The organism is Bradyrhizobium sp. LeoB3 (genome assembly GCF_055456055.1).
The window spans coordinates 1-49,959 of the sequence record NZ_JBVBEF010000062.1; the positions used below are offsets into that span (position 1 = coordinate 1).

General features: G+C 64.2%; 49 protein-coding genes, 1 tRNA gene and 1 riboswitch. Of the genes, 27 read left to right on the forward strand and 23 right to left on the reverse strand.

What is annotated here, in order from left to right:
* Positions 1–355 precede the first annotated feature (355 nt).
* The 4 genes from pdeM to ACZXDY_RS30515 all read right to left on the reverse strand — a co-directional run bounded on the left by pdeM (position 356) and on the right by ACZXDY_RS30515 (position 6,566).
* On the reverse strand, positions 356–1,054 hold the full coding sequence (gene pdeM / locus ACZXDY_RS30500) for a ligase-associated DNA damage response endonuclease PdeM (RefSeq protein WP_464348059.1): 699 nt from the start codon (positions 1,052–1,054) through the stop codon (positions 356–358).
* Positions 1,055–1,182: 128 nt separating this feature from the next.
* Entirely contained in the window at positions 1,183–3,918 is a 2,736-nt protein-coding gene (locus ACZXDY_RS30505; RefSeq protein ID WP_464348060.1) for a ligase-associated DNA damage response DEXH box helicase, read from the reverse strand.
* A 212-nt stretch (positions 3,919–4,130) separates the two neighbouring features.
* Positions 4,131–5,357 (reverse strand): ABC transporter substrate-binding protein, encoded by a 1,227-nt coding sequence (locus ACZXDY_RS30510; RefSeq protein WP_464348061.1) that lies wholly within the window; start codon positions 5,355–5,357, stop codon positions 4,131–4,133.
* Between the two features lie 282 nt (positions 5,358–5,639).
* Positions 5,640–6,566 (reverse strand): class I SAM-dependent DNA methyltransferase, encoded by a 927-nt coding sequence (locus ACZXDY_RS30515; RefSeq protein WP_464348090.1) that lies wholly within the window; start codon positions 6,564–6,566, stop codon positions 5,640–5,642.
* Between the two features lie 144 nt (positions 6,567–6,710).
* Between ACZXDY_RS30515 and ACZXDY_RS30520 the strand changes: the two genes are divergently transcribed.
* The 5 genes from ACZXDY_RS30520 (at position 6,711) to ACZXDY_RS30540 (ending at position 11,908) form a co-directional block, all read left to right on the forward strand.
* On the forward strand, positions 6,711–7,751 hold the full coding sequence (locus ACZXDY_RS30520; RefSeq protein WP_464348062.1) for a ligase-associated DNA damage response exonuclease: 1,041 nt from the start codon (positions 6,711–6,713) through the stop codon (positions 7,749–7,751).
* Positions 7,748–9,400, forward strand: coding sequence for an ATP-dependent DNA ligase (locus ACZXDY_RS30525; protein WP_464348063.1), 1,653 nt, complete (start codon positions 7,748–7,750; stop codon positions 9,398–9,400). The genes ACZXDY_RS30520 and ACZXDY_RS30525 overlap by 4 nt, the downstream gene beginning before the upstream one ends.
* Positions 9,401–9,499: 99 nt before the next feature.
* Positions 9,500–9,805, forward strand: coding sequence for a DUF6460 domain-containing protein (locus tag ACZXDY_RS30530; protein WP_028167653.1), 306 nt, complete (start codon positions 9,500–9,502; stop codon positions 9,803–9,805).
* 18 nt (positions 9,806–9,823) lie between these two features.
* The gene (locus ACZXDY_RS30535; RefSeq protein WP_464348064.1) at positions 9,824–10,558 is read left to right on the forward strand and encodes an MBL fold metallo-hydrolase; all 735 of its coding nucleotides are present in this window, start codon (positions 9,824–9,826) and stop codon (positions 10,556–10,558) included.
* Positions 10,559–10,561: 3 nt separating this feature from the next.
* Positions 10,562–11,908, forward strand: coding sequence for an MATE family efflux transporter (locus tag ACZXDY_RS30540; protein ID WP_464348065.1), 1,347 nt, complete (start codon positions 10,562–10,564; stop codon positions 11,906–11,908).
* On the opposite strand, the gene ACZXDY_RS30545 is transcribed toward ACZXDY_RS30540, so the two are convergent.
* The gene (locus ACZXDY_RS30545) at positions 11,880–12,977 is read right to left on the reverse strand and encodes a quinone-dependent dihydroorotate dehydrogenase (protein ID WP_464348066.1); all 1,098 of its coding nucleotides are present in this window, start codon (positions 12,975–12,977) and stop codon (positions 11,880–11,882) included. The two genes, ACZXDY_RS30540 and ACZXDY_RS30545, sit on opposite strands and share 29 nt — an antisense overlap.
* On the reverse strand, positions 12,974–13,318 hold the full coding sequence (locus ACZXDY_RS30550) for a DUF952 domain-containing protein (RefSeq protein ID WP_464348067.1): 345 nt from the start codon (positions 13,316–13,318) through the stop codon (positions 12,974–12,976). Before ACZXDY_RS30550 ends, ACZXDY_RS30545 begins: the two co-directional genes overlap by 4 nt.
* A gap of 184 nt (positions 13,319–13,502) precedes the next feature.
* On the opposite strand from ACZXDY_RS30550, the gene ACZXDY_RS30555 reads away from it, so the two are divergent.
* Both ACZXDY_RS30555 and ACZXDY_RS30560 read left to right on the forward strand, forming a co-directional pair.
* Positions 13,503–14,159: a S24 family peptidase gene (locus ACZXDY_RS30555; protein WP_196237382.1), complete on the forward strand. Its 657-nt coding sequence runs from the start codon at positions 13,503–13,505 to the stop codon at positions 14,157–14,159.
* A gap of 53 nt (positions 14,160–14,212) precedes the next feature.
* Positions 14,213–15,424 carry an NAD(P)/FAD-dependent oxidoreductase gene (locus tag ACZXDY_RS30560; RefSeq protein ID WP_464348068.1) on the forward strand — a complete coding sequence of 404 codons (1,212 nt, stop codon included), beginning with the start codon at positions 14,213–14,215 and terminating at the stop codon, positions 15,422–15,424.
* A 195-nt stretch (positions 15,425–15,619) separates the two neighbouring features.
* Here the strand turns inward: ACZXDY_RS30560 and ACZXDY_RS30565 are convergent, their stop codons facing one another.
* A complete protein-coding gene (locus ACZXDY_RS30565; protein WP_464348069.1) occupies positions 15,620–16,402 on the reverse strand; it encodes a class II aldolase/adducin family protein in 783 nt (260 codons plus the stop codon).
* A gap of 238 nt (positions 16,403–16,640) precedes the next feature.
* Between ACZXDY_RS30565 and ACZXDY_RS30570 the strand changes: the two genes are divergently transcribed.
* The gene (locus ACZXDY_RS30570; protein WP_464348070.1) at positions 16,641–17,573 is read left to right on the forward strand and encodes a 2-dehydropantoate 2-reductase; all 933 of its coding nucleotides are present in this window, start codon (positions 16,641–16,643) and stop codon (positions 17,571–17,573) included.
* Positions 17,574–17,729: 156 nt separating this feature from the next.
* On the opposite strand, the gene ACZXDY_RS30575 is transcribed toward ACZXDY_RS30570, so the two are convergent.
* The 5 genes from ACZXDY_RS30575 to ACZXDY_RS30595 all read right to left on the reverse strand — a co-directional run bounded on the left by ACZXDY_RS30575 (position 17,730) and on the right by ACZXDY_RS30595 (position 21,988).
* A complete protein-coding gene (locus ACZXDY_RS30575; protein ID WP_464348071.1) occupies positions 17,730–19,370 on the reverse strand; it encodes a lysine--tRNA ligase in 1,641 nt (546 codons plus the stop codon).
* Between the two features lie 161 nt (positions 19,371–19,531).
* Positions 19,532–20,449, reverse strand: coding sequence for a transporter substrate-binding domain-containing protein (locus ACZXDY_RS30580; protein WP_464348072.1), 918 nt, complete (start codon positions 20,447–20,449; stop codon positions 19,532–19,534).
* A 68-nt stretch (positions 20,450–20,517) separates the two neighbouring features.
* Positions 20,518–21,108 (reverse strand): SCO family protein, encoded by a 591-nt coding sequence (locus ACZXDY_RS30585; protein WP_028167642.1) that lies wholly within the window; start codon positions 21,106–21,108, stop codon positions 20,518–20,520.
* A gap of 23 nt (positions 21,109–21,131) precedes the next feature.
* A complete protein-coding gene (locus ACZXDY_RS30590; RefSeq protein WP_464348073.1) occupies positions 21,132–21,419 on the reverse strand; it encodes a hypothetical protein in 288 nt (95 codons plus the stop codon).
* A gap of 104 nt (positions 21,420–21,523) precedes the next feature.
* Positions 21,524–21,988 (reverse strand): hypothetical protein, encoded by a 465-nt coding sequence (locus ACZXDY_RS30595; RefSeq protein WP_028163486.1) that lies wholly within the window; start codon positions 21,986–21,988, stop codon positions 21,524–21,526.
* Positions 21,989–22,259: 271 nt separating this feature from the next.
* Here ACZXDY_RS30595 and ACZXDY_RS30600 point away from each other — a divergent pair, with 271 nt between their 5' ends.
* Positions 22,260–23,918: an FAD-binding dehydrogenase gene (locus ACZXDY_RS30600; protein WP_464348074.1), complete on the forward strand. Its 1,659-nt coding sequence runs from the start codon at positions 22,260–22,262 to the stop codon at positions 23,916–23,918.
* Positions 23,919–23,983: 65 nt separating this feature from the next.
* The gene (locus ACZXDY_RS30605; protein WP_028163484.1) at positions 23,984–24,334 is read left to right on the forward strand and encodes a RidA family protein; all 351 of its coding nucleotides are present in this window, start codon (positions 23,984–23,986) and stop codon (positions 24,332–24,334) included.
* A 98-nt stretch (positions 24,335–24,432) separates the two neighbouring features.
* On the opposite strand, the gene glk is transcribed toward ACZXDY_RS30605, so the two are convergent.
* Both glk and ACZXDY_RS30615 read right to left on the reverse strand, forming a co-directional pair.
* The gene (gene glk, locus ACZXDY_RS30610) at positions 24,433–25,401 is read right to left on the reverse strand and encodes a glucokinase (RefSeq protein WP_464348075.1); all 969 of its coding nucleotides are present in this window, start codon (positions 25,399–25,401) and stop codon (positions 24,433–24,435) included.
* A gap of 203 nt (positions 25,402–25,604) precedes the next feature.
* Entirely contained in the window at positions 25,605–26,060 is a 456-nt protein-coding gene (locus tag ACZXDY_RS30615) for a CBS domain-containing protein (RefSeq protein ID WP_028163482.1), read from the reverse strand.
* Positions 26,061–26,363: 303 nt separating this feature from the next.
* Here ACZXDY_RS30615 and ACZXDY_RS30620 point away from each other — a divergent pair, with 303 nt between their 5' ends.
* From ACZXDY_RS30620 to ACZXDY_RS30630, 3 genes are all read left to right on the forward strand, one after another.
* Positions 26,364–27,200 carry a universal stress protein gene (locus ACZXDY_RS30620; RefSeq protein WP_028163481.1) on the forward strand — a complete coding sequence of 279 codons (837 nt, stop codon included), beginning with the start codon at positions 26,364–26,366 and terminating at the stop codon, positions 27,198–27,200.
* Positions 27,201–27,441: 241 nt separating this feature from the next.
* Positions 27,442–28,113, forward strand: a complete 672-nt coding sequence (locus ACZXDY_RS30625; RefSeq protein ID WP_464348076.1) for a helix-turn-helix domain-containing protein — start codon at positions 27,442–27,444, stop codon at positions 28,111–28,113.
* A gap of 27 nt (positions 28,114–28,140) precedes the next feature.
* Positions 28,141–28,344, forward strand: a complete 204-nt coding sequence (locus tag ACZXDY_RS30630; RefSeq protein WP_456640702.1) for a hypothetical protein — start codon at positions 28,141–28,143, stop codon at positions 28,342–28,344.
* 27 nt (positions 28,345–28,371) lie between these two features.
* Here the strand turns inward: ACZXDY_RS30630 and ACZXDY_RS30635 are convergent, their stop codons facing one another.
* A complete protein-coding gene (locus ACZXDY_RS30635; RefSeq protein ID WP_464348077.1) occupies positions 28,372–29,526 on the reverse strand; it encodes an alpha/beta fold hydrolase in 1,155 nt (384 codons plus the stop codon).
* Positions 29,527–29,657: 131 nt separating this feature from the next.
* Between ACZXDY_RS30635 and ACZXDY_RS30640 the strand changes: the two genes are divergently transcribed.
* From ACZXDY_RS30640 to amaB, 4 genes are all read left to right on the forward strand, one after another.
* Positions 29,658–29,873, forward strand: coding sequence for a ChaB family protein (locus tag ACZXDY_RS30640; protein ID WP_208830456.1), 216 nt, complete (start codon positions 29,658–29,660; stop codon positions 29,871–29,873).
* A 185-nt stretch (positions 29,874–30,058) separates the two neighbouring features.
* Entirely contained in the window at positions 30,059–30,424 is a 366-nt protein-coding gene (locus tag ACZXDY_RS30645; protein WP_208830458.1) for a nuclear transport factor 2 family protein, read from the forward strand.
* A gap of 266 nt (positions 30,425–30,690) precedes the next feature.
* Positions 30,691–31,749 (forward strand): class I SAM-dependent methyltransferase, encoded by a 1,059-nt coding sequence (locus ACZXDY_RS30650; protein ID WP_464348078.1) that lies wholly within the window; start codon positions 30,691–30,693, stop codon positions 31,747–31,749.
* Between the two features lie 149 nt (positions 31,750–31,898).
* Positions 31,899–33,416, forward strand: coding sequence for an L-piperidine-6-carboxylate dehydrogenase (amaB, locus tag ACZXDY_RS30655; protein ID WP_464348079.1), 1,518 nt, complete (start codon positions 31,899–31,901; stop codon positions 33,414–33,416).
* A gap of 10 nt (positions 33,417–33,426) precedes the next feature.
* Here amaB and ACZXDY_RS30660 read toward each other — a convergent pair.
* Positions 33,427–33,500 (reverse strand) — tRNA-Gly (locus ACZXDY_RS30660).
* Between the two features lie 145 nt (positions 33,501–33,645).
* Here ACZXDY_RS30660 and ACZXDY_RS30665 point away from each other — a divergent pair.
* The 3 genes from ACZXDY_RS30665 (at position 33,646) to ACZXDY_RS30675 (ending at position 35,418) form a co-directional block, all read left to right on the forward strand.
* The gene (locus tag ACZXDY_RS30665) at positions 33,646–34,485 is read left to right on the forward strand and encodes a helix-turn-helix transcriptional regulator (RefSeq protein WP_028163474.1); all 840 of its coding nucleotides are present in this window, start codon (positions 33,646–33,648) and stop codon (positions 34,483–34,485) included.
* Positions 34,486–34,542: 57 nt separating this feature from the next.
* Positions 34,543–34,902 carry a VOC family protein gene (locus ACZXDY_RS30670; protein ID WP_028163473.1) on the forward strand — a complete coding sequence of 120 codons (360 nt, stop codon included), beginning with the start codon at positions 34,543–34,545 and terminating at the stop codon, positions 34,900–34,902.
* A gap of 114 nt (positions 34,903–35,016) precedes the next feature.
* Positions 35,017–35,418 carry an SRPBCC family protein gene (locus ACZXDY_RS30675; protein WP_464348080.1) on the forward strand — a complete coding sequence of 134 codons (402 nt, stop codon included), beginning with the start codon at positions 35,017–35,019 and terminating at the stop codon, positions 35,416–35,418.
* Between the two features lie 10 nt (positions 35,419–35,428).
* Here ACZXDY_RS30675 and ACZXDY_RS30680 read toward each other — a convergent pair whose 3' ends face one another.
* Positions 35,429–36,874, reverse strand: a complete 1,446-nt coding sequence (locus ACZXDY_RS30680) for an MATE family efflux transporter (protein WP_464348081.1) — start codon at positions 36,872–36,874, stop codon at positions 35,429–35,431.
* Between the two features lie 209 nt (positions 36,875–37,083).
* On the opposite strand from ACZXDY_RS30680, the gene ACZXDY_RS30685 reads away from it, so the two are divergent.
* Complete coding sequence (locus tag ACZXDY_RS30685; RefSeq protein ID WP_464348082.1) at positions 37,084–38,421, forward strand: PQQ-dependent sugar dehydrogenase; 1,338 nt, start codon at positions 37,084–37,086, stop codon at positions 38,419–38,421.
* Between the two features lie 251 nt (positions 38,422–38,672).
* Complete coding sequence (locus tag ACZXDY_RS30690; RefSeq protein WP_464348083.1) at positions 38,673–38,906, forward strand: hypothetical protein; 234 nt, start codon at positions 38,673–38,675, stop codon at positions 38,904–38,906.
* Between the two features lie 40 nt (positions 38,907–38,946).
* Here the strand turns inward: ACZXDY_RS30690 and ACZXDY_RS30695 are convergent, their stop codons facing one another.
* On the reverse strand, positions 38,947–39,558 hold the full coding sequence (locus ACZXDY_RS30695) for a TetR/AcrR family transcriptional regulator (protein ID WP_130229018.1): 612 nt from the start codon (positions 39,556–39,558) through the stop codon (positions 38,947–38,949).
* Between the two features lie 101 nt (positions 39,559–39,659).
* Here ACZXDY_RS30695 and ACZXDY_RS30700 point away from each other — a divergent pair, with 101 nt between their 5' ends.
* From ACZXDY_RS30700 to ACZXDY_RS30710, 3 genes are all read left to right on the forward strand, one after another.
* Positions 39,660–40,400 carry an SDR family NAD(P)-dependent oxidoreductase gene (locus tag ACZXDY_RS30700; RefSeq protein WP_028163467.1) on the forward strand — a complete coding sequence of 247 codons (741 nt, stop codon included), beginning with the start codon at positions 39,660–39,662 and terminating at the stop codon, positions 40,398–40,400.
* Positions 40,401–40,626: 226 nt separating this feature from the next.
* Positions 40,627–40,827 carry a hypothetical protein gene (locus ACZXDY_RS30705; RefSeq protein ID WP_464348084.1) on the forward strand — a complete coding sequence of 67 codons (201 nt, stop codon included), beginning with the start codon at positions 40,627–40,629 and terminating at the stop codon, positions 40,825–40,827.
* A 261-nt stretch (positions 40,828–41,088) separates the two neighbouring features.
* Positions 41,089–41,412: a hypothetical protein gene (locus tag ACZXDY_RS30710; protein WP_464348085.1), complete on the forward strand. Its 324-nt coding sequence runs from the start codon at positions 41,089–41,091 to the stop codon at positions 41,410–41,412.
* Positions 41,413–41,497: 85 nt separating this feature from the next.
* On the opposite strand, the gene ACZXDY_RS30715 is transcribed toward ACZXDY_RS30710, so the two are convergent.
* Together ACZXDY_RS30715 and ACZXDY_RS30720 are read right to left on the reverse strand one after the other, a co-directional pair.
* Positions 41,498–42,910: a DUF5939 domain-containing protein gene (locus ACZXDY_RS30715; RefSeq protein ID WP_464348086.1), complete on the reverse strand. Its 1,413-nt coding sequence runs from the start codon at positions 42,908–42,910 to the stop codon at positions 41,498–41,500.
* 569 nt (positions 42,911–43,479) lie between these two features.
* Positions 43,480–44,538 carry a 2'-deoxycytidine 5'-triphosphate deaminase gene (locus tag ACZXDY_RS30720; protein ID WP_246756955.1) on the reverse strand — a complete coding sequence of 353 codons (1,059 nt, stop codon included), beginning with the start codon at positions 44,536–44,538 and terminating at the stop codon, positions 43,480–43,482.
* Between the two features lie 156 nt (positions 44,539–44,694).
* Positions 44,695–44,774: riboswitch (SAM riboswitch) on the forward strand.
* A 71-nt stretch (positions 44,775–44,845) separates the two neighbouring features.
* Between ACZXDY_RS30720 and ACZXDY_RS30725 the strand changes: the two genes are divergently transcribed.
* Entirely contained in the window at positions 44,846–46,030 is a 1,185-nt protein-coding gene (locus ACZXDY_RS30725) for an O-succinylhomoserine sulfhydrylase (RefSeq protein ID WP_456640685.1), read from the forward strand.
* 65 nt (positions 46,031–46,095) lie between these two features.
* On the opposite strand, the gene ACZXDY_RS30730 is transcribed toward ACZXDY_RS30725, so the two are convergent.
* The 3 genes from ACZXDY_RS30730 to ACZXDY_RS30740 are packed head-to-tail and all read right to left on the reverse strand — an operon-like array spanning position 46,096 to position 49,133.
* Positions 46,096–47,112 carry an SGNH/GDSL hydrolase family protein gene (locus ACZXDY_RS30730; protein WP_464348087.1) on the reverse strand — a complete coding sequence of 339 codons (1,017 nt, stop codon included), beginning with the start codon at positions 47,110–47,112 and terminating at the stop codon, positions 46,096–46,098.
* A gap of 15 nt (positions 47,113–47,127) precedes the next feature.
* Complete coding sequence (locus ACZXDY_RS30735; RefSeq protein WP_464348088.1) at positions 47,128–47,886, reverse strand: SGNH/GDSL hydrolase family protein; 759 nt, start codon at positions 47,884–47,886, stop codon at positions 47,128–47,130.
* Positions 47,883–49,133, reverse strand: coding sequence for an OpgC domain-containing protein (locus ACZXDY_RS30740; protein ID WP_464348089.1), 1,251 nt, complete (start codon positions 49,131–49,133; stop codon positions 47,883–47,885). The genes ACZXDY_RS30735 and ACZXDY_RS30740 overlap by 4 nt, the downstream gene beginning before the upstream one ends.
* Before the next feature lie 226 nt (positions 49,134–49,359).
* On the opposite strand from ACZXDY_RS30740, the gene apaG reads away from it, so the two are divergent.
* Positions 49,360–49,752, forward strand: coding sequence for a Co2+/Mg2+ efflux protein ApaG (apaG, locus tag ACZXDY_RS30745; protein WP_028163459.1), 393 nt, complete (start codon positions 49,360–49,362; stop codon positions 49,750–49,752).
* Positions 49,753–49,959: the final 207 nt, after the last annotated feature.

Below are 49,959 nucleotides of genomic sequence, written 5' to 3' on the forward strand. Positions count from 1 at the left end.
GCAACGTTCGTGACGATCGCGACCCGCCCCTCATTCGCGTGAGACGCGCGGAGTCATAGTGCTGATTTGCCCGACGGCGGAAGCGGAATGTTTTTTGTGCGAGGGCTGGACAGCGCAAATCAGGTTGAAATCGCTGGCGAATTTTTCTCCGCCGTCATTCCGGGGCGATGCGAAGCATCGAGCTATGATGTGCAATTGCACATCAGAGAATCCATTTCGCCGCCTGCGCAAGTGGACGAATGGATTCCGGGTTCGCGCTGCGCGCGCCCCGGAATGACAGAGAGTGAGGAGCCTGCGGCCCATCCATCGAGACGCCGCTTGCGCGGCTTCTCGGGATGAGGGGGCGCTTGTGCAATCAATAACAGCGGGAGGCGGCGATGGTGTGCAGCTTGGTGTCGCCGAGGAGGTGGGCGGTGAAGGCCGGTGTGCCGAAGAGTTTTGCGAAGGCCGCGTCGCGGATGCTGAGGCCGCCGGCGTAGGCGCCGAAGGCTGGCATCACGGCGCGCTCGCCATCGCTGGCGAAGCAGCGGCGTTCGACCGCGCGGCCGCGGGTCGAGACGCGGGCCTTGGGATGCAGATGGCCGGCGATCTCGCCGATGGCGCCGGTCGGCTCATGGCGGAATCTGATGCGGCCGATCGCGACTTCAGTGGCAACCATGCCGCCGAGATCGGACGGCAGGGCCGGATCGTGATTACCCGAAATCCAGATCCAGTCGCGCCGTGCCTGCAGCGCAGTGATGGCGTCGCGATCCTGCGCGCTCATCCGCTCGTGCGCACGCCGATCATGAAAGCTGTCGCCGAGCGCGATCACCATGCGCGGATCATGACGGGCGATCACGGCGCCCAAACGGCCGAGGGTCGCCGCGGTGTCGTAAGGCGGCAGCAGCACGCCGCGCGTGGCGAAGCTCGAACCTTTTTCCAGGTGCAGGTCGGAGACGACGAGCAGGCGCTGCTCTTCCCAGAACAAAGCGCCGGAGAGATCGGCGGCGAATGACACGCCGGCAACCTCCAAACTACTTGGGGGGTCCGCAGCTAGGGCAACTTGCTCCGTCATGGCCGGGCTTGTCCCGGCCATCCACGTGCTCGCCGCAGCAAGAAGTGCGTGGATACCCGGCACAAGGCCGGGCATGACGACGTGGAGAGATCTGAGCTCCAAAAATTCATCTACTTTGCTACGATGTCTCATGACATCGCCTCTTTCACGAGTTCGTCGGCGGCTTCCGCCAAGAGCTCGTCGGATGCTTCGCCATAAACTGACTCGCGGCCGATTTCCAGCATCACTGGAACCGCGAGCGGTGAGACGTGCTCCAGTTCCCGGTGCGTGATTCGCCCCTGGATCCGCGCGAGCATATCGCCGAGCCGGCGCAGATCGAGCAGGCCGGTTGCGGCATCGGCACGGGCCGCGCGCAACAGGACATGATCGGCCTGATGCTTGCGCAGCACATCATAGACAAGGTCGGTCGAGAACAGCACCTGGCGCCGCGATTTCTCCTCTCCGGTATGGCGACGCGCGATTAGCCCTGAGATGATGGCGCAATTGCGGAAGGTGCGCTTCATCAACGCCGATTCGGCGAGCCATGCTTCAAGATCGTCGCCGAGCATGTCGGGATTGAACAGCGCGTTGAGGTCAAGCTGGCCGTGCCGGATCATAAAAGAGAGGTCGCCGAGCCCCCAGATCGCAACCGCATATTCATTGGCGATGAAGCCGAGCGGCCGGGTGCGGGCGCGCTCCATGCGCCGCGTCAGGAGCATGCCGAGCGTCTGGTGCGCGAGCCGGCCCTCGAAGGGATAGCAGACCAAATAATGCTTGTTGCCGCGCGGAAAGGTTTCGACCAGGAGCTCGCGCACGGCCGGCACGCGGGAAAAATCCTTCTGCAGCGATAGCCATTCGTGGACCTGGTCCGGCAGCGCATTCCACGCCCGGCGATCATCGAGCAGTTTGCGGACGCGCTCGGCGAGGTAGGTGGAGAGCGGGAATTTGCCGCCCATATAGGACGGCACTTTTGCATCCTTGTCGTTGGCGCGGGAGACATAGACCTGGTCCTCGACCAGTGCCTCGTAGCGCACCACCTCGCCGCCGAACACAAAGGTGTCGCCGGGCACCAGGCCTTCGATGAAGACTTCCTCGATCTCGCCCAGCACGCGGCCGCCACGGCCGAGCGCACCGGTCGAGCCGGTGCCGCCGGCGCGCGAGCGCACCAGCCGTACCTTCAGCATGGTTTCCTCGACGATGGTGCCGACATTGAGGCGATAGCTCTGCCGCACGCGGGGATTGGCGACGCGCCAGCGGCCCTGCTTGTCCTGCTTGATGCGCGCGAAGCGCTCATAGGTCTTCAGCGCATAGCCGCCGGTGGCGACGAAATCGACGATGTCGTCGAAATCGGCGCGCGCCAGTGCGGCATAGGGCGCCGCCGTCCGCACTTCGTCATACAGCTCATCGGAAAAGAACGGCTCGCCGCAGGCGCAGCCAAGCACATGCTGCGCCAGCACGTCGAGTGCGCCTGACCGAAGCGGCGGCGTGTCCTGCGCATTCTCGGCGATCGCGTCGATCGCGACGCGGCATTCCAGCACCTCGAAGCGATTCGCCGGTACCAGCACGGCGCGCGAGGCTTCGTCGAAACGGTGATTGGCGCGGCCGATACGCTGCATCAATCGCGACGAGCCCTTGGGCGCACCGATATTGATGACGAGGTCGACATCGCCCCAGTCGACACCGAGATCGAGCGAGGAGGTGCAGACCACGCCGCGCAGCCGGCCGGCCGCCATCGCATCCTCGACCTTGCGGCGCTGCGCGACGTCGAGCGAGCCGTGATGCAGCGCGATCGCCAGCCCATCGTCGTTCATGCGCCAGAGATCCTGGAACAGCATCTCGGCCTGGCTGCGCGTGTTGACGAACACCAGCGTGGTCTTGTTCTGCTTGATCAATTCATAGATCTCGCCGAGGGCATGGCGCGCGGTGTGGCCGGCCCACGACAGACGCTCGCGCGTATCCAGCATCTCGACGATCGGCGGCGCCGCGCCGCCGGCGGTGACGACATCGGCAGCGATTTGCGCGGCCGGCTGCTGCGGCACCAGGAAGCGCGCGAGCTGTTCCGGCTCGGCGACCGTTGCCGACAGACCGATCGCACGCATCTCGGGCGCGAGCCGCCACAGCCGCGCGAGACCAAGCGACAACAGGTCGCCGCGCTTGGAGGTCACCAGCGCGTGCAGTTCGTCGAGCACGATGCGCTTCAGCGAGGAGAAGAGGAACGGCGCGTCATCGGACGAGAGCAAAAGCGCGAGCTGCTCGGGCGTGGTGAGCAGGATGTCCGGCGGATAACGCCGCTGCCGCTGGCGCCGCGACACCGGCGTGTCGCCGGTGCGGGTCTCGATCTTGATCGGCAGCCCCATCTCGGCGACGGGCGCCTCAAGGTTGCGCGCGATGTCGACGGCGAGCGCTTTCAGCGGGGAGATGTAAAGGGTGTGAAGGCCGCCGGTGCGCTTCACGCTGCGGCCGGTGGAGATGAGGCTGGAGCGCGAGGGGGTCGAGCGTGCGGCATGCGAGATCGCTCCCTCTCCGCTAGCGAGCTGGCCATTCTCCCTCCCCCTGAAAGGGGGAGGGTTGGGGTGAGGGTCCGCCACTTGCTCCGTGCCTGTGGCTGACCCCCACCCGCCACCCTTCGGGTGTCGACCTCCCTCTTTCAGGGCGAGGTGAACACCGGCGCTAAGTTCCACCAGTGTCGGCAGAAATCCTGCCAGTGTCTTGCCGGCGCCGGTCGGCGCGATCAGCAATGCCGAGCGGTTCTCGCGCGCCTTCGCCAACAGCGCGAGCTGATGCTCGCGCGGCGACCAGCCGCGGGCCGCGAACCATTTCTGGAAGCGGAGAGGCAGGAGGGATTCGGCCTCGGTCGGGGCCGCGGGCTGGGTCAGGACGGGCACCGGGTAGAGCTATGCCTTCGGGGGCACTTCGTCGAGGGGTGCCAGTCGTCTGCCAGTCCCACCACCGTCGTCCCGGCCTTGAGCCGGGACCCATAACCAGGCCTCTCTGGTGCGCTCCGCTGCAACCGCTTGCGCGCCACAACTCCTCCCTGTGGTTATGGGTCCCCGCCTTCGCGGGGACGACAGCGGAGCGGAGACGACAGTGGGGATGCCTACTCCGTCACGGGCTTGTCGGAGATGTCCCAGTCCTTGCCGTTGAAGATCGAGATGTAGAGCGTCTTCATCGGCGTGTAGTCTTCGGGCGTGTAGCTGTAGTTGATACCGTCGAGGAAATAGGGCGAGTGGAAGCCGGCGAGCGTGGTCGCGTGCTTCAGCACATTGGCGCGGGTGAGGTCGTCGCCGCAGCGGCGCAGGATTTCGGCCATGGTCGCGACCTGGCCGTAGCCGGCGAAGGCGATCGTGTTGTCGGGATCGACATTGGGCAGATATTTCTTCCGCAGCTCCTCGAAGGCGAGCACGTCCGGATCCTTCTCGAAGCGGGGCACGCCGACTTCCTTGGCATAGCGGATCGCGACGATGCCGGTTGCGTTCTCAAGCCCCGCGGCGTTCAGGATCGAGCGGCCAGTCGAGCCCGCCGAGAGCAGATGCAGCGGCTTCCAGCCGAGCTCGGCGACCTTGCGGATCGACTGCGACGTCGCCTTGCCTGTCGTGATGTTGTAGAAGACATCGGCGCCGGATTTCGAGAGATTGATGAGCTGGGAATCGACGGTCGGATCGGTGAGATCGTAGGTCTGCTCTATGATGACCTGCGCCTTGCCACCGGCATCCGCCAGCACCTTCTTGAACGGACCTAAGAAGTCGCGGCCGAAATCATCGTTCTGGTAGAGGATGCCGACTTTCGCGTCCGGCTTCACGCTGACGACGTGTTTGGCCAGAATGCGGGCCTCGGTCGGGTAGAGCGGCAGGCCGGCCATGGTCCATTTGTAATTCTTCGGATCATTCCATTTCGACGCGCCGGTGTTGAGCAGCAACTGCGGCACGCCTTTGGAATTGAGATATTTGTGCACGGCGGTCTGCGGCGCGGTACCGAGCGAGCCGTACAGCGCCAGCACTTCCTCCTGCTCCACCAGGCGCCGCGTTGCCTCGACGCATTTCGGCGCGCTGTATGCATCGTCCATGGTGAGGAACTTGACCTTGCGTCCATTGATGCCGCCCTTCTCGTTCAGCATCTGGAAATAGGCCTCGCCGACGCGACCGAGCACGCCGTACAGCGAGCCGGGGCCGGAATGCGGCACGGTCTGGCCGAGCTTGATCTCGGTGTCGCTGGCGCCCGGATCATATTTCTTCTCGGCGGCCCAGAGATAGGGCGCGGACAGGCTTGATGCGGCGAACGCACTGATGGCGGTGGCGCAGAATTCGCGCCTGGTTTGCTTCTTCATTGTTGTTGTCTCTCCCTAGACGACAACAATGATCAACATTCCGCTTGGCTCGGCAATACCGAACTTTTGCCTTTGCGACGCAATGACGCTCGAACAGTTCCGCGCGACGGAAAGGGTAGCGTCTAGACTCAAGTTTTGTTCGCGACGGCGACTGCACTCCCTCTCCCGCAGCGGGAGAGGGCGGGGTGAGGGTGTCTCGGCGATGGGACTTGCCGTGGGGAGAGAGCCCTCACCCGGCGCTACGCGCCGACCTCTCCCGCAAGCGGGAGAGGCGAAGAGAGCTCACACCTTAGTTGCGACCACCACCAGGCCGGGGACGGGCACCTTGCCTTCGTTGCGCGTGGAGGCGGGCTGCAGCGCCGATAAGTTCAGGCCTGCGGCCTCGATCACGGCGCCGATGTAGGGCGCGCCGTGCGCATAACGCAGCCCCTCGCCGATCACGATGCCGTCGCCATCATGCGTCTCGACGGTGAAGGCGACGGCGCCACCGGATGCGAGCACGCGTCCAGCCTCCGCCAGAACAGGCGCGAGGTCGCAGACATAGACCATGGCGTCGGCCGCGAGGATGAAATCGGCGCTGGCGTCATCCCTGGCGCGCAGCCCGTTCAGCATGTCCTGGACCTCGAGCTCGGCATAGAGGCCGGTGGCGCGCGCCTGCTCGATCATGCCCGGCGAGAGGTCGATGCCGATGAAACGATCGACGTTCTTGGCAAAGGCGGCAGCACCGAGCCCGGTGCCGCAGCCGAGATCGATGCCGCGCTTGAAAAAGGCCGGCTTCTTCGCGGCGGCGCGCGCCGAGAGCACCGCCTTGAACAACAGCGAGGGGCCGCAATAGCCGAGATCGCGCTTCAAAGCCTCGTCGAAGCGCGGCGCGTATTGATCGAACAGCGCCTGCACATAGGCCTTCGGCATGTCGGACAATCCTTCCGCGCCGAGCTGCATCAAATGCAGGCTGGCGCCGTGATGATCCTGTGGGTCGGCGTCGCGGGCGCGGCGGAAGGCTGTGATCGCCGCCTCGCGTTCGCCGAGCTCCTGGCGGATCTCGCCGAGCACGAACCAGGCGGAGACGAAGTTCGGTGCGAGCTCGATCGCCTGCTCGAGCAGGTCGGCGGCGGCGGCGAGATCACCCCGCAACTGCAAATCGCGCGCGAATTCATAGCGGCGGTCGGCAACGAGATCGCCGGAGGACAGGAAGAGACGTCCGGACATCGCTTGGGGAACCAGTTCCGTCATTGCCGGGCTCGACCCGGCAATCCATCAATAGAAAGATGGAATCTTTAGAGAGATGGATGCGCGGGTCAAGCCCGCGCATGACGCCTAAAAATCGAGTTAAGCCGGCTTATATACTGCGGCATGCGTCCGCAAGACATCCTGCTGCCAGTTGCTGCCGGTCTCTGCTGCAAACCGGGTGGCTTTCATATCGATCCGGTCCGCCCTGTGGAGCGCGCGGTCATCACCCATGGCCATTCCGACCATGCGCGAGCCGGCCATGGCGCGGTGCTGGCGACCCAAGAGACGCTCGACATGATGCGGCTGCGCTATGGCGACAATTTCGCCGGCTCCACGCAGGCGGTTCGTTATGGCGAGGAGGTCAGGCTCGGCGACATCAAGGTGAAATTCCATCCCGCAGGGCACGTGCTGGGCTCCGCGCAGATCGCGGTCTCCTGCAAGGATCTCTGCATCGTCGCGTCCGGCGACTACAAGGATGCGCGGGACCCGACCTGCACGCCGTTCGAGCTCGTGCCCTGCGACGTCTTCATCACGGAGGCGACCTTCGGCCTGCCGGTGTTCCGGCATGGCGATGCGGCCGATGAGGTGAAGAAGCTCTTGGCATCGGTGGCGCTGTTTCCGGAGCGGGCGCATCTGGTCGGCGCCTATTCGCTCGGCAAGGCGCAGCGCGTGATCGCGCTATTGCGCGAGGCCGGCTATGACGCACCGATCTATTTGCATGGCGCGATGGAGAAGATCACGCGCTACTACGAGAGCCGCGGGATTGCGCTCGGCGAGCTGCGCCCGGTGCGCGGCATGAAGAAGGCCGAGCTGGCCGGCACCATCACGCTGGCGCCGCCGACGGCGACCTCCGACATCTGGACACGGCGCTTTCCCGACCCGGTCACCGCGTTTGCCTCGGGCTGGATGCGGGTGCGCGCCCGCGCGCGGCAGCGCGGCGTCGAGCTGCCATTGGTGATCTCTGACCATGCCGATTGGGACGGGCTGACCGCGACGATCGGCGCTACCGGCGCCGGCGAGGTGTGGGTGACGCACGGTCAGGAAGACGCGCTGGTGCATTGGTGCAAGTCGCGCGGACTTGCCGCGCGGCCGCTCGATCTCGTCGGTTATGGCGACGAGGAGGAGACCGAAGTCGTGCTCGACGGCGAGGAAGGCGGGGCATGAACCGTTTCGCCGAACTATTGGACCGCCTCGCCTATGAGCCCGGCCGCAACAACAAGCTGAAACTGCTGACGGCTTATTTGCGCGACACCGAGGACCCCGATCGCGGCTACGCGCTGGCGGCGCTCACCGGCGCGCTGTCGTTCAAGCACGCCAAGCCGGGCCTGATCCGTGACCTGATCATGGAGCGCACCGATCCCGTGCTGTTCGGATATTCGTATGATTATGTCGGCGATCTCTCCGAAACCGTGGCGCTGATGTGGCCGAAGCTGGCGCTCGTCGGCCACAACAATCCGCCGCCGCCGACGCTGACGGAGGTCGTCACGCGGCTGCGCACGCTTGGCAAGACCGAGTTGCCGGCGCAGCTCGCGCGCTGGCTCGACGAGCTCGACGAGACCGGGCGCTGGGCGCTGCTAAAGCTCGTCACCGGCGCGATGCGGATCGGGATTTCGGCGCGGCTCGCGAAAACCGCGGCCGCGGCGCTCGGCGAGAAAGATCCGCATGAGATCGAATTGATGTGGCCGGGGCTGGCGCCGCCCTATCTCGATCTGTTCGCCTGGCTGGAGGGCCGGGCCGAAAAGCCTGTCAACCGCGACCCGGCGCCATTCCGCCCGGTGATGCTGGCGCATGCGATCGAGGATGCGGATTTCGCCAGTCTCGATCCGGCGGATTTCATCGCCGAATGGAAGTGGGACGGCATCCGCGTGCAGGCCGTCTCAGGCCGCGACGAGCGCGGGCATTTGCAGGTTCGGCTCTATTCGCGCAGCGGCGAGGACATCACCAAGAGCTTTCCGGATTTGCTGCCGTCGCTGCATCTGCCCGGCGCGATCGACGGCGAGCTATTGGTGCTGCGCGACGGGCGGGTGCAGACCTTCAACGTGCTGCAGCAGCGGCTGAACCGAAAGGTCGTCTCGCCGAAACTGATGAAGGATTATCCGATCCATCTGCGTGCCTATGACCTGCTCGGCGACGACGAGAACGATCTGCGCGAACTGTCGTTCGAGGAGCGCCGCGCGCATCTGGAAGCCTTCATCAGGAAGCTCGCCGATCCGCGCATCGACCTGTCGCCGACCGTCCCCTTCGCCGATTGGCCCGCGCTGACCGCGGCGCGTGCCGATCCGGCCGGCGCGGGCGCGGGACTGGATGCGGAAGCGGTCGAGGGCGTGATGCTGAAGCGGCGCGATGCGCCCTATCTGCCGGGCCGGCCGAAGGGCCAATGGTGGAAGTGGAAGCGCGATCCGCACATCATCGACGCTGTCTTGATGTATGCGCAGCGCGGCCACGGCAAGCGCTCGTCCTATTATTCCGACTATACGTTCGGTGTCTGGACCAATGGCGGTGCGGGCGACGAATTGGTGCCGGTCGGCAAGGCCTATTTCGGCTTCACCGATGAGGAACTCTTGCAGATCGACCGCTTCGTTCGTCGCAACACCACCGAGAAATTCGGCCCGGTCCGCCATGTCGTGCACGAGCCGGACCAGGGCCTGGTGCTCGAAGTGGCCTTTGAGGGTCTGCAGCGCTCGCCGCGGCACAAATCGGGCGTTGCGATGCGGTTTCCGCGCATCAACCGATTGCGCTGGGACAAGCCGCCACGCGAGGCCGACCGGCTGGAGACGCTGGAGCGGATGCTGAAGAGTGTGACGGCAAATTAAGGTTCCGCCCGTGGATGATAAGCATTGACGGCGCGGCGCGGGTTCCCCATGTGCATCGCCTTGCCTATAATGCGGATGCACACCCGCGAGGAGACAGCAATGCCTGACGACGTCCGTGACTTGCCGGCCAGCCAGAATGACGGTTTGTACCGCTTTCTCGGCGGCTCGCCGCTGTCGGTCGCCTTCCGGCTGATCCTCTTGTCGATCCTGGTCGGCGTCGTGCTCGCCGCGGTCGGATTCGATCCCTGGAATATCATCCACAGCATCCAACTGCTGTTCCAGCGGCTGTGGGACCTCGGCTTCGACACCATCAACTGGCTGTGGCGCTACTTCCTGCTCGGCGCTGTGATCGTGATCCCGGTCTGGCTGTTGTCGCGGCTGTTCGGCACGCCGCGCGGCCGCTAGCTGGCGCGGGCCGGGGCGATGCAACTGCGATTTATCGGCTGCGGCGACGCCTTCGGCTCCGGCGGCAGGTACAACACCTGCTTCCACGTCACCGGCGACAGCGCCAATTTCCTGATCGATTGCGGCGCATCCTCGCTACCGGCCATGAAGCGGCTCGACATCGTGCGCGATGAGATCGATCTGATCCTGATCACGCATTTCCACGGCGACCATTTCGCCGGCCTGCCGTTCTTCCTGCTCGATGCACAGTTCTCGCGGCGCAGCCGGCCGCTGGTGATCGCGGGGCCTGAGGGCATCGAGACGCGGCTGCCACAGGTGATGGAGGCGCTGTTCGAACATTCGTCGAAGACGAAACAGCGTTTCGAGCTCTCCGTCGTGCGGCTGGTGCCCGAGCAAAGCCGCAGCTTCGGCGCGGTGACGGTGACGCCCTATCCGGTGGTGCATGGCGAATCCGGCGGACCGTTCCTGGCCTACCGGATCGAGACCGAGGGCCGCGTCATCGCCTACAGCGCCGACACCGAATGGACGGAGACGCTGATCCCGGCGGCGCGCAACGCCGACCTGTTCATCGCGGAAGCCTATACCTACGACAAGATCGTCAAGAACCATCTCAGCCTGACGACGCTGGAAGCGCATCTGCCCGAGATCGGCGCCAAGCGGCTGGTGCTGACCCACATGAGCGACGACATGCTCGGCCGCGTGGACGAGCTGCCCTACACCGCCGCCAGCGACGGCATGGTGGTGGTGTTCTAGAAGATGCACGCACCAAACCCATCCGCTGCGGTCACGAGCCGGCAGGTGTTCGCCATCGCCGGTCCGGCGATGATCGCGAACCTGACGACGCCGCTGATCGGGATCGTCTCCACCACGGCGATCGGACGGCTGGACGATGCGGCGCTGCTCGGCGGCGTCGCGATGGCCTCCGTGCTGTTCGACTGCATGTTCTGGCTGTTCGCGTTCCTGCGCATGAGCACGGTTGCCTTCACCGCGCAGTCGCTCGGCGCCGGCGAGACGCAGGAATTGCGTGCGATCCTGGTGCGCGGCTTCATCGTCGCGGCGGTGATCGGCGCCGCGCTGATCGTGCTGCAGGGGCCGCTGGCCGCGATCCTGCTCGCCGCGATGGGCGGCAGCGAGGGCGTGACGGCGGCGGCGAAGACCTATTTCCTGATCCGCATCTGGTCGGCGCCGCTCGCGCTCGCCAATTACGTCGTGCTCGGCTGGCTGATCGGCCAGGCGCGGGCGACATTGGCGCTGTCGACGCAGATCGCGATCAACGTCGTCAACATGGCGGCGACCATACTGCTGGTGCTGGTGTTCAATCTCGGCATCGCCGGCGCGGCGATCGCCGCTGTGATCGCGGAAACGGCCGGGCTGTTGCTCGGCATCCTCATTGCGCGGCATCTGACGGGAGGAAAGCTCGACCTCCTGCCGGGCACGCTGTTTGCGCGCGAAAAACTGATGCGGATGCTCGCCGTCAACCGCGACATCATGATCCGCACCGCGGCACTGATCACCGCGTTCCTGTTTTTCACCGCGCAAGGCGCCCGCGCCGGCGACGTCACGCTGGCGGCGAATGCGGTGCTGAACAATTTCCTTTTGGTCAGCGCCTTCTTCCTCGACGGCCTCGCCAATGCCGCCGAGCAGCTCTGCGGCCGCGCCTATGGCGCGCGCGACCGCTATGCGTTTGCCGGCGCAGTGCGGCTGGTCATCGTCTGGGGCTTTGCGTTTGCGCTCGCAGTGATGGCGGCGTTCGCGCTGTTCGGGCCTGTTCTGATCGATATCATGACCGCGAACACGGAGGTGCGGCAGGCCGCGCGCGCGTTCCTGCTGTTCGTGATCCTGTCGCCACTGCTGGCGGTGTTCGCCTTCGCCTATGACGGCGTCTATATCGGCGCGACCTGGGCGCGCGACATGCGCAATCTGATGGTGCTGTCGCTCGTGATCTTCCTCACCGCCTGGTTCCTGCTGCGTCCCTTCGGTAATGCCGGGCTGTGGACCGCGCTGCTGGTGCACTACGCCGCGCGCGGCGGATTGGAAGCGCTGCGCTATCCGGCGCTGTTCAAGGCGTCGTTCGCTACCGGACCGGCCAGTCCTCGGCCGTGATGGTGGCGGCATCGGCGCCGACGATTTCGGACAGCGAGTCGCGGCCGGTGCGCAGGAGCGTCGAGGAGAGATCGCGCTTGATATCATCGACGAGGCCGAGGCCCTTATAGACGAGCGCGGAATAGAGCTGGATCAGGCTGGCGCCGGCGCGGATCTTGGTCAGCGCGGCGCCGCCGGAATCGATGCCGCCGACGCCGATCAACGGAAACGCGCCCTCCACGCGCACGTAAGTCTCCGCCACCATCCGCGTCGACAGGCGGAACAGCGGCCGGCCCGAGAGACCGCCCTGCTCTTTGGCACGGGCCTGCTCGCGCAAGGTAGAGGGCCGCGCCAGCGTCGTGTTGGCGACGATCATGCCGTCGACGCGGCGCGAGCGCGCGATGTGGACGACGTCGTCGAGCTCGGCGAGGCTTAAGTCCGGCGCGATCTTCAAAAGCACCGGCGAATCGCCGGCATTCTTCCGCACCCGCTCCCGGGTCTCGATGACCCGTGCCAGGAGATCATCGAGCGCGGCCGATTGCTGCAGATTGCGCAGGCCCGGCGTGTTCGGCGAGGACACGTTGATGGTGAAGTAGCTCGCGACCGGCGCAAATGTCTCGATCAGCTTCACATAGTCGGCGGTACGATCCGGCGAATCCTTGTTGGCGCCGACATTGACGCCGACGATGCCGGAAAGATGGGCGCGGCCGGCGAGCCGCCGCAGCACCGCCGCCGCGCCGTCGTTGTTGAAGCCCATGCGGTTGATGACGGCTTCATCCCGCTCAAGCCGAAACAGCCTCGGCCTGGCATTGCCGGCCTGCGGCAGCGGCGTCACCGAGCCGATCTCGACAAAGCCGAAGCCGAGCTTGAGCAGCGCGTCGGGCGCCTCCGCGTTCTTGTCGAAGCCCGCGGCCATGCCGACCGGATTGGGAAAATTCAGTCCGAACGCGCGCACCGCGAGCTTCGGATCATCCGGCCGCTGGCGGATCGGCGGCAGGAAGCGCAACCCCTGGATCGCCAGCCGGTGGGCGTCCTCCGGATCGAGCCAGCGCAGCAGCGGCAGCGAGACGGCATCGAAGGCGCGGATCACGGCAACCTCTCCGGAATCACATGCGTGCCGTCGGCGCGCGCCGGCAGGTCGTAGACCGCGGTGACCGCGCCGAGATCGAGCTCGCCGTAGAGATGCGGAAACAATTCATCGTGACGGGAAGGCTCCCAGCGCAAGGCGTCACCCAGCGCGTCGGCGTCGACCGCGATTAGAAACAGGCCGGTTTGGCCGGAAAAATGCTTCCGCGCGGTCCCGGCGACCTGGGATGCGGTGGAGAAGTGGATGAAACCGTCGCGCAGATCGTCGGCACTACCCCGATACACTCCGGCCCGCTCGGCCTCGCGCCAAGCTGAGGCAGGGCTGATTTTATAGATCGTGCGCACCTATCCGGTGTCCCATGCTTCACGCTTGAGTCTGTTGGGGTTTTTCCCGAAGCTGGCCGGGCCAGCGATGGACCGTATCGACGCCCGTGGCGCAACTCAAGCGCCACAGCAGGGCCGATTGGGGACATTTGCGGAAAGCCGCAGGTTCCGGCAATAATTCCTAAATCAGAACGGCGGAATTCCGATGGTCAGACCGCCCAAGCAATCGCGCCTGCTGACCCACGGCCAGGTCTGGGCCGCACTGGACCGGTTGGCGGAGCGCGCCGGATTGTCACCGTCCGGGCTTGCCCGGCGCGCCGGGCTGGACCCGACCACCTTCAACAAGTCCAAACGCATCACCGCCGACGGCCGCGAGCGTTGGCCCTCGACCGAATCGGTCGCGAAGGCGCTCGCCGCGACCAACGTGTCCATCGACACCTTCGTGCAGTTGATTGGCGACGGCGGCGGCCGCGGCGGCCCATCAGTGCCGCTGATCGGCCTTGCCGAAGCGTCGGCAAGCGATGCTTTCGACGACAGCGGCTTTCCGACCGGCAAAGGCTGGGACGAAGTGGCGCTGCCGACCGTCCCCGACGAGCACGCCTTCGCGCTCGAAATCTTCGGCGACACGCTGCGGCCGGTTTTCCGCGAGGGCGATATCATCCTGGTGTCGCCCTCAACTCCGATCCGCCGCGGCGACCGCGTGGTGGTGCGGACCAAGGACGGCGAGATACTGGTGAAGGAGTGCAAACGCCGCACGGCGAAGACGCTCGAATTGCAGTCGCTCAATCCGGCGGAAGCAGATCGCACGCTCGCGGCCGAGGACGTCGCCTGGATCGCGCGGATCGTGTGGGTGAGGCAGTAACTCTCTGGTGTCGTCCCTGCGAACGCAGGGACCCCTAACCACAGGAGGTTGTTGTGGCGCGCATTATTGTCCTTGGTGCGGGATTCGCCGGCCTCTGGGCTGCCATCGGGGCTGCGCGCATGCGCGATGAGATCGGCCGGGCGGCCGAGGTCGAGATTCTCGTCATCGACCGCAATCCCTATCACAACATTCGAGTCCGCAATTACGAAGTCGACCTGAGCGAGGCGGCGATCCCGCTTGGCGAGGTGCTGGACCCCATCGGCGTCGCTCACAGACTTGCCGAGGTGCAAGCGATCGATGCGGTCAAACAGCAGGTGACCGTCGCAGCGAGCGACGGCCCGGAGGTTTTGACTTACGATCGGCTGGTGCTGGCGCTTGGCAGCGAACTGGCGCGCCCGGCGATTGCCGGCCTCGCGGCCAACGGCTTCGACGTGGACACCTATGCGGCTGCCGTCCGGCTCGACGCACATCTCGCAGCGCTCGGCGCCGAGGCGCCATCGGAAGCGCGCTCCACGGTGGTCGTGGTCGGCGCCGGTTTCACCGGAATTGAGGTCGCAACCGAGATGCCGGGCAAGCTCGATCGAGCCGGCATCACCGACGGGCAACGCATCGTTCTCATAGACCCCAATCCCGCGGTTGGCATCACAATCGGGGATAATGCCCGCCCTGTCATCAATGAGGCGCTCTTGGCGCTCGGCGTCGAAACGCGACTGGGCGTGAGGGTTACCGCGATCGAGCCGAACGCGATCGCGCTCAGTTCGGGGGAGATCATTCCCACACGGACAGTCGTGTGGTGCGCGGGCATGCGCGCAAGTGCGCTGGCTGAGGCGCTGGATGTTGAACGCGACCGGTATGGTCGCGTCATCGTCGATCAATTCATGCGCGTGACCGGTGCAACAAATGTCTTTGCCGCCGGCGATGTGGCCTGCAGTTTCGTGGACGGTGTCCACGCCTCCGTGATGTCCTGCCAGTTCGCCCGGCCGATGGGCCGCTTCGCAGGCCATAACGTCGTGGCCGACCTGTTCGGGCAGCCGATGCTACCGCTTCATATTGATTGGTATGTCACCGTGCTCGATCTCGGCGCGTGGGGAGCTTTGTACACGGAAGGGTGGGATCGCCAGGTGCGCACCAGCGGGGCTGCCGCGAAATTGACCAAGCAGACCATCAATCACGTGCGGATCTATCCGCCGCGGACCGGTGATCGTGCGGAGATTCTCGCGGCTGCGGCGCCGACGCTGCAGGCGCCGCCGGCCGTGCGATCGTAAACGTCGGCTGCAGAAGCATCGCGCGTAGACTCAGCATTCTCGTCGTCCTCGCGAAGGCGGGGACCCATAACCACAGGGAGCTGTTGTGGCGCGAACAAGCGGTTGCACCTCAGCGCATCACATCTGCCTGCGGGGATGGGTCCCGGCCTGCGCCGGGACGACAAGGGGATGTAGTTGTGCGCGAGCCTCGCCGGCTTACGTCGCGTAATCAGGCTCCTTGCGGTCCAGCATGCGCTTGAGCGCATCGAAGTGCCGCTGCGCCGGGCTTGGGCCCTTGTAGAGGCTGGTGCCGCCGATATCGCGCATGGTCTTTTCGACCACGGGAGCAGGCAGCTTCTTCAGCGGCTGTCCGGTCCACATCGCATAGATCTGCACCTGCGCGGCGCGCTCGATGTAGTAGAGCCGGTCATAGGCCGCCGCGACGGTCTCGCCGACGGTCGAGATGCCGTGGTTGGCCATGAATAGAATGGTCTTGTCGCCGATCACCCTGGCGAGCCGTGCGCCTTCGGCCGGATCGAGCGCCGGGCCGGTATACTCATCGTCATAGGCGATCTCTCCGGCCATGCCGACTTCGGTCTGTCCGATCTCTTTGATGCGGGGATCCTCGAGCCGGGTCAGCGCGCTGGCAAACGGCATGTGGGTGTGAAACACCGCTTTGGCCTGCGGCAGCGCCTTGTGGATCGGGGCGTGGATGCAATAGCAGGAGCGCTCGACCTCGCCCTCGCCGCGCTTGACCTCGGCATCGTCGATGCCGACTTCCATGAAAGAGGAAGCGGTCACCTCCGACCAATGCATGCCGAACGGAATCTGATAGTAGCGGTCGCTGCGGCCGGGCACCACGAAGGTCAGATGGTTGAAGATGCCCTCGCTGAAACCCTGGATGAAGGCGAGCCGGTGCGCGGCGGCGAGATCGACGCGCGCCTGCCACTCCGCGGCGCCTTGATCGGTAAGCGTGTCCGGCGAAACCCTGAACTGCATGTTGATCCTCCCTTGCGCGCCTGTACTGGCGGCTTGTTATTGGGGCAGTCTAGCTCAAATCGCCGCCGCCCCGATTGCAATTACCGTGCACCAACTATCCCAATTTCGCGAGGCGGGCGCGGCGCATTGGCGGCAGCTGGCAGCATGTTTTCGATAGAACAACGCGGCAAGACACAGTTTGCGTTGGCAAAGCCGGCAATGTTCGCCCTACAGTTAAGGATGAGGAGACCTGTTTCGGATGACTGCTGGCACTGAAGGAAACCCAGATCGCAAGACCATTGCCGTCGTCGGCCTCGGAAGCATCGGCGGTATCATCGCCGGCCTGTTGCGCGCGGCGGACCGGCACGATGTGGTCGCCTGTGTCAGGCGGCCGCTCGATCGTCTCGTGGTCGAGCGTGCGGAAGGCGCAATCGATGTTCCGCTTCGCGCACTGACCGATCCGGAGCAGGCGACGCAGGTGGACTGGGTGCTGTTCTGCACCAAGGCGCAGGACACGCCGTCAAGCGCGCCGTGGCTTGCAAGACTCTGCGGCGCCGACACCCGGATCGCGGTCCTGCAGAACGGCATCGGGCACAAGGAGCGGCTGGCACCATTGGCCGGACACGCAACCATTATTCCCACGCTCGTCTATTACAATGGCGAGCGATTGGCGCCGGACCGCGTTCGCTTCCGACGTGCCGGCGACTATGAGTTCACGGTCGCTGACGATGCCGATGGACGGGCGTTCGAAGCCCTGCTCGAAGAAACCGGCATGCGGGTGCTGCGCAGTGACGACTTCGCCACGCTCGCCTGGCGAAAGCTCCTGATCAACGCGGTCGCCAATCCGATCACCGCGCTGACCCTGCTGCGGCAGGCGGTGTTCCGGCGCGAGGACGTCAAGGCGCTGTGTCTTGCCATCCTCGAAGAGGCTGTTGCCGTCGGGCGCGCCGATGGCGCTCGCCTCGAGGCAGATGAGGCCCAGCGAATGCTGGCGACGCTGCTCACCTATCCGCCCGACGCCGGCACCTCGATGTATTTCGATCGCCTCGCCGGCCGACCGTTCGAAGCCGACGCGCTCACCGGCGCGATCGTCGCGGCCGGCGAACGACATGGCGTGGCGACGCCGCTCAACGGCCTCCTGCTGACGCTGTTGCGCGCGACCAGCGATGGATTGCGCGACGGTAAGCTGTAGGTCGTAGCGTGGGCAACGCGATTGCGGTCGAGATAGATGGTGAGCCACGAACAATGCTGTCATTGCCGGGCCTGACCCGGCAATCCATCGACCAAAAGAGTCTTGCGAAGCTGGATGGATGCGCGGGTCAAGCCCGCGCATGACGAATCCAGAGAGCTACGACGACCTTGCCAGTGCGCCGTCGATCATGTTGACGGCGTTCTGGAGGCCGTAGACCGCGACGAAGGAGCCGAAGCGCGGGCCTTTCTCCTGGCCGAGCAGCACCTGGTAGAGCATGTTGAACCAGTCGAGCGAGACGCCGGGGCGGCCGTCCTTGCCTTTCTTCACGGGATCGAGGAACGGCTCGCGGCGGCCGATCTCGTAGACCACGTTCTGGATGTCCTCTGCCGTCGAGTCCGCCGGCATGTTGGATAGCGCATCGCGCAAATCCTGCAACGCCGCACGCTCGCTCTCGGTCGGCTCGCGGAATTGCTTCGAGGGCGCGACGAAGTCGCGGTAGTAGTTGATGGCATAGCCGACCATCGCATCCAGCTTCGGATGCGTCTGCGGCGTCACGCCCGGGCGATAGCGGCCGATGAAGCCCCACAAGGTCTCGGCATTCTCCGCATTCGACGACGACACCAGCGTCAGCAGAAGCTGGAAGGTGACGGGCATGTCCACCTTCGGCGGATGGCCGGAGTGGATGTGCCAGACCGGATTCTGCAATTGCTGCCGCCCTTCCTGACGCGGGAAGGCGTCGACGAACTGCTGGTATTCGTCGACATTGCGCGGGATCACGTCGAAATAGAGCCGCTTGGCCGCCTTCGGCTCGCGATACATGAACAGCGACAGCGATTCCGGCGAGGCATAGCGCAGCCATTCGTCGATTGTGAGCCCGTTGCCCTTCGACTTCGAGATCTTCTGGCCTTTGTCGTCGAGGAAGAGCTCGTAGTTGAAGCCTTCCGGCGGCGTGCCGCCGAGCGCCGCGCAGATCTTGCCCGACAGCTTCACCGAATCGATCAGGTCCTTGCCGGCCATCTCATAGTCGACGCCGAGCGCATACCAGCGCATCGCCCAATCCGGCTTCCACTGCAATTTGCAGCGGCCGCCGGTGACGGGGACCGTGACGCTCTCCTTCGTCTCGGGGTCTTCATAGGAGATCGTGCCGGCCTTGGCGTCATGTGCGGTCACAGGCACGTAGAGCACAAGCCCGGTGCGCGGGCAGATCGGGAGGAACGGCGAATAGCTCGCGGCGCGCTCCTCGCGGAGCGAGGGCAGCATGATCGCCATCACCTTCTCGATCCGCTCCAGCATCCGCAGCAGCGCGGCGTCGAAGCGGCCCGAGGTGTAGTAGTCGGTCGAGCTGGCGAATTCGTAGTCGAAGCCGAACTGATCGAGGAAGGCACGCAGCCGCGCATTGTTGTGCTCGCCGAAGCTCGGATGCGTGCCGAAGGGATCAGGCACCTTCGTCAGCGGCATGCCGAGGTGCTGCTCCAGCAGCTCCTTGTTCGGGACATTGTCCGGCACCTTGCGCAGGCCATCCATGTCGTCGGAGAAGGCGAGCAGACGCGTCTTGATCTTGTCCTCCGTGAGCACGCGGAAGGCGTGGCGCACCATGGTGGTGCGCGCGACCTCGCCGAAGGTGCCGATATGGGGCAGGCCGGACGGGCCATAGCCGGTCTCGAACAGCACCTCATCCTTCGGATTTTTTTTCAGCCGCGCGACAATCGCTTTCGCCTGCTCGAACGGCCAGGCGTTGGATTGTTCGGCGAGCGCACGCAGGTCGCTCGGGCTTGCGGCAAGGTCAGTCACGGACATCAGGGGTCTCCAAGGCCGCGGAAACTAACGGCCTCCGCGGCAAAATGCAAAATAGCGGCGAAGCTGTCATTCCGGAGCGATGCGACAGCATCGAACCCGGAATCTCGAGATTCCGGGTCTGGTCCTTCGGACCATCCCGGAATGACGGAGTACGAAAACTCCTAAAACGGGCTGACGGAAAAATAGCGCAGCCACAGATCGGTGTAGCGGCCTTTTTCCCAGAGCCGGAACAGCGCCCAGTTCAACGCCTGCCGGAGCAGGTCGTTGCCCTTGCGCACCGCAATGCCGATGCCCTCGCCGAAGAAGCGGCTCTCGACGAAGGGGCCGCCGGAGAAGGCGCAGCATTCGGCCGAATCGGTGCCGTTGATCCAGAACGCGAGCGCGATCGCGTCGCCGAAGATGAAATCGACCTCGCCGCGGCGAAGCGCCTGCCGGAGCGCGTCGTCATTTGGATAAGTGTGGAGCTCGGCGTCGGTGAACATCGCCTTCAGATAGGCTTCGTGCGCGGTGCCGCCGATGACGCCGACCTTCTTGCCTTCGAGATATTCCGGCCGCACTTCCGGCATCACGGCATTGCGCTGGGACACGAAGCGGGCCGGCGCGCGGTAATAAGGATCGGAGAAATCGACCCTTGTGCGCAATTGCGGCGTCACCGCCATCGAGGCGATGATGGCATCGCCCCTGTTGGTGGCGAGCGCATCCACCAGCGTCTCGAAGCGGCGCATCTGGATGGTGCAGGTGACCTTGATCTCCTCGCAGATCGCGCGCGCCAGGTCGACATTGAAACCGGCCGGATTGCCGTCAGGACCGGTGAAGTTGAACGGCGGATAATCGGTTTCAGTCAGGAACCGGATCACGGTGATGCGCGACAGATCCGGCCGTTCAGGCCGGCGCCGCGGATCCCAGAAACCAGGCACCGCCTGCGGCGCCGCCTCGACGGGCGGCTTCGGCGGCGTTTGCGGCTGTGGGGTTTGTGCATTCGCCGCGCCGCTAAAAACAGCCAACGCCGCCACGACCAGCCATCCGGCCATGGCGCGGATAGAACGGGAGATGTCGAGCGGGGCGGTCTGATCAGGCATTCGGCCGGGCAATGTTGCGGAATTGGACGGCCTTATAGACCATCCGGGGCATGATGCGAGGCTTTAGCTCAGAGATAGCGCTTGAGGTCGGCCGCAGCTTCTTCCGGGCTGCGTTTGAGGTTGAACGGTGAGACGAACTTGCCGTCGCGGTCCATCAGATAGATCAGCGCGGTGTGGTCCATTGTGTAGTCGCCGTCCTTGAGCGGGACCTTCTTGGCGTAGACGCGGTAGGCCGACAGCACCTTGGCGATGGCATCGGGGTTGCCGGTGAGGCCCTTCAGATGCGGGTCGAAGCTGGAGAGGTAGTCCTTCATCGCCGCCGCGGTGTCGCGCTCCGGATCGACCGAGACGAAATAGGCGTTCACCTTGTCGGCGTCCGTGCCCATCGCCCGCAGCACTTCGGAAATCTCGAACAGCGAGGTCGGGCAGACGTCGGGGCAATGGGTGAAGCCGAAGAAGATCAGGGTCGGCTTGCCCTTCAGGCTCTTGTCGGTGATGGTCTGGCCGGCTTGGTCGGTGAGCTGGAACGGGCCGCCGATCGCCGACGGGGTGGTCATGCTGCGCAGGCCGCCCATCGTCCAGAACAACAGCAATAGCCCGATCGCCAGGCTGCCGGCGAAGGCAGCCACGATCACGAGCGGGCGGGTGGTCCGATCCATGAAAAAATTCCTCTTATTGGTGATCAGAAACAGGCCGAGACGCCGGCCGCGATGGTCTCAAAGAACACCGCCGTGCCGTAATGGAACCAGAGCGCGCCCGCGCCCAGCACGACGAACGCGCCCAGCCCCGCGGCACCCCAGGCGATGGCGGACGCCGCCTTGCCCTGTGCCGAGGCCGGCGCGGTCATTCCATGAGAGGCGGAAACCGGCTGAACCATGTGCTTGAAATAAGCCCGGTTCCGCCGCCCGGCAAGCGCAATGCTGCGGCGCGCCGTCACATCATGTGGAGGGAATTTCGGAGCTATCGCCACTCGTCATGCCCGGGCTTGACCCGGGCATCCACGTCTTCCTTGACGTCAAGAACGTGGATGGCCGGGTCAAGCCCGGCCATGACGGCAGAGGGCGACCGGCGCCTCTAGCGCGCCCGGTTGGCGGAGGCCTGGGCGTCGAGGTAGCAGGGCCGGAACATGGCCTGCAGGGCCTTGCCGCGCAGGAAGATCATCCTCGGGGTGAGGCCGCCGCGGGAGGCGATCCAGCGGCGGATCGAGGTCGGGTACATCGAGTACAGCATCTGGGTCGCTTCGGGATTGGTGATGGCGCGGCCGTTGGCGCCGAAATCCCATGCAGCGTGGAAACCGAGATTGGCATGCGAGGTGACGCAGATCCGATTATGCGGAACCGCACCCAGCACGATGGTGCAGGCCGATGCGCAGAGGCCGTCGATGATGACGGTTTCGCCGGAACTGCGAAGGCCTTGATATCTGTCGACGTAAGTGCCGATCCTGCCGCCACGATCGTCGGCGATCCGCACCACCGCATGCGAAGCCCCCATACCCGCCAGCAGGAGAACCGCCGCGAGCAACCCCGTCATCAACTTCATGGCCTGCCCCAGTCGAATATCGAATCCGTTGATCTTAGTGATGCAAGACTTTGGCCAGCGTGTTGCGGGTCTGGATTTTTGTCCAGCCGTCACAGCTCGATCAAAACAAATTCAAATCGAGTGTTGCGCACACGCTGCAGTTTGCGGATGAGAGGTCCCAAACTGAAACAACCTTACCGTGTCCTCGCGGAACGGCCGCCAAGCTCCCTTTGCCGTTGACCGCGCGCGAACGTGCAGGTCTCATTCAAAGGGAACTCGGGGGAAGAAAGACATGGCTGAGGATGTAGACGTCATTGTGGTGGGCGCGGGTCTGGCAGGCCTTGTTGCCGCCACAGAGATTACAGATGCCGGAAAACGCGTCATCGTGGTCGAGCAGGAAGGCGAACAATCGCTCGGGGGCCAGGCGTTCTGGTCGTTCGGAGGATTGTTCCTGGTCGATTCGCCGGAACAGCGCCGGCTCGGCATCAAGGACTCTCACGCGCTCGCGCTGCAGGACTGGATGGGAACCGCGGGCTTCGATCGCGACGAAGACCATTGGCCGCGGCGTTGGGCGGAAGCCTACGTCGCTTTCGCCGCTGGTGAAAAGCGCGACTGGCTGCGCGCGATGGGCCATCGCCTGTTTCCGATCGTCGGCTGGGCCGAGCGCGGCGGCTATGACGCGATGGGCCATGGCAATTCGGTGCCGCGTTTCCACGTCACCTGGGGCACCGGGCCCGGCATCGTCGAGCCGTTCGCGCGCCGCGCACGCGAGGCCGAAAAGAGCGGCAGGCTGATCTTCAAGTTTCGCCATCGCGTCGATGCGCTGTCGGTGACGAACGGTGCGATCGACGGCGTCACCGGCGCGATCCTCGAGCCGACCAATGTGGAGCGCGGCAAGAGCACCTCGCGCAATGTGGTCGGCGAATTCTCGCTGCGCGCGCCAGCCGTGATCGTGGCGTCCGGCGGCATCGGCGGCAATCATGAGCTGGTGCGGCAGAACTGGCCGAAGCGATTGGGCGAACCGCCGCAGCACATGATCTCCGGCGTGCCCGCACATGTCGACGGCCGCATGATCGGCATCACCGAGGCGAGCGGCGCGCGGCTGATCAACCGCGACCGGATGTGGCACTACGTCGAGGGCATCCAGAACTGGAATCCAATCTGGCCGAAGCACGGCATCCGCATCCTGCCCGGGCCGTCATCGGTGTGGTTCGATGCGACGGGACGGCGGCTGCCGGCGCCGCTGTTTCCGGGCTCCGACACGCTCGGGCAACTGCAATACATCATGGGCACCGGCTATGATTATTCCTGGTTCATCCTGACCCAGAGCATCATCAAGAAGGAGTTCGCGCTCTCGGGCTCCGAGCAGAACCCCGATCTCACCGGCAAGAGCTGGCGCATGACGATCAAGCGCGCGACCAACAAAGGCGCGCCGGCGCCGGTGGAAGCGTTCAAAAAACACGGCGTCGACTTCATTGTGCGCGACAGGCTCGAGGATCTCATCGCTGCGATGAACCAGCTTTCCGGCGACAACCTGTTGAAGCTCGATCACATCCGGACGCAGATCGAGGCGCGTGACCGCGAGATCACGAATCCTTACGTGAAGGACGCGCAGGTGATGAACCTGCACAATGCGCGCAAATATATCGGCGACCGCCTGATCCGCACCGCCGCGCCGCATCGCATCCTCGATCCCGCGCATGGACCGCTGATCGCGGTGAAGCTCAACATCCTCACCCGCAAGACACTCGGCGGATTTGAGACCGATCTCGATTCACGTGTGTTCGGCCACGACGGCGAGATCATCCGGGGACTCTACGCCGTCGGCGAAGCCGCAGGATTCGGCGGCGGCGGCATGCATGGCTATCGTTCGCTGGAGGGGACTTTCCTCGGCGGCTGCCTGTTCTCCGGCCGAAATGCGGGACGCGCCGCGGCGAAGGCGGTGGGATAAATCGCGACTCGCCAGTGTTAAGCGACTGCGCTAGGTAGTCACCCGCCAATCAACGGGAGAACAATATGACCATTCAGCGTTTTGAAACCGGGCCGCGGATGAGCCAGGTCGTCGTGCATGGCGACACGGTGTATCTGGCCGGGATCGTCGCCAACAAGACGGCCGGTGAAAGCGTGACGAAACAGACCGAGGAGATCCTCTCGATCATCGACGGCCATCTGGCAAAGGCCGGCACCGACAAATCGAAATTGCTGACGACGACGATCTACATCACCGACATGAAGACGTTTCCCGAGATGAACGCCGTGTGGGACCGCTGGGTGTCGGCAGGCAACACGCCGGCGCGCGCCACCGTCGAGGCCAAGCTGGCGGCGCCGCAATACACTGTCGAGATCATGGTGACCGCGGCGAAGTAAGCGCGCCTTACTCGAGAATGGCGATGCCGGCCGTGACGCGCGGCCGGCATCGTGCATTTCGTCGAGCGTGATCGAGCGACTTCCATCGTCGAAGCGACCTATGCCGCCGCGACGTTGGTCTCGAAGAACGCCTTGAGCCCGACGAAAGTCACATCGGGCCTGGTGATGACATGGACCGGAATCTCCCGCAGATAGGCATCGAACCGGCCTTTGCTGGTGAAGCCCGTGCCAAAACCCGATCCCGCCAGATGATCGACGAAACGAGGTACGATGCCGCCGGCGATATAGACGCCGCCGCGGGCGCCGAAGGTCAGCGCCAGATTGCCGCAGACCATGCCGAGCATCGCGCAGAACATGTCAAGCGCCGCCCGGCTCGTCGCGCAGCTCCCGTCAAGCGCGGCCTGCGTGATCGAGGCCGCATCGCGCGCGGGCGCGCCGGCGCCGTCGATGGCGTTCAGGGCGTCATAGAGATTGGCGAGGCCGGACCCCGATAGCACACGTTCGATCGAGACGTGACCGAAGCGCCCGCGCAGGTGATCGATCACCCGCTCCTCCCGTTCCGACGTTGCCGGCAAGGTGGCATGGCCGGCTTCGGTGACAACTGCCACGGGCGGCTTGCTCGCCGGAACCAGGCAGGACGCGCCAAAGCCGGTCCCCGGCCCGACCACGAGCATGGGAGCGCCGGCGACCGGAGTTCGGCCGCCGAGCGATACCAGGTCGGAAGTCCCCAGTGCCGGGAGCGACCAGGCCAGCGCCTCGAAATCATTGAGCAGATGCACAGCCGTGAAGGCGAATTGCTGGCGCAGGCTGGCCGCATCGAACATCCACGGGCTGTTGGTCAGCACCACGCGGTTGTTCTCGATCGGGCCCGCGATGCCGAAAATCGCCGCAGTGGCAACGCCGCCCGTCGCGTGGCGGGCGAGGAAGGCAGCGATCGCCTCCGCCGAGTTCGGATAGTCGGCGACCTTGACATGTTCGATGGGGCCGATCTGACCACCCCTGACGAGCGCGAAACGCGCATTGGTGCCGCCGATATCGGCGAGCAATGCTTGGCTGGTCCCGGTCATTGACTCCGTTTCCTGTCGAGTTCCGATCAGCACGCGCCCATCTTTCGGCGCAGCCGCTTGCCGGTTCCGGTCCGCGCCTGCCGGCTGGCTGGCGGCGATGAGGTCCGAGTACCACCGCACGGAGGTTTTGGGAATCGGTCGCTGCGTGGGTTTATCAACGCAACCCAGGCCGAAAACGCTGCGAATAGCCCGCCGCCCCTTCGTCAGTGTTGCGGGCTCAAACAACGTTCGAGCGCGATGAGCAACTGCGTCCGGCCAACGATTCCGATGGGCTTGCCGTCGCGGACCACCAGCACCTGCGATATCTGGTGCGCGTCCATTCGCGTAACGACATCGTCAACCGTCGCGGTCTCATCCACGCGGACGGGATCCCGCGTCATGACGGCATCGACGCGCAACGCGTGCGTTCGCTCGCGCATCAGATGACCCTCCGCTCTTCCGAGCATCAATTCGAGCAGGAACCCTGCGGGGCCAGTCACGCCCAGCTCCTGGCGATGCAGGAAATCACCTTCGGAGATGATGCCGACCAAAGATCCATCATCGTCGATCACAGGCAAGCCACGCTGGGTGGTTTCCAGGAGCAGGTGGACGGCATCGAGCAGCGGCGCGTTCGGCTTTATGGTGGCGAAGCAGGTTCGCATGACATCCGTTGCCAGCATTGTTTCTCTCCAAACAGGCTCGGGTCGCGAGAGCGTTTTCGAGCGAAGCATGCCCTCGGACTTGATCCGAGGGTGGGCACCGGTTCGCGGGAAGAAAACGCGTCAAAGCAAAAATCTAGAGCTTCGGCTCTGGTTCAATCAGAACCTAAGCTCCAGCGTGCACCGGCGAGCCAGCCGGACCTTGATGTGCGTCAAAATGACGACGGCGCCCTCTGACCTGGATCAATACCTGGATCGGCCGTTGTGCTCTTATGGCTGCGTCCAATTCGGACCGATTGCCACCAATTGTGGGGGAGAATGACGATGTTCAAGAACCTATTGGTGCTTATCCCTTCCGAACGTCCGGCGCGGCCGGTGATTGACGGCGCCGTGCTGCTGACCATGACGTACGGCGCCCACCTCGACGCGCTGTCCGTCGCCTACGAGACTGCCAATGTTCCGATCGCCGCGGCCGGCGGCGCTGCGGTCGCCATGATCGTCGAGGAGACCCGGCAGCACGCGCTGGAGCGCGCAGAGGCCGCGATGCTCGTTTTCGAGGTCGAGGCGAAGCACGCAGGGATTTCGTATACCTGCCGCACCATGAGCGCGACACCAGGCGAGGCAATCGCGATCGCCGGCGCCAGCGCCCGGCTTCATGATCTCACCGTCGTCCTGCAGCCGGAACCCGACCGCGATACATTCGACAACGACGTGCCGCAGGAAGTCCTGTTCCAGTCAGGCGGCCCGGTCTTGTTCATGCCCTATACCTTCCGCGGCGCATTCGCGGCGCGGCGCATCGGAATTTGCTGGGACGGAAGCCGCCTTGCCGGCCGTGCGCTGCGGGATGCCATGCCGCTGCTGCGGCACGCCGACGCGCTCACGATCATTTCCATCGGCAATCCGGGGGCGATTCCCGACGAAGCAAGCCCGCAGCGCCTCGTCGAACATCTGGCGCGGCTTGGACTGCCGGCCAAGATCATGGCCTTCCCGGCCGCGCACTCCGAAATCCAGCCGGCCATCCTGTCCGTAGCGGCCGACGAGAGCCTCGATCTGCTGGTGATGGGCGGTTACGGGCATTCGCGGCTGCAGGAACGGTTGCTCGGCGGCGTCACCCGCGAGATGCTCCAGTGCATGACGGTACCGACACTGATGTCGCATTGATCTGGCTGGCGGGCCTCCGCCGTCGCGTATCGTCCGTCATTGCGAGCGCAGCGAAGCAATCCATCGTTCCGCACATGGAGCCATGGATTGCTTCGCTACGCTCGCAATGACGATTGTCTGGGTCCCAGCCCTCCGTAACATTCCTTAGGGTCCGTAATCTTCCTTAGGGAAGGACTCCGAATTTTCAGGCGCGGTGCAGGCAGGCACTCTGGCTCCATCAGATGATTTGAAGGAGCCCGCCATGCACACCGACGCTTCCCGCCCCGTCATCCAGGCCGCGAGCACGCCGCACCGTCTCGGAAGCCCGGCCATGCAGGGACCGCTTGCGCTGATGGGCACGCCCTTTCAATATGCGCGCAATGCCGAGATCTACGGCGAAGGTGACGAAGCCGAATATCTCTATCAGGTAGTCTCTGGCACCGTCCGCGCCTACAAGGTGCTGGAAGACGGCCGGCGCCAGATCGGCGGCTTCTATCTGCCGGGCGACATCTTCGGCTTTGAGGCGGGCGAAACGCACTCGTCTTCCGCCGAGGCCGTGAACGGGGCGCAGGTCCTGATCGTCAAGCGCAGCGCGGTGATGCTGCGTGCCGAGCGCGAGAAGGATCTGTCGCAGCAGCTTTGGGATGCCACCACGCGCGAACTGCAGCGCTTCCGCAATCACATGCTGCTCCTGATCAAGACGGCCGAGGAGCGGGTCGCGGGATTCCTGCTCGATATCGCCCGCCGCACCGCCAGCACGAATTCGATCGAACTTGCGATGTCGCGCCAGGACATTGCCGACTACCTCGGCCTCACCATCGAGACCGTGTCGCGCACCTTCACCCAGTTGGAACAATCCGGCGCCATCACGCTGGCGACCTCGCGCCGGATCGAATTGCGGAACCGGGCTGCGCTAAACCGGCTGAACGCCTGACGAGGATAGAATCGACCGCGATGTGCCATGAACCATTCATTGATCAGCGCGGATCGTGGCACCCATCGCAAGATCATTGCGCTTGGTGCTGCTGCCGCACTCGCGATCATGCTGCTGGCGGTTCATGGCCGAAGCAGCGACCGGACCGAGGCTTCGCGCCGGCAGCCCATTGTCCAGCATATTGCCGCGCCCGATGCGATGCGTCCGCTCGCACTAGCCGAGTTGAGATAGCCCGGCTCCCCGCCGAAAGCTTTCGTTTCACGCCCTGATCCTGGGCCTTGGTTCCGAAACATCGTCGCCACCGGCCTGGAGCCAGCGGATGATCCGGCGCCACGAACGGCCCAAGCTCTCGCGCCCCATGAAAAGACCGAGGTGACCGCACGGCTCGGAGGACTGCTCCAGCCATTGCGGCGGCGTGCCGAGCAGGCGCGCCGTGGCGAGTGCCTGCTCGAGCGGCACGACAATGTCCTTCTCTGCTGCCAGCAGGAAAACCGGAACCGTCACATCGGCGAGATCGATCTTGTGGCCAAGCGCGATGAATCGTCCCTGGGCGATCCGGTTCTCGCGGAAGATCCAGTTGGTCGCCTCGATATAAAAGGTTCCCGGCAAATCCAGCAGCTTGCGATCCCAGCGCTCGAAGCGTGCCAGCAGTGCCGCCCCCTGTTCGGATCCATCACCGACATCCCTCTGCAAGGTCGCTTCGACGTCCTGGAGGGTGAGCGGCATGCTCCAGAAGCGAAGCGTATGCTTGCCGCTTATGATGCCCTCTCCCTGGTGCACCAGCTCGTCGAACGCTGCCTCGGGCACACTTGCCACCATCCGCGACAGATCTGAGGGCACGGAGACATCGACCGGCGCACCGGCGAGCACGAGCCGCCGCACCTTGTGCGGAAAACGGGCGGCATAGACCAGCGACAGCCACCCGCCCTGGCACAAGCCGATGAGATCGACCGGTGCGCCGATGTCATCGACGGCCACGTTGAGGTCGGCGAGATAGCTGTCGATCGAAAGATAGCGCATCTCTGATGTCGCCGAGCACCAGTCGGTGACATAGATGCGATCCATGCCGCCCTGTTGCAGGGCCTGCACCAGGCTATGGCCGGGCGCGAAATCGGCGACCAAGGCCTCGTGCAGCGAAAAGGGGGCGCAGATCAGAAGCGGCTGGCCCGTCGCCTTGCGTGAAAAATCCCGCAGCCGCATCGAGGCGAGCTGCAGCGCGATCACGTTCGGCGTGGACCAGGGGGGCGGCGTTTCGTTCTCCGGCTCGGACGGCGTGGGCTCGCGACCAGCGAACCAATGCAGATAGGCTTCCAGCGCCAATCGCGTGGCTGCCATTGGCCATAGCAGCGTCTGCACCGCCCAATCCGTGTCGGCGCTGGGCTTCTCTTGCGGTGGTCTGCTCTTTTCACTCAAGCTCACCCCCCTTTGCTCGCCGGCGCCATGGTCGGACAGGCATCAGCGGAAGGTTTGACCTCGATCAAGCGTGGACAATATAGGACCACCATATTAGCGCTGGCCAGAGCGGGTTAGCAGGGGAGTTGTCCATGCCCTATCCCTCGAATGCGGATCTGCCATTTCCGGTTCGCAGCCATCTGCCTCCGCATGCCCAGGACATCTATCGCGAAGCCTTCAACCATTCCTTTGCCGCGCATGCGGGCGACATCAGGCAAGAGGAGATCGCACACCGGACCGCCTGGGCGGCGGTGAAGCGATCCTATGAGAAGGTCGGCGATCATTGGATCCAGAGACCCGGAATCTAGAACCTGAAGAGTTTTGTTCGAATTGCTCTAGCGCGAAACCAACGGCTGGCACGTGATCCGGTTTCGCGCATCACCGCAGATTTCCAAGCGACCGGCGATGACCTCGGAAGTAATCGATTAGCTCACGCCAACATCCGATAGTCCGCAGCAGCCGATCCATTCGGCGACACGCGAAGGAGAGCAAGATGACCGACCACAAAACCATCGCAAGCCGCTATATCGAACTGTGGAACGAGCGCACGCCGAGCCGGCGCCGTGAGATACTGGCCGAGAACTGGACCACGGACGCACGCTATGTCGATCCGCTGATGAGCGGCGACGGCCATGAAGGCGTCGATGCGCTGATATCAGGCGTCCAGGAAAAATTTCCGGCCTTCAAGTTCAAACTGATCGGCGAACCCAACGGTTTCGGCGACCATCTCCGCTTTTGCTGGGGCCTTGGTCCCGACGGCGCCGACAGCCCGATCAAGGGCACGGACTTCGCGGTGCTGAAGGACGGCCGCATCAAGAGCATCACCGGCTTCCTCGACCAGGTGCCGCAGGGCGCGTGATACGACGCGGCGCATGGCGGTGTTGCCGACGCAACATCCGTCAGCCTCGCTGCCATGCACTGCCGAGAAGAAAGAATAGAGCGGAGCAAGTTTACGTTACCGCTCGCGCGCTTGTGACGGCGATCTCGCTGTCGTGAGAAGTAACGCCTGACCTCCCACACCATTATCGCGCGCTACGATGAAGCGGTTTTGCATCCCGCAAGTGTCGCTTTGCGCAGCGTCGATGTGACAGTTTCGGTGAAAAGCAATTTCAACGGAGGCATATCATGGAAGTTGATAGTGACCGCCTGAACTCTTTCATGGGCAAGATGATTGGTGACATCGGCGCCGCGATGAACGCGTCGCTGATGCTGATCGGTGACAGGCTCGGCCTCTACAAGGCGTTGGCCGAGAAGGGACCGATGAACTCCGCAGAGCTGGCGGAAGCGACAGGCACCGCGGAACGCTATGTGCGCGAGTGGCTGTCGGCGCAAGCGGCCTCGGGCTACGTCGAATACGACACCAAATCCGGAAAGTTCTCGATGTTGCCGGAACAGGCCATGGCGCTGGCCGACGACGAAAGCCCGGTTTTCCTGGGCGCGGTCGGCAACGTCGTAGCGGCGACATTCCTCGACGAGCAGAAGATTTCCGACGCCTTCAAGACCGGCAAGGGCGTTGGCTGGAACAAGCGCAGCGAATGCCTGTTCTGCGGAACGGCGCGCTTCTTTCGCACCGGCTACAAGCATCATCTGGTGCAGGAATGGCTGCCTTCGCTCGAGGGCGTCGTCGACAAATTGAAGCGGGGCGCGAAGGTCGCCGATGTCGGTTGCGGGCATGGCATATCGACCCGGCTGATGGCGGAAGCGTTTCCGAAATCCACATTCTTCGGGTTCGACTATCACGAGGGCTCGGTCCAGGCCGCGCGCGAGCTGTCGCGGGATGCGGGACTGTCCGATCGCATGCACTTCGAGACCCACACCGCAAAGACTTTTCCTGCCAACAGCTACGATCTCGTGTGCTTCTTCGACTGCCTGCACGACATGGGCGACCCGGTCGGTGCGCTCAAGCATACCCGCAGCACCATGGCCAAGGATGGCACCTGCATGCTGGTCGAGCCCTTCGCCAACGACCGGCTGGAGGACAATCTCAATCCGATCGGGCGGGTCTACTATGCGGCCTCGACCATGGTCTGCACGCCGGCCTCCCTCGACCAGGAGGTCGGGCTCGCCCTGGGCGCGCAGGCTGGCGAGGCCAGGCTGCGCGAGATCGCCCGCGAAGCCGGCTTCACCAGGTTCCGGCGCGCCACCGAAACGCCGTTCAACCTGATCCTGGAAGCACGGCCATAACAGCGCGATAACGCCAGCACGCAGCGCCGCCGCGCGAAGTTTCTTCGCGTGGCGGCGGATGGACTTGACGCGGACGAGCGCTTGCGGGACTTGCTAACGGATCGAGGCAGGCGCTGACATGCGCGACCGCTGATCCGAGGACATCTGCCATGAGTACCTCTGTCGCCAACGAAGCCATCGATCTCCTGACGAAGCTGCGGGCTCTGCCGGCCTTCGTCGCCGACGGCAGTCTGATCGCCCGCTCGCCGATCGACGGCGAGGTGATCGGGCGTCTCAAGCCTGGAAGCGATGACGACATGCGCGCGGCGATCGCCCGCGCGCGCAGCGCGTTCCTGGCTTGGCGAACTGTCCCTGCCCCGCGCCGCGGCGAACTGGTGCGCCTGCTCGGCGAGGAACTACGCAGCTCGAAAGACCAGCTCGGGCGACTGGTGACGATCGAGGCCGGCAAGATCCTCTCCGAGGGACTCGGAGAGGTCCAGGAGATGATCGACATCTGCGACTTCGCCGTCGGGCTATCGCGCCAGCTTTATGGATTGACGATCGCGTCCGAACGCCCCGGTCATCGGATGATGGAGACCTGGCATCCGGCCGGCGTATGCGGCATCATCACGGCGTTCAACTTTCCGGTTGCCGTGTGGTGCTGGAATGCAGCGCTTGCGCTGGTCTGCGGCAACGCCGTGGTGTGGAAGCCTTCGGAGAAAACGCCGCTGACCGCCTGCGCGGTGCAGGCGATCATTGAGCGTGCGCTCGCGCGTTTCGGCGATGCGCCGCAGGGTCTCGCCGAACTGGTGCAGGGCGACCGCACGATCGGCGAAGTCCTGGTCGATCACCCCGACGTCGCCATTCTGTCGGCCACCGGATCGACGCGGATGGGCAAGCAGGTCGGCCCGCGCGTCGCCGCGCGCTTTGGCCGGGCCATTCTCGAGCTCGGTGGCAACAACGCCGCGATCGTCACGCCCTCCGCCGATCAGGACCTCGCTCTGCGCAGCATCGCGTTCTCCGCGATCGGCACCGCCGGCCAGCGATGCACCTCGCTGCGCCGCCTGTTCGTGCACGAAAGCATCGCCGATGATTTCGTCTCGAGGCTCAGCCGCGTCTACCGTTCCGTCACCATCGGCGACCCGCGCGAGTCGCGCACTTTGGTCGGCCCGCTGATCGATGCAGCCGCCTTCGAGGCGATGGGCCGTGCGCTGGAGGAAGCAACCTCGCTCGGCGGCAAGGTGCATGGCGGCACCCGCGTGGATCATCAATCACAAGCCGCCTATTACGTTGCGCCTGCCCTGGTCGAGATGCCGGCCCAAACCGGCCCGGTGCCGCGCGAGACGTTCGCTCCAATCCTGTACGTGATGCGCTACCGCGATCTTGGCGAGGCGATCGCCAGCCACAATGGGGTGCCGCAGGGGCTCGCATCGTCGATCTTCACGACCGACATCCGCGAGGCCGAGACCTTCTTGTCCGCAGTCGGCTCGGATTGCGGCATCGCCAACGTCAATATCGGCCCGTCGGGCGCCGAAATCGGCGGCGCGTTCGGCGGCGAGAAGGAAACCGGCGGCGGCCGCGAATCCGGATCCGACGCCTGGCGCGGCTACATGAGGCGGGCCACCAACACCATCAACTATTCGCGCAAACTGCCGTTGGCGCAGGGCGTCAAATTCGATGTCGGCTGACGCGAGGGATTGGAGCGGGCGAAGGGAATCGAACCCTCGTATGCAGCTTGGGAAGCTGCCGTTCTACCATTGAACTACGCCCGCGGATCTCGCTTTCCGCACCTGATTAGCCGAGACTGGGGCTTTCGCCAAGCCGCCTCTGGCGTTCTCCTTAACGGAAAACGTCCAGATTCCGGGTGGGCTGCTTGGGGCGTTGCGCCGCGGCGGGCGCATCGCTAAGTCCTAGGGCATGATCCGAAGGCCGCTGTTGCAGCGTGAGCGCATTGCAGTGAACGAGTTCCGCTGCACCGCGGTGCCCGGCGAGAAACCGTTTGCCGAACAATATGATGCGCATTCGATTTCCTATGTCCGCAAGGGCAGCTTCGGCTGCCATTGCCGCGGCCGTTTCCATGAGCTGGTGACCGGCGCGATCCTGGTCGGCCATCCCGGCGACGAATATACCTGCACCCATGACCATGTCGGCGGCGACGAATGCCTGTCGTTCTACCTGCATCCGGAGCTGGTGCAGGCGATCGGCGACAGCCGCGCGGTCTGGCAGATCGGATCGGTGCCGCCGCTGCCGGAATTGATGGTGCTGGGCGAACTCGCGCAAACGGCAGCAGATGGCAACAGCGACATCGGCCTTGACGAGGCCGGCCATCTCTTGGCCAACCGCTTCGTCGAGGTGGTGTCGGGGCGCGCGGCGAAGCCGGTGACAGCCGCCTTGCGCGATCGGCGCCGCGCGGTCGAGGCCGCGCTGTGGATCGATGCGCATTCGCAGCAAGAAATCGGGCTGGATGATGCGGCGGATCAGGCCGGCATCAGCGCGTTCCATTTCCTCAGGCTGTTCTCGGACGTCCTCGGCGTGACGCCGCATCAATATCTCGTGCGCTCGCGGCTGCGCCACGCGGCGCGCCGCTTGGCCGATGACGACAGCTCGGTCACCGAGATCGCCTACGACGTCGGTTTCGGCGATCTCTCCAATTTCGTGCGCACGTTCCGCCGCGCCGCCGGCGTCTCGCCGCATGCGTTCCGAAAAGCGTCGCGCGGCGACCGCAAGATTTTCCAAGAACGGCTGGCGCTGCACTAGCTAGCCTCCTCCAGTCCAGCGCGTCATCAGGCGCGCCTAAAGCACTGGAGAACGATCATGTATGACCATATCGGACTGCGCGTCGGCGATCTCGACGCCAGCGTGCGTTTCTATACCGCAGCGCTTGCCCCGCTCGGCTATGTCCTGTGCTCGCGCGATGACAGTGGCGCCGGCTTCGGCCCGAAGGGCGAGCCGGCGCTGTGGCTGCATCTGCACAAGGGCAAGAGCAATGGCGGCGCCCATGTCGCATTCCGCGCGCCGAACCACGAGGCGATCAAGACATTCCACAGCGAAGGATTGAAAGCCGGCGGCCGCGACAACGGCGCAGCCGGCCATCGCAAGGATTACAGCCCGACCTATTACGCGGCGTTCCTGATCGACCCCGACGGCAACAATGTCGAGGCGGTGTGTGCGTAAGCCGCGATCGCAGGGTGGGCAAAGCGGAGCGTGCCCACCATTACGAGCAGAGAGCTTGACGGTGGGCACGCTTCGCTTTGCCCACCCTACGCGACTTCACAAAGGAATTACCCCATGGCATCCATCCACAAGGAATTCATCATCGATGCGCATCCCGACCAGGTATGGGATGCCTTACGCGATTTCGGCGCGCTGCATACGCGCCTGGTGCCGGGCTTCGTGCTCGACACCAAGCTCGACGGCGATGCCCGCATCGTCACCTTCTCCAACGGCACGGTCGCGCGTGAACTGTTCGTCGACTGCGACGACGCGCGGCGGCGGCTGGTCTATGCCGTCGTCAGCGAGCGGCTGAAGCAGCACAGCGCATCCATCCAGGTGTTCGCCGACGGCGATTCCCGCAGCCGCGTGACATGGATCGCCGATGTGCTGCCGAACGAGATCGCGCCCTACATCTCCTCCCAGATGGATCTTGGCGTCAGTGCGATGCAGAACAAGCTCGGGCGAGAGTCGGTGTGATGAACCTGTGTCAGGACAGCGCGGGACTTACCTTCGCAATCGGCGCGCGCTTCGGGCCCCAGCGTGTCAGCACCACGCTTGCGCATGAGAGCACGCCGAGCACGACCATCGAGGCGGCTGCGAGCATGAAGAAGTTCTGCGCGGTCGCCTCATGCGTCGAGAGCCACCAGCCGCCGGCGGCGATGAACAGCAGACGCGCGGTCTGCGCCAGCACCGGGCCCAGCACCTTCGCCGCGCCTTGCGAGGAGAAAAACATCGACATCGCCAACCCGATGAAAGCGTACATCGGCGCCGCCGTCGACAGATATTGATGGCTGGCCAGGCGCACGGCGGGATCACCCGTGAAGAGGTTGACCCAGAGGTCGGGGAAGATGGCGAGGAAGGTGCCGATCGCACCGACCGAGACGAACGACACCGTGCCCGCGGTCCAGGCGATCCGCCGCGCCCGCGCAATACGGTCGGCGCCGACCGCCATGCCAATCATCGGCACTGAGGCGATGCCGGTCGCGAACGCGAGCGACGTCAGCATGAATTCGAGCCGCGCGCCGATGCCGTAGCCGGCCAGGATCGCGGTGCCGAAATTCGCCAGCATGTGGGTGAAGATGCTGATGGTCAAAACCGACTGCAGCGGCGAGAAGCAGGAGATGGCGCCGACCTTCAGGATGTCGATGAACATCGCCCACTGGATGCGCAATCCCCTGAGCTTCGGCACGACGCGGGCGCGGCCGGAGAACAGGTACCAGCCCATCACGGCAATGCTGATCGAATAGGCGATCAGCGAGCCCGCCGCGACGCCGCGCATGCCGAATTGCGGGATCGGCCCGAGCCCGAGGCCAAGCGTGCCGCCCAGGATGATCTGCCACACCGCGGACGACAGGATCATGGTCGAGGGCAGCTTCATGTTGCCGGTGCCGCGGAGCACGCCCGCCATGGTGTTCATCAGCCACGGCAGCACGGCGCCGCCGAAGAAGATCTGGCTGTAAGCAATCGCCTGCGCCAGCACGTTGCCGCGGCCGCCGAGCAATTCCAGAAGATGCGGCCCGAAGATCAGCATGCCCAGCATGAAGACCAGCCCGAAGCTGATGCCGATCAGAAGCGCATGCGCCGCAAGCGTGGAGGCGCGCTCGGTCTCGCCGGCGCCAAGTGCCCGCGCGATCGCGGAGGCCACGCCGCCGCCCATGGCGCCGCCCGACATGGTCATGGTCAGGATCACGCAGGGAAACACCAGCGCCATCGCGGCCAGCGATTCGACGCCGAGCCGGCCGATATAGGAGGTCTCCGCGATCACCACGCAGGTGCCGGCCGAGAGCGCGATCACGTTGGGCCAGGCAAGCCACAACAGCGTGCGCAGGATCGGCCCGTCGAGCAGGCGGTTGCGCGCCGGCGCCGTCACCGGCGGCGGCAGCGGGCGCTCTTCCTCGTCGACAGGTATTTCGGCAACCGCGATATCAGGCATTTCCACTCCCGAAGCACGCGGTCTGGTTGCCGCGGCGCGGTGCTTCCCTACCACGGCCGCGATCAATTCCACGTGCGCCCGGCGCAGGGGCCCCCTGCGCGATTGTAGGTGGGTAGCCTCCCGTCCCACCACACGAAATTCACGCCGAACGATAAGAACATTCGACCGGGCAACGGATTGTCCCTGCACCATCTTTAGGGAGCCCATCCATGCGCAGGAATCTGCTCGTGGCAATTTCGATCGGCGCGTTGGCGCTGTCGCTTTCCGCCTGCAATGACCCGGAGGACACCAAGACCGTCGCGCAGAGCTACGGGGCCGCGCCGGCGCTGCCGCCGCCCGAACATTCGCTGATCCCGACCGTCGATATCGCCACGCCGAATCCGTGGCCCGCCGGCACCAAACCGATGGCCGCCAACGGAATGGCCGTCAACGCGTTCGCGACCGGGCTCGATCATCCGCGCACGGTCTACATATTGCCGAATGGCGATGTGCTGGTGGCCGAAAGCAACGCACCGCGGAAGCCGGACGACGGCAAGGGCGTCAAGGGCTTCATCTACAAGCAGGCGCAGAAATGGGCCGGGGCCGGCGTGCCGAGCGCCAACCGCATCACGCTGCTGCGCGACGCCGACGGGGACGGTGTCGCCGAAACCCGCAGCATTTTCCTGAAAGACCTGAATTCGCCCTTCGGCATGGTGCTGGTCGGCAATGATTTCTATGTCGCCGACTCCGATGCGATCATGCGCTTCCCGTATCACGAGGGAGATACCAAGATAGACGCGGCCGGCGTGAAGCTCACCGAGCTCCCCGCTGGCACCATCAATCATCACTGGACCAAGGACCTGACCGCGAGCCCCGACGGCAGCAAGCTCTATGCGACCGTCGGCTCCAACAGCAATGTCGGCGAGAACGGCGTGGAGGCCGAGGCCAATCGCGCCGCCGTGCTCGAAGTCGATCGCCAGAGCGGCGAGTGGCGTGTGTTCGCCTCCGGTCTGCGCAACCCGAACGGCCCATCATGGAATCCGCAGACCGGCAAGCTCTGGGTCACCGTCAACGAGCGCGACGAGCTCGGTAACGATCTGGTGCCGGACTACATGACCTCGGTGAAGGATGGCGGCTTCTACGGCTGGCCCTACAGCTATTTCGGCCAGCATGTCGACAGCCGCGTCGATCCGCAGCGGCCGGACCTGGTCGCAAAGGCGATCGTGCCGGACTATGCGCTCGGCGCGCATACCGCCTCGCTCGGACTCACATTTAACACTGGGAATCTTTTTCCGCAGGACATGGCCGGCGGCGCCTTCATCGGCCAGCACGGCTCGTGGAATCGCAAGCCACGCTCCGGCTATAAGGTGATCTTCGTGCCGTTCGCGAATGGCAAGCCCGCAGGGCCGCCGCGGGATATCCTGACCGGCTTCCTCAACGACAAGGGCGAGGCCCAGGGCCGTCCCGTCGGGGTCCGCATTGCCAAGGACGGCGCGCTCCTCGTCGCCGACGACGTCGGCAACACGGTCTGGCGCGTGACGCCGGCGACGCATTCGGCGGCGAAATAGCGATCGGATCGATCAGAGCTTCGGTTCTGATTGAATCAGAACCGAAGCTCTGGATTCCCGTTTTGACGCGTTTTCTTCACACGAACCGGTGTCCACTTCGCTCGAAAACGCTCCGGCCAAGGTTCCTACTGTGGCTTTGCTGCACGCGAACGCAAACATTGCCCGCGGCCGTCGCATCCTCGCCCAAATGGCTTCTCGGTCTCGCCACGAATTCGGTTCACGAAGCATCGACCATACTTGGGGAGATGGTTATGCGGGCGACCAGACTATCTGCGCCGGTGGTGTCCACCGACGCCACGGCAGAGATCGCGCGGCTCCAGAATGAGCTGACCGGCTTCAATGACCGTATCACCGAACTCGAAAAACAGCATCCCGAGGCCTCGAAGCTGGAAGCGCTGAGGGCGAGCGCGTCGCTGCTGGCCCGGCAAATCGATGAGCTGCGCTGTTCGAGCTCGACCGACCTGACCGAGCTGCTCGCAAAGTAGGTCGCACCCCGAAAGAACGACGGGGACGATTGCCGGCGAATTAGCCAGGCGCGCTGGTCAAGGGCTTCCATGCGGCGAGCGCCGCGCGCGCAACGCGTTCAAGCTCTCGCCGCGTCGCGCCGTCGCGCGCCTGGATCGACATGCCCTGTTGCACGGTGACGTAGTATCGGGCGATCGCCGCGAGATCGGCGCTTGCCGATATCTCGCCTGATACCACGCCCTCCTGCAGGCGCTGCCGCAGATCCTCGACGTTTTTCGTGCGCATCGCCATCAGCTCGCGCCGCACCGTTTCGGACTGCTCGGTCGCATGCAGCGCCGATAGCACCACGAGGCACCCCGTCGGCCGGTTCCGTCGCGTGAACGCCCTCGCCGTCTGCATGAGATAGCTTTCCACCGCCTCAAAAGCAGTCGGCGCGCGAGCGATGCCATCCCAGATCTCAGGCCCCTCGGTGGCGCTATACAATTGCAGCGCTTGCCGGAACAGTTCTTCCTTGCAGCCGAAGGCCGCATAGAGGCTTGGCGAAGCAATCCCCATCGCCGTGGTGAGATCGGTCATCGACGCCCCTTCATAGCCCTTGACCCAAAACACCTCCATGGCGCGCGCGAGCGCCGCATCCTTGTCGAAGCCCCTGGGGCGACCTCGTTCGACCATCCGTCCACCCGATTTCTGTGTTCTTCACTACATAATCAGCTTGACCGCCCGGCGCAACCAACCTATTTCTGTATCGATCAACACAGAAATGGAGATGGAACATGAGCGCATTGCAGGGAAAGCGGGCGTTGGTGACGGGCGCGAGCCGCGGGATTGGCGCCGCGATCGCAAGGCGGCTCGCCGCCGATGGCGCGAACGTGGCGATCACCTATGAACGTTCGGCCGACAAGGCGCAGGCGGTGGTCGCCGAGATCGAGCGCTTGGGCCGGCGCGGATTTGCGATCAAGGCCAACAGCGCCGATGCCGCCGCGGTCAAGACGGCCGTGGATCAAGCCGCCGAGGCGCTCGGCGGTCTCGATATCCTCGTCAACAATGCCGGCATCTTCAGGGGCGGACCGATCGACGAACTCAGCCTCGAAGACATCGATGCGACGCTCGCGGTCAACGTCCGCGCTGTGGTGGTCGGATCTCAGGCGGCGGCAGCGCACATGGGCGAAGGCGGCCGCATCATCTCGATCGGCAGCAATCTGGCGACCCAGGTGCCCGGTCCCGGCATGAGCCTCTACTCGATGAGCAAATCCGCGCTGATCGCGTGGACAAAGGGCCTGGCGCGCGATCTCGGCGGCCGCGGCATCACCGTCAACATCGTACATCCGGGCTCGACCGACACCGACATGAATCCCGCCGAAGGCGAGCAGGCGGCCGCCCAGCGGGCCCGGATGGCGATCCCCCGCTACGGCAAGGCAGAGGACGTCGCAGCGCTGGTCGCATTCGTCGCTGGGCCGGAGGGGCGCTCGATCAACGGCACCGAGCTTACCATCGACGGCGGCGCCAACGCGTAGGCGGCCACCCCGCATCGCCAGCGGGTGATTGCAACGGGCCCTGATCGTACTTGCAAGGGCACCAATTGAGACAAACGCCGCCGGGAGACCGTATTTCGAGCCCGGCGGTGCAGTTTGTGAATTGCCGAACGCTCAGAGCGAGCTGATCGAAAGCTTCATAAAGGCGTCAAGCAACGACGGTATTTTGGTAGCCTCAAAATTGATTTCTTTTGCATATGGATGCTCGATGACCGACGAGAAAGTCGCCCGTCTGCGGGCCCATGACAGCAACATCAGCCGATACCGGCGGCTGCTGGCGACCAATCTTACGGATCTTGAGCGTGGGTTTGTCGAAAGGCGGTTGAACGAGGAATGGTCGGCCGTGCAAAGCTTGGCCAATCCCGAAATTTCAACTTGTCGCTTCGACTGGAGCGGCCCGCCAATGTGATCGCGGCGGGCTCTCGTCAGGGCTTCGCTTTCGCCAGCCCCGGCGTCCGCCAGGGCTGACGGAGTTCGCCAAATTCCTCGACGGTCGTTTCCAAGACAGATTTTGCGCGACTCCTCGGGCCCAAGGCCGCGCGGGTCGCGGGGGCCCGGTCCGATGCCGCCATAATCCATCGCGCGCATCGACGGGACTTGAGAAACTGCTGCTATAAGAGCATCGCTGCCGCCACGGCCCGGTGGTCCTTATTGTGCCGGAGGGGAGTCCATGAAGCTCATCTATGCTGGCCTACTGTTGGCCGCAGTATCCTGCCAATGCGGCGAGCGCTGCTATGCCCAGCAGGGCTCGTTGGGCCCCACCGATATAGACGGCTTCTATCAGCCTCCAGCGGAAGCCATCCCTTCTCTTCCGCAGCAACGGACGGCCCGCAAGCGGAGGGACGAAACGGCGCAAGGTTCGGCGTCAAAATCCACGAACTGGGAGGAAGAAGCAGCGCGCCAGCGGGCTGATGACGATCAGCTCAGGCGCAAACTGAATATCTGCCAGAACTGTGTTTCGCCGAACCAGAAAGGCAAGCCGGCAGGCTTCTAATCTGTGAAGCCCGTCCGACGTCGGTCCCCGGCCGCAACGGAAAACCATGTCGCCGCTGGCGGTCAACCGGGCTAAAGTGCTCTGGTCAGCTTATCGCGAAGATGGGCATGCGCTCGCCGACACCGCGGAGAGTCATCACCTGAGGTTGGGCATCCACCCCGCGCGACGAAATGAGTCGGGCCGATTCCGGATCCTGCACCACCGCCTGGGTGGCGAAGATGCTGTCGCCTGTGGCCAAAGCCTGCACCCGCGATGCGATGTTCACCGTCTGGCCGAAGTAATCCTGCCGGTCGTTCAGGTTCACCGCAAGACAGGGCCCCTCGTGAATCCCGATCTTCAGGATCAATTCCTCCGCGCCCCGCCGGACATTCAGCGCTCGCATCGAATCGCGCATCTTGAGGGCGGCGGAGACGGCGCGGTGCGGCACCGGGAAGGTCGCCATTACGGCGTCACCGATGGTCTTGACCACGGCGCCGGATTCAGACGCCACGATTTCGTTCAGGATCTGGAAATGCGAGCGCACCAGATCATAGGCGACGAGATCGCCGACGCGATCGTACAGGTCGGTCGACCCCTTCAGGTCCGTGAACAGGAACGTCAGGCTCATGATCTTGAGCCGCTGCTCGACGTCGAGGCTCTCCGTCCGATAGAGGTCGCGGAATGTCTGGTTCGTCAGCAATCGCTTGGCGGTAAGGAAGGGGCGGCGGCCGCCGATCAGCCGCTCCAGCTCCGGGCCCGTCACATAGACGCCGACCAGAATCCGGCGCTCCGTTCGGTTGTCCAGCAGAAGACGCAATGGACCCGGAGACAGGGTGATGCGGCTGAGGCCGGTAGGGGCGTTCATGAAGATCATCGAGAGCTCGCGGCGTTCCGCCGTCGGTTCGCCTGAGGTCTCGATCAAATGGGCACTATGGGTCACCGGGTCGAAGACGATCACGGGCTGCGCCGGAAGTTGCAGAGCCAGAATCATCCGTTCGCCGGCGTGCAGCTCGATCGTCTCCAACACAGCCTTACTGGCGAGCTCAGCGAACGCGTCCGGCTTGGGGGAGACGACCCCCGTCCCAAAAAAGACCTGCCGGTGATAGTCCCAGAAGCCGAGTTGGTCCGGAGAGTGGGCGGCGATGCGGCGAATCCGTGGGCTGACCGTGAAGCTGACCTCCACCGTTTCGTCCAGCACCGGCTCGCTCGCCACCCCGCAGAAAGCGCAGTGGTAGTCCTCCTTCTGCACGCTCCGCAACGTGGCGTTGGCGCCGAGGATGCCGCCGCAACTCGGACATAGAATGTTCCAGGACATCTCGAACAGCCCAAGCCGCGATGCGTGCAGAAGGGCCGCGATGACCTTTTCCTCGTCCAGGCCGCTGCCGGCAGCGAAGGCCACGGCATTGAGCCGAGCGAGTTCCTCGTCACGGCCATTCTGGACGAGATTACCGACGGCATCGACCACGACGGGGTCGGCCGAGCGGCGCAAGGCGTCGAACAGGGTGTCGCTATCCTGCATGTGCCGAGCATACCTCAAATGTCCGGCGACGACACTCGGCCACTAGGGTCGCAGTGCGTCGATAGCATGGGCGATAAGAATACCGACGCTCAATATAATCAGACATGAAATTACGGCATCAAACATGCCTTTAGTGGATGATCTCACCCCTGATCAGTCAAAAAGATTCGACCGCAGGGGAACATTTCCGGCACTGTCGATGCGTCCAGGCCACAACCCGCGTCGTGTGAGATCAAGCGAGCGCTACGTAGCCTCGAACACGATCAAGATTGTCGTTTCCCCTTCCGAATGGTGGCGGCTACGACCGCGGTCGACAGGTTCTGATCGCTGACGGCGCCAACGGCGCTCACCCGGGGCGCAATAGGTCAGTGCAATGGCAACAAGCCCATTGAAGGCCAGCCAAGCCGCAATGACCTCGAAACAGGTTACAGTGTAATCCACCGACCACCCATCAAGCCGTCGGCCCCTGAGATAGGCCACGACGTCTTTGTGTCGTTATGGTGGTCACAACGAATGTAATCTGTGATTCAGGGCTAACCGTACCAAATGAGCAACAGGAAATTTCGCGCTCACACCCTGAAATGCTTGGAGAGCTTCAGGCCCTGGGCCTGGTAGTTCGAGCCGATGCGCTGACCGTACATCGCATCGGGCCGGGCAAGCATCTTCTCATAGACCAGGCGGCCGACGATCTGGCCGTGCTCGAGGATGAACGGCACTTCGCGCGAGCGCACTTCCAGCACGGCGCGGGCGCCCTGACCGCCGGCGCCGGCATAGCCGAAGCCGGGATCGAAGAAGCCGGCATAGTGCACGCGGAATTCACCGACCAAAGGATCGAACGGCACCATCTCGGCGGCGTAGTCCGGCGGTACCTGCACAGCTTCCTTCGAGGCGAGGATATAGAACTCGCCGGGATCGAGGATCAGGCTGCCGTCGGGGCGCGCCCGGATCGGCTCCCAGAAATCATCGACCGGATAACCACCGCGGCGATCGACATCGACCACGCCGGTATGGCGCTTGGCGCGATAGCCAACGAAGCCGCCGGAATTCTCGCCCGAGAGATCAACCGAAACCGCGACGCCATTGGTGAGATCGGCATCGTCGATATCGACCAGGCGTTCAGCGTCATGCAGCGCGTCGAGCTCGTCGGCGCTGAGGATGGCATCGCCGGTGCGGAAGCGCACCTGGGACAGCCGCGAGCCTTCGCGCACCAGGATCGGAAACGTCTTGGGGCTGATCTCGGCATAGAGCGGGCCGTGATAGCCGGCCCCGATCATGTCGAAACGGCGCGTGCCGTCGGCGATCACGCGGGTGAAGACATCGAGCCGCCCGGTCGAACTCTTCGGGTTCGCAGCTGCGACGATCTCCGGCGGCAGTGCGAGGCTCTCGAGCAGCGGCACGATGTAGACGCAATTGGTCTCCAGCACCGCGTCGTCGGCGAGATCGATCTCGTGCAACTTGAGTTCGTCGATGCGCTCGGCAACGGTGGCGTCGGGACCGGGCAGAAAGCTCGCGCGCACGCGGTAGGCGATGTCGCCGAGGCGAAGATCGAGGCTCGCGGGCTGGATCTGGCTCTCCACGAAGGGATAGGCCGGCAGGATCAGGCCCGCGTCCGCCATCGCCGCGATCATGCGGTCGGGCAGGATCCCATTGGCATCGTCTTGCAGTACGAACGACACAGACGCGGTCCCTCAAGACGGCTTAGAGCCATAAAAGGCCCAAAAAATGGATTTTATCGGTTAGCCGATGCCCGCCTTGACGGAAAGGGCGGGAACGAATATCAGCATGACTTATCCCGTGGTGATTTGAGCCGGCCGGCTTGCAGCCACGTTAAATAAGTCGCTAAACAGGCCGGGGACCTCAGCGATCCCGGCCCTTCAGGCCGGTTTTTTTGTGACCATTTTCCCAAGGACGAAAATGGTCACGTTGGAGGTCCTAATGTCTGCAGCTACACGCTACCGCCCCGAAACCCGGCTGGTTCATTCCGGAACGCTACGCTCACAATTTGGCGAGACGTCCGAAGCAATATTCCTGACCCAAGGGTTCGTCTACGCCACGGCCGAGGAATGCGAGGCGCGATTCAAGGGCGAGGATCCCGGCTTCCTGTATTCGCGTTTCTCCAACCCCGACGTCTCGATGTTCGAGCGCCGCATGATCGAGCTCGAGGGCGCGGAAGCTGCGCGCGCGACCGCGACCGGCATGGCGGCGGTGACGACTGCGATCCTCGCGCCGCTGAAGGCCGGCGATCACGTGGTGGCCTCGAAAGCGATGTTCGGCTCATGCCGCTACGTCGTGGAGGACCTCTTGCCGCGCTACGGCATCCAGTCGACGCTGGTCGACGGGCTCGACCTCGACCAGTGGAAAAAGGCGATCCGGCCGAACACCAAGACCTGCTTCCTCGAGAGCCCGACCAATCCGACGCTCGACGTGCTCGACATCGGCGCGATTGCCGAGATCGCGCATCAGGGCGGCGCACGGCTGATCGTCGACAATGTGTTCGCCACCCCGATCTGGCAGAGCCCGCTGTCGCTCGGCGCCGACGTCGTGGTCTATTCCGCGACCAAGCATATCGACGGCCAGGGACGGTGCCTCGGCGGCATCATCCTCTCCTCCGAGGCGTTCATCACCGAGCATATCCATAACTTCCTGCGCCAGACCGGGCCGTCGATGTCGCCGTTCAATGCGTGGATACTGCTGAAGGGGCTGGAGACCTTGGCGGTGCGCGTCCGGGCGCAGACCGAGACGGCCGCGAAGATCGCGGATGCGCTCGCAAGCCATCCGAAGATCACGCGGCTCATCTATCCGGGCCGCGCCGATCATCCGCAGGCAGCGACCGTGAAGAAGCAGATGCGGTCGGGGTCGACCCTGATCGGGTTCGAGGTGAAGGGCGGCAAGGCCGGCGCGTTCCGCTGCCTCAACGGGCTCAAGATCTCGCGCATCTCCAACAATCTCGGCGACGCCAAGAGCCTCGTCACCCACCCCGCCACCACGACGCATCAGCGCCTGGGGCCGGACGCGCGCGCCGAACTCGGCATCAGCGAAGGTTTTATTCGTTTCTCCGCCGGCCTCGAGCACGCCGACGATTTGATCGAGGATTTTGCCCAGGCGCTGGAGACGGTGTGAACTCCGCACACACTGTCGTCCCGGCTTGACCCGGGACGACAGCGGGGTGGGCAGCAACAGCGGTATTACATCGGCCGATACGTCCGCACATCGGCCGGCACGTTGACGCCGAGCTTGATCTGACCGACCGACTTGATGATGTCGTCGCCGAGCAACTGGGCGAAACAGGCATAGCCCCAATCGTTCATGTGCAGGCCGTCGGCGATCACGAAGCTGTCGATCGGGATCGACTGTTTCTCGTGCCAGTCGCGCATCACTTCAAAGCGCGGGAAGATGCTGACATGGCGGAGCTCGGCGATGTGGTTGAGCAGCCGGATCATCTTGTTGGCGCTAGCGGCACGCTCGGTGACGCGCGGCGAATATTGGGGATCGACCAGCACGACGTCGGCGCCAGCCGACTGGATGCGCGTCACGCCATCCTCGACCATTTTTTCGGTCTCGCCGGGGTCGAGATTGCGCAGCACGGCATTGGTGCCGACTTGCCAGATCACGAGGTCCGGGCGGGCGTCGATCACCTCGGTCTGCAGCCGCTGCATCATCTCCGGCGCGTCCTCGCCGCCCCGGCCGCGGTTGACGACGCGGATGTCGGCGCCGGGATATTGCCGGTGCAGTTGCGCCGCGAGCCGGTTTGGATAGGTGAATTCCGGCGCCGAGGAGCCGTAGCCCTGGGTCGAGGACGAGCCGAAGGCGATGATCGTGACCGGCTGGCCCGAGGCAAGCTTGCTCGCGACGTGGGGCAGCGAGCCCATCGTTTTCGAGACGCCCTTCGGCGGCAGGCAGGGCACGCGGCGGAAGATGTCGCTGGCCGACTTCGCGACCTCCTTCACCTTGTCGATCGCCTTGCCAGCGATGCCCTTCTGGGCATCAGCCTCGGCGGCGGCCGCAGCACCGGACGAAATGGCCGGCGTGGATGGTTCCGATTTGTCGGATGGGGGGTGGGATTTCGCGCCGTCAGTAAGCGCGGCATGCTGGTCACCTTGCGCAACTTGCGCGTGCAGCGGCGAGGTCACGAGCATGGACGCCGTGACGGCGGCGGCCGCCACCAGCCATGTGCTTCGACAAAAAGGGCGGTAGGTCCTCATTAACGCTGGTTCCCTTTAGTTCTGCTGCGCCGGTCCGAGGTGGGCCGCGTCGATCACGAATTTCGACAGCGCACGGCCGAGACAGGCATGCACCCGCTTGGCCAATTCCACGCCGTGGGCGGAGCTGAACAGGTCGAAATCACCAGCATCGTTCCAGTGATGCATGATGGCGAAACGATCAAACAGCGGGACATCATGTTCGTGCGCCGACACCCGCATATTATCTAGGTATGGTGATCCGGAAATCATGCTTTCGGTGCGGGGGCTGTACTGAAGATTGACCAGGACCACGTCGGTTCCCGCCTGTTGCAATGCACCAATTCCCGCATCCAGAGCGCTGCGAAAGTCGTCGGGATCGGTAGCTCGGATGGCATCGACGGTTCCCGTCTGCCAGATCACCAAAGTAGGCCTTTTTGCTTCCACCAGCTTAACGAGGGTGTCGGCTGTATCCCCCGTGGTTTTGGCGCCCTGCAGTTCTACGGACAGGTTAACGGTCGTGCTGGGCAGGCTTTCCTTCAGCGCAGCCTGCAACTTTGCCGGGTACGCGCTGGCCTCGGAAGAGGGAATCGTGGAGGAGCGGCTGCCGACCACCAGCACATTCAGCGGCTGGCCGCTTCGCACCGCCTCGGCGACCTTGCGCAACGAGCTCTCGGTGGCCAGCAGATTGGCCGGGACGTCGCAGATCTGCTCGGGATCGCCGGCGCGTGCCGGGGCCGCCGACAGATAACCGGCCAGCAATGTCAGGCCTAGCATAGTCCATAAGCCGGACTTCATACCGCCCCTCCCGCCAGGTCGGCATTGCCGCCGGCGCTCTTGTATCGCGCGGCACCTTTGTCGGCGGAGTGTTTGTACCACGAAATCACCCACGCCATGGCGCACATGATGACAATCCCGGTGACGCTGACCAGGAAGTGCATTCCGGCGCCGCCGGACACCTCGGCCAAGATGAAATGCCCGGCAAATGCCAGGAACACACCAAGGCAGAATATCTCAAGGGAGTGCTGGCCGCAGAGGATCAAAGGTCGCAGCCAGGGCGATTTCAGGCCCGGCCAATCCCGGGGCAGGACGCGGACGGTGATGGCCGCCAGCGCCAGGAAATGGGCAAAGCGCAACACGTCCAGATCGGTCTTGTTGATCGGATACATCCACTGCTCGATGCGGCGCGGCACGATGTGGCCGAGCTGCGGCAGATACCAGGACAGCGTGACCAGGAACGCCGCGAACAGATAGGCAATGCAGATCCAGAGCGTGATCGGGGAGGCCAGGATGCGCGACATCCTTCTTGCGCCGCCGAGCGCGCACCAGGCGCCGAACACGAACAATAGTTGCCAGGCGAACGGATTGAACGCCCAGACGCCGTTCGGATAGGCGCTGAGATAGAGGTCGAAATGCCAGGTCAGGACGTAGAGGCCGGCCGAGAGCGCCAGCGTCACGTCGGTCCGCCATTTCATCAGCCACAGGATCAAGGGCAGGAACAGCATCAGCACGATGTAGAGCGGCAGCACGTCCATGTTGACGGGACGGAAGCGCAATAGCAGCGCCTGCACGATGGTGACATCGGGCTGCTTGAGGAAATCCATGATCCCCATCTCTTCGGTGTAGAGCGGGTTCTCGAAGCGGGTGGCGACGTAGGAGATTTCCGCAAGAAAGATCGTGAACAGGAACACGTGGGCGACATAAATCTGCCAGACGCGGCGCAGGATGCGCGCGGTCGCCACCACGAAGCCGGCCTGAAGCATCGCACGGCCATAGACGAAGGCCGCGGTGTAGCCGGAGATGAAGATGAAAATCTCGGTCGCGTCGGAGAAGCCGTAATTGCGGATCGTGAGCCAGGTCAGAATGTTCGTCGGCAAATGGTCGATGAAGATCAGCCACAGCGCGAGCCCGCGGAACAAATCCAGCCGCAATTCGCGCTCGGAGGTTGCGGGCATCGTGATCGCGGGCGCGGCGGCGACCGCTGCGCTCGCGTCCTTGGCGTCGGCAAGCTGCGTTCCGGAAATTGGATCGGCAATCGACGTCATCGGGCACCATGACCGTGCGAAGTTTTGCGCCGCCCCGACTCAAAAGGATAATATCCGCCCGCCACTTGCGGACAAGATACGGGATTGACGCGGATGCTCGCGCCTTTAGAGCGGAACTATGGTCAAACGGGGATGAAAAACAGTAACCGCCCAACTTCGTCACCAAGTGCGACGATTGGTTCCGACGGACTTATTGGCTATGATGCGAGTTGAGGAGACTGGAAAAGTGTACCGCGCCGTCACCCGCGACATCGAAGTCACCGTCGAGCCGAACTTCCTGCCGGAACGTTCGTCGACTGAGAACCGGCAATATTTCTGGTCCTACACCATCGTCATCACCAATTCCGGCACCGAGACGGTGCAACTGCGCACCCGATACTGGCTCATCACCGACGCCACCGGCCGCCAGCAGGAAGTGCGCGGCGAGGGCGTGGTCGGCGAGCAGCCGGTGCTCGCGCCGGGCGAGCGCTTCGAATACACTTCGGGCGTGCCGCTGCCGACCGAATCCGGCTTCATGAGCGGGCGCTACCAGATGGTGAGCGAAAGCGGCGAACGGTTCGAGATCGACGTGCCGACATTTTCGCTCGACAGCCCGGACGGGAAGAGGGTGTTGAATTGACGAGCGCTCGCGCTCGTCATCATCGGGCTTGACCCGGTGATCCATCCCTTCAACGACAATCGTAGGGTGGGCAAAGGCGCTCTTGCGCCGTGCCCACCATCAACACTCCGCTCGAAATGGTGGGCACGCTTCGCTTTGCCCACCCTACGAGACTGTGAATCTTTTTATATCGGGCGCGTGGCAGCTGTGATTCTCTTCGCGGATTGA

What these genes read in the sequence shown, in the direction of transcription:
- pdeM (WP_464348059.1), bottom strand. Translation starts at nt 1,054, where the DNA reads ATGACGGAGCAAGTTGCCCTAGCTGCGGACCCCCCAAGTAGTTTGGAG.
- ACZXDY_RS30510 (WP_464348061.1), bottom strand. Translation starts at nt 5,357, where the DNA reads ATGAAGAAGCAAACCAGGCGCGAATTCTGCGCCACCGCCATCAGTGCG.
- ACZXDY_RS30515 (WP_464348090.1), bottom strand. Translation starts at nt 6,566, where the DNA reads ATGTCCGGACGTCTCTTCCTGTCCTCCGGCGATCTCGTTGCCGACCGC.
- ACZXDY_RS30520 (WP_464348062.1), top strand. Translation starts at nt 6,711, where the DNA reads ATGCGTCCGCAAGACATCCTGCTGCCAGTTGCTGCCGGTCTCTGCTGC.
- ACZXDY_RS30525 (WP_464348063.1), top strand. Translation starts at nt 7,748, where the DNA reads ATGAACCGTTTCGCCGAACTATTGGACCGCCTCGCCTATGAGCCCGGC.
- ACZXDY_RS30530 (WP_028167653.1), top strand. Translation starts at nt 9,500, where the DNA reads ATGCCTGACGACGTCCGTGACTTGCCGGCCAGCCAGAATGACGGTTTG.
- ACZXDY_RS30535 (WP_464348064.1), top strand. Translation starts at nt 9,824, where the DNA reads ATGCAACTGCGATTTATCGGCTGCGGCGACGCCTTCGGCTCCGGCGGC.
- ACZXDY_RS30540 (WP_464348065.1), top strand. Translation starts at nt 10,562, where the DNA reads ATGCACGCACCAAACCCATCCGCTGCGGTCACGAGCCGGCAGGTGTTC.
- ACZXDY_RS30555 (WP_196237382.1), top strand. Translation starts at nt 13,503, where the DNA reads ATGGTCAGACCGCCCAAGCAATCGCGCCTGCTGACCCACGGCCAGGTC.
- ACZXDY_RS30565 (WP_464348069.1), bottom strand. Translation starts at nt 16,402, where the DNA reads ATGCAGTTCAGGGTTTCGCCGGACACGCTTACCGATCAAGGCGCCGCG.
- ACZXDY_RS30570 (WP_464348070.1), top strand. Translation starts at nt 16,641, where the DNA reads ATGACTGCTGGCACTGAAGGAAACCCAGATCGCAAGACCATTGCCGTC.
- ACZXDY_RS30575 (WP_464348071.1), bottom strand. Translation starts at nt 19,370, where the DNA reads ATGTCCGTGACTGACCTTGCCGCAAGCCCGAGCGACCTGCGTGCGCTC.
- ACZXDY_RS30580 (WP_464348072.1), bottom strand. Translation starts at nt 20,449, where the DNA reads ATGCCTGATCAGACCGCCCCGCTCGACATCTCCCGTTCTATCCGCGCC.
- ACZXDY_RS30585 (WP_028167642.1), bottom strand. Translation starts at nt 21,108, where the DNA reads ATGGATCGGACCACCCGCCCGCTCGTGATCGTGGCTGCCTTCGCCGGC.
- ACZXDY_RS30595 (WP_028163486.1), bottom strand. Translation starts at nt 21,988, where the DNA reads ATGAAGTTGATGACGGGGTTGCTCGCGGCGGTTCTCCTGCTGGCGGGT.
- ACZXDY_RS30600 (WP_464348074.1), top strand. Translation starts at nt 22,260, where the DNA reads ATGGCTGAGGATGTAGACGTCATTGTGGTGGGCGCGGGTCTGGCAGGC.
- ACZXDY_RS30605 (WP_028163484.1), top strand. Translation starts at nt 23,984, where the DNA reads ATGACCATTCAGCGTTTTGAAACCGGGCCGCGGATGAGCCAGGTCGTC.
- glk (WP_464348075.1), bottom strand. Translation starts at nt 25,401, where the DNA reads ATGACCGGGACCAGCCAAGCATTGCTCGCCGATATCGGCGGCACCAAT.
- ACZXDY_RS30615 (WP_028163482.1), bottom strand. Translation starts at nt 26,060, where the DNA reads ATGCTGGCAACGGATGTCATGCGAACCTGCTTCGCCACCATAAAGCCG.
- ACZXDY_RS30620 (WP_028163481.1), top strand. Translation starts at nt 26,364, where the DNA reads ATGTTCAAGAACCTATTGGTGCTTATCCCTTCCGAACGTCCGGCGCGG.
- ACZXDY_RS30625 (WP_464348076.1), top strand. Translation starts at nt 27,442, where the DNA reads ATGCACACCGACGCTTCCCGCCCCGTCATCCAGGCCGCGAGCACGCCG.
- ACZXDY_RS30630 (WP_456640702.1), top strand. Translation starts at nt 28,141, where the DNA reads ATGAACCATTCATTGATCAGCGCGGATCGTGGCACCCATCGCAAGATC.
- ACZXDY_RS30640 (WP_208830456.1), top strand. Translation starts at nt 29,658, where the DNA reads ATGCCCTATCCCTCGAATGCGGATCTGCCATTTCCGGTTCGCAGCCAT.
- ACZXDY_RS30645 (WP_208830458.1), top strand. Translation starts at nt 30,059, where the DNA reads ATGACCGACCACAAAACCATCGCAAGCCGCTATATCGAACTGTGGAAC.
- ACZXDY_RS30650 (WP_464348078.1), top strand. Translation starts at nt 30,691, where the DNA reads ATGGAAGTTGATAGTGACCGCCTGAACTCTTTCATGGGCAAGATGATT.
- amaB (WP_464348079.1), top strand. Translation starts at nt 31,899, where the DNA reads ATGAGTACCTCTGTCGCCAACGAAGCCATCGATCTCCTGACGAAGCTG.
- ACZXDY_RS30665 (WP_028163474.1), top strand. Translation starts at nt 33,646, where the DNA reads ATGATCCGAAGGCCGCTGTTGCAGCGTGAGCGCATTGCAGTGAACGAG.
- ACZXDY_RS30670 (WP_028163473.1), top strand. Translation starts at nt 34,543, where the DNA reads ATGTATGACCATATCGGACTGCGCGTCGGCGATCTCGACGCCAGCGTG.
- ACZXDY_RS30675 (WP_464348080.1), top strand. Translation starts at nt 35,017, where the DNA reads ATGGCATCCATCCACAAGGAATTCATCATCGATGCGCATCCCGACCAG.
- ACZXDY_RS30680 (WP_464348081.1), bottom strand. Translation starts at nt 36,874, where the DNA reads ATGCCTGATATCGCGGTTGCCGAAATACCTGTCGACGAGGAAGAGCGC.
- ACZXDY_RS30685 (WP_464348082.1), top strand. Translation starts at nt 37,084, where the DNA reads ATGCGCAGGAATCTGCTCGTGGCAATTTCGATCGGCGCGTTGGCGCTG.
- ACZXDY_RS30690 (WP_464348083.1), top strand. Translation starts at nt 38,673, where the DNA reads ATGCGGGCGACCAGACTATCTGCGCCGGTGGTGTCCACCGACGCCACG.
- ACZXDY_RS30695 (WP_130229018.1), bottom strand. Translation starts at nt 39,558, where the DNA reads ATGGTCGAACGAGGTCGCCCCAGGGGCTTCGACAAGGATGCGGCGCTC.
- ACZXDY_RS30700 (WP_028163467.1), top strand. Translation starts at nt 39,660, where the DNA reads ATGAGCGCATTGCAGGGAAAGCGGGCGTTGGTGACGGGCGCGAGCCGC.
- ACZXDY_RS30705 (WP_464348084.1), top strand. Translation starts at nt 40,627, where the DNA reads ATGACCGACGAGAAAGTCGCCCGTCTGCGGGCCCATGACAGCAACATC.
- ACZXDY_RS30710 (WP_464348085.1), top strand. Translation starts at nt 41,089, where the DNA reads ATGAAGCTCATCTATGCTGGCCTACTGTTGGCCGCAGTATCCTGCCAA.
- ACZXDY_RS30715 (WP_464348086.1), bottom strand. Translation starts at nt 42,910, where the DNA reads ATGCAGGATAGCGACACCCTGTTCGACGCCTTGCGCCGCTCGGCCGAC.
- ACZXDY_RS30720 (WP_246756955.1), bottom strand. Translation starts at nt 44,538, where the DNA reads ATGATCGCGGCGATGGCGGACGCGGGCCTGATCCTGCCGGCCTATCCC.
- ACZXDY_RS30725 (WP_456640685.1), top strand. Translation starts at nt 44,846, where the DNA reads ATGTCTGCAGCTACACGCTACCGCCCCGAAACCCGGCTGGTTCATTCC.
- ACZXDY_RS30730 (WP_464348087.1), bottom strand. Translation starts at nt 47,112, where the DNA reads ATGAGGACCTACCGCCCTTTTTGTCGAAGCACATGGCTGGTGGCGGCC.
- ACZXDY_RS30735 (WP_464348088.1), bottom strand. Translation starts at nt 47,886, where the DNA reads ATGAAGTCCGGCTTATGGACTATGCTAGGCCTGACATTGCTGGCCGGT.
- ACZXDY_RS30740 (WP_464348089.1), bottom strand. Translation starts at nt 49,133, where the DNA reads ATGACGTCGATTGCCGATCCAATTTCCGGAACGCAGCTTGCCGACGCC.